Raw genomic sequence first — 56,826 nt, 5'->3', positions numbered from 1 at the left:
TACTTTGGATACATACGGCCCGCGTCACATACGGCGATGACCTGTTTCTCTGGGAGTCACCTTTCCGTCCTGTCATCAAATCAGTGCTGCCGATGTTCTTCGTCTTGAGCGGATTCCTGGTGGCTGGCAGTCTTGAACGGTCGAAGACATTGATCTCCTTTCTCGGCAACCGATTTATCCGGATCTACCCTGCGCTTGCGGTGGAGGTATTGCTGGCGGCCTTTATACTCGGAGCGATCTATACAGAGTATGACCTCAGTGACTATTTCACAGATCCTCAGTTCTTTACTTATCTGCTGAATGTCACCGGCCACATCCACTTCAATCTCCCCGGCGTATTCCTGGATAATCCCGACGCCGCAATGGTCAACGGGCAGCTCTGGACGGTGCCCTTCGAGCTTGAGTGCTATGCCGCGATCGCCGCCCTGTTTCTGCTCGGCGTGGTCAGGCGGCGGGTGATCGCCCTGATCGCAACGCCGGCTTTGATCATCAGCTTTGGCATCGCAAGGTATTGGAAACATGAGAGCGATTGGGCAACCATGCCCACGACCACGTCGGGCAATCTGCTGATCTGCGCGTTTCTGGTGGGGGTGACCTTCTATCTCTACAAGGACAAGATTCTCTGGGATGTGAGGATTTTCCTTGCTTCGGCGGCAATCATATTATGGGCCTACTGGTTCACTTCCTTCGGGGATTTCATTGCCATTCCGGCAATCGGATATGTCACGGTCTTCCTCGGCCTGACCTCGCCCCGCAAGCTTGGCATTCTCAGTGGGGCCGACTATTCCTATGGCGTCTTCCTCTACGGCTATCCCATTCAACAGGCGTTCGTAGCGCTCGGACCTTGGGCGCATAACTGGTGGTTGAATGGCATTGTCTGCAGCATCGTTGCGACTTGCTTTGCCGCCTTCTCGTGGAGATTCATCGAAAAGCCGGCGTTAAAATTGAGGAAACAAGTTACTTGGCTTGAAAACTTCAGCCTCCAACGCGGCGCAAGACGGCAATTGGCCGCCGCAGTCTCGAAATAGCCTTATCGATGCCGGACATCAGCAGGGCTCGCCATTCACCGGCGAGCCCTGTTTCGTTGAACCGTGGTCGATTGTCGGGGGAGGACCATCACCTGTCGTGGTAAGGAGGAGACTTGCTGCACAGTTGCTGATGACGTGCATTCATCTTGCTGCATGCCGCAAGCATCTCTCGATTCCGGACGATAGAACGGCCCTGTCGGATGAATAGTCGAATATTCTGCACTTGGTTCGGTCGGCTTACTGAGCGGGCCTTAGGAATATTTTAACAATAATAGATAAAATACTTTAATCGAACTTCGTTTCGACTTTGAGCTTTTGCCATGTCATCGAGGCAGCCGGCGGCTTAAAGGAGGTGTGAAGAGAGGAGCGGATTAATGCTGAAGAGCGCGCTTGTCGTGGTTGCCATCTCCATCGCTGCTGGAGCGACCATTCGCGCCTGGGCCTTTGCAACCTTTGCATTTCTGCTGGTCGTTGCCTTGGGTGCTGTGATCCTGCTGAAAGGCTCCTCCTTTTCGGATGCGATCGCCTACTGCCTCCAAGCGCTTGTATTGATGGAAGTGAGCTATCTGGCGGGTCTATTCGCCTACTCGTTGTGGGAGCATATGCAAAAGCGCCGGAAAAGGAACTCTGTTGCCGAGCGCGCTCCTATGACCGGCAAACGCCCCCACGGATAATGCTACGAGGTATGAGGGAAAACCGAACGACCCTACAGGTCCGTTTTGGGCAGTAAAGCGTGCCTGGAAAGCAGGGCCGCCATAGTCTTTGCCATGATCATGAAATCCAACGTGAGTGTCCAATTGCGCAGATACTCGACGTCGAGGAAAACTCTATTCTGATAACTGACCTGTTCGCTGATCTGCCAATGACCGGTCAGGCCGGGACGGACTGCGACGTAGGCATAGGCGTGTTCGCCGTAACGGGGCAGTTCTTCCTTGGCAATGGCGCGAGGCCCGACGAGGCTCATCTGCCCAAGCAGCACGTTGATCAGTTGCGGAAGCTTGTCGAGGCTCGATCGCGTCAGGATGTCGCCGACGATCGTCGCATGCAGGCTGGCCGCTGCGTCGGATCGTGTCGTCCGAAACTTGAGGCAACCGAACTCTTTTCCCTTATAGCCGATAAGCCGATGGGAATTGAAAACGGCGCCCCGATCGCTGAGCATTATAATGACTGCTACCGACAGAAGGAGCGGCGACAGAAGAAATAAAAGAGATGCCGCAATGACAAGGTCTAACGCGCGCTTCAGAATTCTGCTGATTGTATGGGATTTTGACGAATTGAAGGGACGCCCTTCCTTTCGCACCCCGGTGCTACGCCGCCAGGGGTCAGCTGGGTTGATGCCCTGATTTTTTCCCGCCATCCGCGTCTCCGTTGGGCGAATCCCAGAAATACCACCCGAAGCTTGTTTCATTATAGGTTTAATGTCTGTGACCGAGGTCATAATGGTGAATAAATTCTTTATTTCCCAAAGATCTTCTTTCGAAATTTTAAGATACTGTTTGCGTTTGGGGATGCATAAACAAAATGTTATTAATATTAATGAGAAGGAGACGATATTGTTCTTCTATTTTGTGGATCTAAGCTTCATTTTGGAGATTGTCATAAAACGTATAAAAATCCAGCCATGGCTTATGATCGCTCGATAAGTTAAAATTGAATATGGATTTTGTTATATATTAATGTGAATATCATTCACTATTTGTGTATAAATCCAGATGATGACTTTATATTATTATCATTTGACTTTATAATTTAATGAATTACGAATGTCGCCGAATAGTAATAGCTAAATTAGTCTGCGTGGAGTTGCGTCTATGGACGGAGCGATTAACATCAGAGATAACAAGACTGGCGCAGGCGCGGCGCGAGTAGGTGAAGCGGTTACTTCAGGGCCTGCAGATGTCATATACGGCGGCCGTGGTGATCTGGATCACGAGTTCCCGTTTTGCCGTTCGAGTGTTCGAAAGTTTCGCCGGGGTGAGGTGATCGCCGGCGCCGGGGACGCCATCGACATGTTCGCCCGCGTCCAGCGCGGAATGGTGAGCGCAAGTACGCCGCTTGCCGATGGACGGGAGTTCATCGTGGAGATGATTCCAAAAGGCGGCTTGATCGGCGAATTGGAGGTGTTGCGCAAGCAATCCCTCAGCCTGGAATATCGCGCCTTATCGGACTGCGAACTGCATTACTTCGATGGTCGTTTGCTGCGGGACTTGTGTGCGAACGATCCGCAATTTCAGGTGAAGATCCTGTCGAAGGCGCTGGCGCGTGTTTCCGAACTCGAACTGCGGATCATTTCCAACGCCGGATCGAACCTGAGGCAGAGATTGGCCCGGACGCTGCTGCGCCTTTCTGCCGTGTACAAAGTGGATGCGCAACATAGCGGCGATGAGCTGATCATCTCCCAACATGACCTGGCGGCAACGCTGCCGGCGTCGCGCGAAAAGGTCAATCAATGCCTGCGGCGTTTGCGCGAAAGCAAAGTGGTCGACGGCACGCAGGGCAAAATCCGCATTCTCAATCGGAAGGCGCTGGAAGCCTACGCCGATGGTGTGGCCATCGCTTGAGGGTGCCTCGACGAAAGAATGCGGCCGCGAAAGCCTCGACAAAACCCGCCTCGGCGGGGCTTGTGTTTGACGGCGGCTGAAGCGGCTTCCCGATAATATGGGTTAAAGCATGTCGCGTAAAAGTGTGCAGCGGTTTTACGATAACGACATGCGTAAAAGCAAAGACCTAAAGCGCAAGGAGCGAATCCGAAAGATCGCGACGCGCTTTAGACTTCGCTTTCGGAGGCATTCTTCCAGTATTTCCAGCCTTCACCCTGAATGAGCCCGTGATCGGAGAGATCCTTCCAGCTGCGGTAGGTGCCCGTATCGTCGTAGACGAAATCATCCTTGTCCCTGCTCGAGGAGTATACCGCATATTCCTCCGTGTGCTGGGACCGGTGCGCCGCATCGGCAACCTTGTGAGCGAAGGTCGACAGGAACTTGAAATGCAGAAGGGCGCCAGAGACGCCGAGGGCTCCGCGCATATCGCCCAAATTCAGGGAGAGCGGCCAGACCTGGTGCGATGATTTGAGAAAAAGACGTTCACCTTCGATATAGACGAGGGGGATCTTGTTGAGCGCGGGACCGTCCCAGAGCCGGTCGTGAAAATACACCCGGCCACGAACACCTCCCTTGATCCAGATCGTCCAGTTGCGTTCGTCGAAATGCGCGACATAGCCGGACCGGTCGAAGAGATTGCAGACCTCAAGCGGATTGCGGCCGGGTTCGCATATGTTTTCGAGAACGGGATGCGGGCTGTACATGTCGATCATCACCGAGCGCAGCGAATGGCCGCCGGTGGAATCGATATAGGCGGTCAGTTGATCGATCGGCCGTGTGTCGCAATGCGGATAGACCAGGAACTCGTCGGCGTCGACATAGAGAACCCATTTCTCCTGGCAATGCCGGTTGATGACTTCGTTGATCCAGTCGTTTCCAAATCTCGCCGCCTTGTAGGATCCGTGGGCAGAAAGAAGGGAGACATCGTCGAAGCCGGCCAGCAATTCGACCGTGCCATCTGTCGAGCCGTTGTCGATGCAGATGAAGTGCTCGAAGCCGAGATCGCGATAATACTGGAGGAAAAATGCCAGCCGGTGGCCCTCGTCGCGGATGACGCAGATGACAACGTGACGCGCCTGCTTGAGCCCGTTGCGCAGTAGGTCGTAGCGAACCTGCCGAGCCTTGAGTGAGCGGCGCAGGCGGGCTTTTGCGTAATGCGAGATACTGGCGGCGGAAGCCCTATAACTCATATTCTGTCCTGACCATTATCCATCCTGCAATTAAGAGATGAATAGTTGCGCATCCGCCTGCAATCCAAGCGTCGACCGCGATGCCGATATCAGTCACGCGGCTATTCACCCCAGGCTGACGACAATGCATTACACGGCGTAATCGCCAACCAGCAGGCTCTGGACCCGCGGATTGGGTCCGTTCGCCTCGATTGCGTGTTTGATGCGTGCCCGCATCGACCGGTATTTATACAGGGCCTTACGATCGAAGCTTATTCCGCGATACAGCGAGTTATAAATCGGATGCGCTTTGCGCAGGTCGACATAGACTTGGCTTTCCCGATCGGTCCAGGGAAAGAAGGTGCCATGCCACGGCTTCGGATGCGCCATATAATGGACGATCGACAGGGCGGACATGTTGACCAGATGAAGGAACTGTTTGGGAAAGTTCCAGCGGTTCGATACGAGGATGAGCGATGAACCGCAGACATAATTCAACGCGCCCTGATCGTGCTTGCCCTCGCAGGCCTCTGGATTTCTAGCAAAAAGCTCAAGCGCCTCCTGTCCGATCCAGCCGTTGCGGTGGAATTTCAAGACCCCCGCGTTGAAATAGTGGCTGTTCTTTCCGGTGTCGAGAAAGTCATGGATCGCCGTGTAATCGCGCGCCGCGAAAAACCTGCCCTCGGGCACAACCGCATTTTCGAGCCCGCCGAGATCGCTGACGATCTGCGTGTCCCCATCGAGGTAGATGATCTGGGTATAGTTGGCAGGCAGGATCTCGCAAAGGACCAGCTTGGCCATGGTGCTGACGCTGATACGTCCCTGGAAATGCGATCCATCGAGCTTGCCGAGCGAATCCTGCAGCGCTTCGGTCGCATCGATCAAGTCGACCCCGCTCGTTGCCAGCAGGGATCTCAGTTCGTAGAAATTATCGAGATGCTCCGACATGAGGACACAGACATCGGTCGCGGGGCTTGCGAATTTGCGAGCCTGCAGCGCCGAGAGAATAGTCGGAAATGAATATTCGACATCTGTAACGTAGACGACGCACTGATTGTTCATGTCTTCACCTTTCCGATCGTCCTTAACAGCGCAAAATCGCTGTCGCCTTCCAAGTCGAGGGAACAGTTGTTGATTGAGCCGAAGGGCCTGTCGTATGAAAGCCCGGTCCGGTATATATTGCCGAGATGCAGTCTCGGTCGTTGGCTGATCGGCGTCCGGCTGCCGGCGATTTTCGTGTGTTTCATTGTTGAGATATTCACCATGAAGAATGCCCTGCCTGCGATGACGCTGCGTTTCGATATCTTCTCCCCTGCCACGACGATGGGGGCCGGGGCGCATGTCGGGCTGCAGCGAGAAGAGGTATTTGAATGCTGATCACCGCGCTGATTGCCGCCGTGATTTCGATAGCTGCCGGTGCTTGCATCCGCGCCTGGGCTTTCGCAATCTTCGCAATGCTTGTGGCAATCGGCTTCGGCGGCGTAGCCTTCGTGGGCGGGTCCTCCACCGTACCGGCGATCGGATCCGGTATCGCGATCCTCGTGCTGATGGAGATCGGCTATCTCACGGGCGTCTTCCTGTCGGGTATCCTGCGGCGCAATGCCAGACTGCGGCAGAGCAATTCCCCAGACAGTGTCTCTGCCGCCAGCGAGCGTCAGCAGAGCTGACATTGAGACGGAAGCTGAAGCCGATCCTTCCCTGGATCGCGGTCTGGGATCGTTTGCGACCAGCGGCCTGATTTCACCGGCAATCCCTGGAGGATGCGGCGCGGCCGAGCGGCCGCGAACCCGTGTTCGCCCGTGTCCGGCTGCGCCAGGTTGCCATTTAGCGCCATCTCGAAAGTCCCGAGCGGGCGTCATGGCGCTGAATACATCGGCGCTCTCAAAGGAGATGCCGATGCCTCCAGCGGACGCCGGTTCGCAGGCGATGAGGCCGCCCGATGCTGCGGCACATAGGCTCCGGCCAAGCAGCCCGCGGCCAGCCCCGCCGAAGTGCTGAACAGCAAACCGAGATCCGTGCCGCTTCCCGATATCGCTGCGGAGCCGATCTGTGCGATGGATGCCATCACGGCGGCGGTTCCGATCGCATGGGTTTCCCGGTCGCCGGATTTGTACCGACCGGCTGCCCTCACCAGGCTGTACACGAAGACGGCGAACAGGGCGGTGCCGGTCAATCCGACATTGGACAGCAATGCGGCGATGAAACTGGAAGCTCGAACCGTGCCCAATCCGGCGCCGAAAGTGGCGGTATCGACGAATGCGATCAATGCCAGGGTGTTCCAGGCGGTGCGCTCTTCGCCGGACTGCGATTGCAGCTTGTCCGATACGGTGGTGGTCAGGAGACCGGCGATGGAATTCCACGCATCGGGGACAAGGCTGAGCGCGGTGATGGCGCAAGGGATGAAGAACAGCGTGATCGCAAGGAAAGTCATGTGCGGGGTCGTGGCGGAACCGCCGATCAGTCGTTTCAGGCAGAACAACACGAACATGCAGACAAGGAAGACGCCCGCGACATAGGCGGTTGTCGAGGTGCAGAGCACGATGGTCGGGCCGATAAGAAGCGTTGCCAACCCAGCCATCCGGCTTTGGACGCGCTCCAGCCACAGCATGAGCGTGAAGGCGAAATAAGCCAATGCGACTGCGCCATAAGCGCTTGCTTCGGGAAAGGGGCCGACGATGCGCTTGAAACCGTGGATGGCCTCGGCCGTGTGCATCGTATAATTCGCATTTCTGATGATATCGAGCAGCTGGGCCTGGCCGATCTGGAACGTTGCGAGATCGATCAGCGCGAAGGCAAAACACGCTATCGACGCGACGATCAGCTGCTGCGCGATGAAACGTCCATATCCCAGCCGGGCAAGTCCGGCGACGACGGCGAAGCAGGCGAGGTCGCCGAGAAGATAAACGGACTGGCTGATATTGGATGAACCCGGAGCCAGTGGAGCCGCTACCGTCGACATCATCCCCGAGGGGTCTCTGGCGGAGGAATAAACGAGGGTCGCGCCGGCAAAAATACGGGGCAGGAAGAAGGACGACACCACGGAGAACAGGATGTAGCAGGCAAACCAGAAGCCGGGGCCGGGATAGGCAATGCTGGCGAGCGTCGCCTGCATCTGAACCGGGCGCAGCAGGACCGTCATGACCAGAAAGAGCACCAGAAGATGGCTCGGCTGGATGCTGCTGCCGCCAAGCGCCGGCAACTGCAGAGCCGCTGCGGCACCGAGCAACGTCGAAAGGCAAAGGGCGGTGATGGCAAAACGCGCGCCGTTCAGCATGCTGAGCACGCCAAGCAGCAGAACCACGAAACCGATCGGCTCTATCGACATGCTTCAGATCCCGAGCAGAAGGGTGAGCGGCCGAGGCCTGGCATTTGCCGGAAAGTGGCATCCAGCTTTCGGCGGGATGTGCGAGGCGAAAGCCCGCCGGCTGTCGTCGATGATCACAATCGCCTCCTAATTCGATCCGGTCTGGGATATCCAGCCGGGAGCGGAGCGATTGTCTCCGGCCACATCGGATGACGGGACCGCCGAACTCTGTTTCTGCGGTGCTGTCTGTGGCGACGAGGATGGCGCCTGAGGGGCCGTGGCCAGGCCGACCTCGACGAGGTCATGCGGCAGCAATGCGGTTTGCTCGTCCGCCACGATGTCGCGGGAGGTTCCGTCGTCGTTGCGACGCACGATCCTGTAGTTCTTTTTTGCCCGGCCGAGCCCCGGCGCGTCCGTGTTGATCTGGGCGAGCTGAGCGTCGTAGCCGGCCTGTTCGCCGAGGAGCTGGGCTACCTGGATATCGATCGCCGCCCTGCCGATCGCGAGATTGACCTGGTTCAGCAGGTCCTGGTTTTCGCTGTTCTGCCTGTTGACGATGTTGATCTTGGAACGGTCCGCTTCGCTGAGGCCCTGGCGAGCCGTGGTCAGGGCGACTTCGAGATCGATCAAGGTGCCTTGCGCATCCGCCACCCAGCGATCGACGGAGACTTGGCGGGAATTGCTGACGAGGCCTTTGCTCACCAGGCTGTTGACATTGTCCAGTTCCTTCTGGGCAAGGTCGATCTGCCGTTTTTGCGAACTGATCTTCGCCGTAAGCGATTCGACCTGTTGGCCATAGAGGCGAGTCAGGTCATTCGCCGCTTCGATCCGGCTGTCGATATCGACGCGCCGCAACCGCATCAGGTTCAATTCCTGTGCCTTCAACTTGTCGACGTCGGGCGTTCCCACCAGTTCGTCGGGGATCTCGAAACTCTGCTGGCCGGCGATCTCGGCGCGCAGCCGCGCCTGCCGCATCAGGAGATCGCGCCGGTTGATAACGGCCGTCCGGTAGGCGCCGGCAGCCTGGATCCGGTCGCGCTCGAAATAGGTGTTGTCCTCGCGTTCCCGGAGGAAGCCGCCGGCGATGCTGACGGCCTTCATCACCGTCATGTTGGGTTCAAACGGATAGCGGCCGGGGGTCTGCACGGTTCCGGTCACGAAAATCGGCGCATGCTCGGCAATCTCCAGGGCGATATACGGCTTGCCTGGAAGTGCGGATTTTTCCGCCAGCGCGCTGGCAACGGCATCGGCAAGCTGCTCGGTCGTCTTTCCATTCGCCTGCAGGTGGCCAGCGATCGGGATCGACAGGTTGCCGGCATCGTCGATGGTATAGACGCCATCGAGGGCCTCCCAGCTGGCATAGCGGGAATCCGACGACCGCCATTCGACGACCCGCAGTCTGACCTTGTCTTCCGGCACGAGAGTGAATGTTTGCGCGTGGGCGACGCTCCAGCCGGTCAGGCAGGTGAATGCCAGCAAGGCGAGTGCCGCGGAAACGAGGCGATCGAACAAGGATGTAGGCTGCATTGGTCTATCTCCGCTTCGTTGCGATCGACGGTGAAGGCATTTCGCGCGGCGACTGAGTGCCGAATTCGAGAATGCGGGACGGAGAGGCGCGACCGACAAGAAGATCGGATAGCGCCAGCAGATTGCCGTTCAAACGTCCCCACCGGTCGATCAGCCGGTCCTTCAACAGGGCGCCCGACATATTGGCCAGGATGTTGCGGCCAATCTGCGCGATTGCGCGGCCTTTCGACATCGTACCCTTGCGGATCAGGTAGACAGGATTGGCGACCTGCGAATAGCCAAGCCTTCGGCCGGGCTGGCGTCCGGATCTGACCCCGAGATGCACGCCGCGGGCGCCTTCGACATAGACGGACCGGCCGTGGCGGGCGATTGATCTGCTGAAATCGACATCTTCGAGCCAGCCGTAAAGCGGCAACTGTTCGTCGAAGGCCAGGGCGTGCTCGACAACGGGCGCAAGGCGAACCGCCATGTTGCATCCATAGGCGTTGTAGACATCCGCCACATGCTCGGCGCCTTCGCCTGCCGTATGGAGAACCTCCAAGGCCTTCGCCATGCTGAGGCCCCCGTCGAGGACGCCGTCGGCCAGCACCTCGCCGGTGGCGATTGCCACGTCCGGCTTTGCTGCAAAGACGGCCGCCATGCGCGACAGGAAAGTCGCGGCGGGAATGAAGTCGTCATCGAGGAAGATCAGAACGTCCGTATCAGCCGCAGCGGCCTGGATGATCCTGTTGCGCTGGGCGGTCAGGCCGCGGCTGCCGACGATGACGTCCACATCGCGGCGGTCGGCAAGCCCGGCCGCGTCCTCGACGACGGGCACGCAGACGATGAGCCGTTCCGCCTGATCCGGCAGGCCGGTGAGATAATCGATCGTCTCCCGCAATATCGAAGGGCGGCCCGCCGAGGCGATCCCTAAGGCAATTCGCAATGGACGGCCCTGTCTTGCTGTTCCGGCCGAAGGTGAGATCATGACTCTATTCTCTTCGGTGCATGGTTGATGACCGCGCCGAGGATCTCGCCGCCGACATTGCGCATGGTCTCGATGACGCGCACGGTATCGTCGATCGAGGTGCGCCCATGCGAGGTGACGACGAGGACGCCATCCAGCTCCGGCGCGATCGCATTGGCGTCGGGGGAAGTCGAGAAGGCGGAAATATCGACGAATATGGCGTCGAATTCCCTTTTCAGGTCGGCGAAGCTCAACTGCGTGCGGCGGGAGCTTAGCCGAACGGCCGGCGTCACGGCTTCCACCTTGCCGAGCGGAAGGAATTTCAGGGTCGGGGTGAGGGGCAACGCCGCCGTCCGGATCAGTTCGCCATTGTCGAGCACATCGACGAGACCCGTGGAACTATCAGGCGCGATCGATTTGCTGAGCGAGGAATTCTGCGCTGCCGCATCAATGAGCAGTGTGTGCGCCCCTGAAATCGATGACAGCACTGCCAGTTCGCATGCAATGGTCGATGTCCCGCTGCCGGGATCGACGGCGACGATTCCGATGACGACTCGGCGTTTGCGCCGAAGACCGACGACGGTTGCGCTCAATTCCGCCATGCCGGGAATAACAGGATAGGTGGCCGTATCGATGCTGCCCGCGTCGGTGGCGAAGACGCCGGCCGGATGCCCATTGCGGTTCTGCTTCGATTTTGCCAGCAAGGTGACGATGGACACTCCCCCGGCATCCGCGATCTGCTGAGGACGAACGATCCGGCGGTCGCCGGCGTGCCTTACCATGGCGAGCGCCAGGCCGACGCCGAGGCCGACCGCCCCGGCAAAGGCGATGATGAGCGTGCTGCGCGGCCTCGCCTTCGAAAGAGGCAGCGTGGCCCGCGAGACGATCGTGGCGTCGGATACGGGGTAGGTTATGCGCTGCTTGGCCTCGGTAAGCTGGGTCAGCGTGCTTTCATAAAGGGTGCGGCGGGCATCGGTCGCGCTCTGCAGCTCCGCAAGCTTGAACTGATCGCGCGGGTTGCTGTTGAATGTGTTCAAGGCGCTGGAGGCATCGGCGAGCCCGCGCTGCTGCTCCCTCACGAATTTTTCCAGCCAGTCGCTATATTGCCGGGAGGAATCGGCCTTCATTGCGATATTCTTCTGGATATATTGCCTGGCGAGCGTATCGGCGATGGCGACCGCCTTCTGAGGGGTCGACGCTGCGGCTGATATCTCGATGATCGTGGAATTCCCGATCCGGCGTAAGGCCATCATGTTCTGCAACGTGGCAATCGCCAGGTCGTGGAGCTGTTCCTGCTCCGTCCGCGGTCTGGATGGCGTATCACTCGCTCTCATGCCTGCCGCTTCCTGCCCCGTATCCACTTGAGCAGAAACTCCCAGAAGCCAGTCCTTCGACTTGTCCAGAAGCGAAGGTTTCCAATCGACAAAGTCGGGATCGCTATCAAGATCGAGCGCTCTTACTGTTCCGTCGACGACATCGCTTGATCTGGCAATCTCCAGCTGCCCTTCGATGAATGCGTCTTCCGCGAAGGCTCTTTGAGCTTCGGAGCTGTTCACCTGAGGGAAGATCACAAGTTGCGTGCTGGCAACATAAGTCGGCGCGGCGGTGAGAAGGTAGCTGCCGGCGATGACAAGGAAGGCAAAGGTCGTGGCCAAGATCCATAGCCAGCGCATTCTGAGAAAAAACAGCATGTCGCGCAGGGTCAGCGGCGAGTTCCCGCCAGCGGCTGCGGCGGCAGGCAGGGATATCGGGGAAACACCGCTGAAGATCGTGCTTGAGGTCATGTCGTCCTAATCCAAAATGGCGAGATTACGGAGTTACGAGATACTGGCAGCCTGGAGAGGACGAAGGGGTAGCGTATCTTCCGACGGACATGATCGGCAGCTTTCCCCTTTAATGCTCAGTACGAGCCACGCTGCGAAAACAGAGCTGGGATGGTCTTGGCGATGATGATCAAGTCCCGGCCGAGCGACCAGTTATTGAGGTAGTGAACGTCGAGGGAAACCCGGTGTTCATAACTGACATCGTTGCGCCCGCTGGTCTGCCAGTGACCGGTCAGTCCAGGACGGACGGCCATGTAGGCCCAGATGTGCTCGCCGTAGCGCGGCAATTCTTCAGCGGTGATCGGCCGCGGGCCGACCAGGCTCATTTCGCCGCGCAGGACATTGAACAACTGGGGGAGCTCGTCGAGGCTCGACCGTCGTAGAATGTCGCCGACGGTGGTGATCCTCGGATCATCCTTTAGCTTGCGCGTCGCTTCCCATTCGCTGCGCGCAGCCGCGCTGTTTTGCAGCAATTCGGCGAGCTGCGCGCTGGCATCGGTCCTCATCGTGCGAAACTTGAGGCATCCGAACGGCGCTCCGCTGAAGCCGATGCGCGTATGGGAATAGAAGACCGGGCCGCGGTCGGAGAATTTCACGATCATTGCGACGAGCAGCAGAAGCGGGGAAAGCAGGATCAGGGCGGTGATCGCCAACAGAAGGTCGAGCGCGCGCTTGACCGATCTGCCCGCTGCACGAGGCCGGGACGCATGGAGGTCGCCGTCTTTCGCAGGCCGTCCGACACGCGACCATGCCTCGAAACTATGTGCATCCCATGCCATTGGGGGTCTCCAAAACTTTCCGATTAAGAACCGTTCAAAGTTTGCTGCGCCGCACTCTTGTTGTCTGTTACCAAAGTCATAATCCTTAATAAATACTTTATGCTACGAAATCGCAGAAGAGAGATCCGATCGTGGCGTCCGGCAAATTATTGTCATTCTAAATCAGGATATAAACTACCAAATCGTGGTTAAGGCGCGCAGATACATCTATATTTATGATATCGTCATTAGGATTAATGATATTTTTTAATCGGCAAGACTTTTTAATAAGCGCAAATTTCCATCAGATGGGCTTTATTTGATCTTATCGAGGTTATTAACGCGACAAATGATGTATTTTTTTGCTTTCAACTAATTGTAATCTCATTATTTACGTTGACTCTCGGCGATGTTATTTGACTTGGATATTAAGGTAATATAAATGATGCAGTGCAGCATTCTTATCGCTATTCGAGTATTGGAGTTATGCGCATGGACGGGGTGACGCACGCATCAGACCGCAGGGCCGGCATCGGCAAACCGACGATATCGGCGAGCGGCGGCATTCATCTCGGCAGCCGCATCGTGCTTGACGATGAATTTCTTTCCTGCCGGTCGAGCGTCCGGCGATTCCGGCGCGGCGAGGTCATTGCCGGGGCCGGCGTCCTGATCGATATGTTCGCGCGCGTGCATTCCGGGGTGGTCAGCGCAAGCACGATGCTGCCCGACGGCAGGGAATTCATTGTCGAGATCATTCCGAAATCAGGCCTGATCGGCGAGCTCGAGGTTCTGCGCAGGCAGACGCTGAGTCTCGAATACCGAGCCGGCTCCAACTGCGAGCTGCATTTCTTCGAAGGTCGCCTGTTGCGCGACATGTACGCCAGCGATGCCTCCTTCCGCGAAAAGGTCTTTTCCAGGGCGCTGGCGCGTATTTCGGAGCTTGAACTCCGGATCATTTCGAATGCGGCGTCGAGCCTGCAGTCGAGACTGGCCAGCACACTGCTGCGGCTTTCGGCTGTTTATGGAAAAGACGCTGTAAACAGCGGGGACGAACTGATCATCTCCCAAAATGACCTGGCCGCGACGCTGCCGGCGTCGCGCGAGAAGGTCAATCAATGCCTTCGGCGCCTGCGGGAAGGCAAGATCATCGACGGGGGGCAGGGCAAGATCCGCATTCTCAACCGCAAGGCGCTAGAAGCCTGTGCCAACGGCGCGGTTTTGGTGAAGTAATGCGCCCGTCGCTTTCCGAGGGCCTCCGATCCACTGCAAGCATTGGCCGCTTTCCCGGCCCCCGCACGGCAAAGATCGATCGCGTGGTCGTCATTGACGACTATTCGGTGGCCAGAGGCGGCGCGACAGGCCTGGCGGTATTGTCTGCCAAGCTTTTTCGCGGGCTCGACATCCCCGTGACCTATATTAGCGGGGATGACGCGGCCAATGCGGAGCTTGCCGCACTCGGCGTCTCGATGGTCGGGCTGAACAGCCGCGACCTGCTCAGCGCCGAGCGTGCGAAGGCATTCGTCACCGGCATTCACAATGGCGCCGCCGTCCGCATGGTGGCGAACTGGATTGCCGAAAACGATACCGCCAACACCGTCTACCATGTGCATGGCTGGCATCAGATCCTGTCTCCCGCGATTTTCAAGGCGCTGGCGCCGGTCGCCGGACGATGTGTGGTTCACGCGCATGATTTCTTCACGGCCTGCCCCAACGGCGCCTTCTTCGACTATCAGGCGCAGGAAATCTGCCTGCGACGCCCGCTTGGCGGAGGCTGCATTGCGACGGCCTGCGACAAGAGAAGTTATTCGCACAAATTGTGGCGGGTCGCCCGCGGCTCGAATATCCTCCGGCTCCTGAAGGGGCAGGCCGAATTCGGCCGGATCATCCTGCTGCATGAGAAGATGGCGAGCTTTCTCGTCGGCGCCGGCTATCGGCCCGAACGGCTGACGACGATCCGCAATCCCGTCGCTCCACTCTCCATCAGCCGCATCGAAGCGGAAGCCAATGACGAGTTCGTGTTCATCGGACGGCTGGACGAGGAAAAAGGCATTGACGACGCCGTCGCCGCTACGCGCCGAGCCGGTGTCAGGCTCTGCGTGATCGGCGACGGGCCGCTGATGCCGCGGGTCGCAGCGTCGGGAGATCACGTCAGGGCGGTCGGCTGGCAGTCGCATGCGGAGATCGGCCCGATCATCCGCAAGGCGCGTGCGCTGTTGATGCCCTCGCGCTATCCCGAACCGTTCGGTCTCGTCGCTATCGAAGCGGCGAGGAGCGGTCTGCCGGTCATCATGTCGCGCAGCGCCTTTCTCGCCGAAGAAATGGAAAGAGCCGGCATGGCGCTTGCCTGCGATACGGCCGATGAAAGCGCCTTTGCCGAGACTTTGACGCGATTCAGTCAAATGCCCGCGCAAGAGGTCCGCGCCATGAGCGAGCGGGCCTTCCGGCTGTCGCCGGATCTTGCCTCGACACACGAGGAATGGCGCGATGCGCTTCTTGCCGAATACCAAAGCCTGATTTCGACGAATGCAGTTTCCGAGCCGGCAGACGGTGTGGCGATACAAGGAGTATTCAGTTGACCCTTAAAGCAGCGACCTCTCTCCCCGACGCGAGGGCATTTCTGACCGATGCGCCCGTCATGGCGAAAAGACGCGTCACCGAGGCCGGAACCTCAAAAGAGAGCGGGCAACCTCGTGTTGCCATCGTGCATTACTGGCTCGTTTCGATGCGCGGCGGCGAGAAAGTTCTGGAAGAGCTGTGCCGGATGTTTCCGCAGGCCGACATCTTCACCCTCGTCTGCAATCGGGATCGCATCAGCGATTTTCTGAAAACGCGCAACATCCGCACGTCCTTCCTGCAGAAGATCCCCGGCGCGCAGCGGCACTACACCAAGATGCTGCCACTGATGCCCTTTGCGCTCGAGCAGTTCGATCTGCAGGATTACGACCTGGTTCTGTCGAGCGAATCCGGCCCCGCCAAAGGCATCATCACACGCGCCGACGCTCTGCATGTCTGCTACTGCCATTCGCCGATGCGCTATATCTGGGATCAGTTCCATGTCTATCGCCATGGCCTGCCCTGGGTGGGACGTGCCCTGATGTCGATTACTGCGCCCATGCTGCGCGCCTGGGACGTGACGACGTCCTCACGCGTCGATGTGTTCGTCGCCAACTCCGAATATGTCGCAAGCCGCATCCGCCGGTTCTACGACCGGGACTCCGTCGTCATCCATCCGCCGGTTGCGACCGAGGATTTTGCCGTGGGCAAGGGGAAAGGTGAATTCTACCTCTATGCGGGACAACTGACCACCTACAAGCGGCCGGATATCGCCGTGCGCGCCTGCACCGAGGCCGGCCGGAAACTGGTGGTGATCGGCGAGGGTGAACAGCTCCCTTACCTGAAGTCGATCGCCGGGCCGACCGTTAAGTTTCTCGGCCATCAGCCCTTCAACGTGCTGCGCGACCACCTGTCGCGATGCCGGGCCCTGTTGTTTCCGGGCACGGAGGATTTCGGCATCCTGCCGGTGGAAGCGATGGCATCAGGACGGCCGGTTTTGGCCTTCGATGCGGGCGGCGCGCGGGAAACCGTATCCGCGCCGCAGGTCGGCTTTCGCTTCGCTGAGCAGACGACGGAAGCCCTTTTGGAAACGATGGCAGCCTTCGAAGAGGTCGAGGACGATATCGATCCGCATGCAATCCGCGCGCATTCGCTGAAATTCTCCTCAGCCGTATTCCGCGATCGTCTGTCCGGTCTCATTGAGCAACAACTGTCCAGCCACGCAGACGGATCTGCCGGCGTCTTCAGAAGACGGCCGGGCTGAGGGGAAAAGCACGGAGCAGCCCGCCTTGCAGCCCCGACCGCCGTCTCAACCCCCGACCAGAATAGATAAACAGATCATGTCAAGCGTATCTCAGAGGACGGCGACGGCGAGCATCTGGACGATCAGTGGAAAATTCCTCGCGCGGATGCTCGATTTCGTCAGCCTCCTTGTCCTGGCGAGGCTGCTGAGCCCTGCGGATTTCGGCCTGGTTGCGATCGCCACGTCGGTCCTGGTCATCGTCGAGGCAATCCTGGACCTGCCGTTGACGCAGGCGCTGATGCGTCAATCGTCGCCTTCGGACGACATGTTCGCCACGGCCTTCACCCTCAGCCTGCTGAGAGGGCTGGCCATCAGCCTGCTGATGATGATCATCTCCTGGCCAATGGCGCTGGTCTACGAAGATTCCCGGCTTTTCGCCCTTGTCGCCGTTCTCTCGATCGCGCCCGCCATGCGCAGCGTGGTCAGTCCGCGCATGGTTCTTTTCATGCAGCGGTTCGATTTCAAACGCGAGTTCGCGCTCGATCTCATCGCCAAGGGATCGACATTGCTGTTCGGGGTGGGGGTAGCTGTAGCAACAGGCAGCTATTGGGGGCTGGCGATCGGAGCGGTCGCCGGCCCGACCGCGGCAATGATCACCTCCTATGTTCTTGCGCCCATGCGACCGACATTCAGCCTTTCCGAATGGAAGCATTTTCAGGACATGATCAGCTGGAATACCGTGTCGCAGGTGCTGAGTTCGATCAACTGGCAGCTGGACCGGCTGCTTCTGCCGCGTTTTACCGGCCTGTCGACGTTCGGCGCCTTCAGCGTCGCCGACAATATCGCCGGTATTCCGTATCAAACCTTTGTCGGACCGTTGCTACGCCCGCTGATGGCGGCCTTCTCCACGGTCGAAGACCGCCGCAACCTGATCGCCGCCTATCTGAAGGCGACCAATGCGATCACCTTCGTCGCAGCACCCATTCTCATTGCGCTTGCCCTTCTCGCCGAACCGACGGTGCGCATCCTCGTCGGCGAGAAATGGGCATCGGCTGCGCCGATCCTGCAGTGGCTGTGCCTTGTCAGCCTGCTTGGTCTTCCCACGAACATGATGCCGCCATTGGCTATGGTCATGAACAATACCCGTTATGTCGCTCTCCGGATGTTTGTCGAGTTCGCCGTCAGGGTCCCGGTCACCATTCTGGGCATCGCCTATTTTCAGGTGGCGGGGGCACTCGGTGCGCGGATCGTGGCAGTCCTCGTCGCCTATGGCGCATCGCTCGTCATCACACGGCGGCTGATCGGCGCGAGTTTTGCCGCGCAATTGAATTCCTTTTTCCGGCCGCTGGCCGCGAGCCTGCCGATGATCGCCTTCCTGCTCTGGGTGGGGCCGATGCTCGTCGCCATGCCAGTCGGCGTCACTCTTGTCGTCTGTGTGGCGCTTTGCGGCGGGGTGGCCGCGGGCATTTTCTGGGCCGGCGCCTTGCTGCTGTGGCAGATGGTCGGAAGGCCCGACGGTATCGAGACCATCGTCGTTCAGAGGCTCATGCCGCGACGGAACGAGGTTCTCACCTCATGATCGGGACAAATGCCCCCGACGATTTTGTTCAAGCGTTTTCAAGGGAGTAGCAATGCGTTACGGGATATCTGCCAAGTGGCTCGGTCTGCTCGTCGTTCTCGGCCTGGGCGCGTTGCCCGGCCAGCCCAGCGTGGCCCAGGAACCGCTCAATATTGATGCATACCAGCTGACATTCGACGAGAGTTTCGACAGCCTCGACGTTTCGGCCTGGGGAGAGAAGAGCTCCCGCTGGATCGCCCATACGCCCTGGAACGGCGATTTCGGTGATGCCCGTTTCACCGATCCGGCTCCCGGCTTTCCGTTTACCACCGATCAGGGAATTCTGAAGATCGAAGCGCGCAAGGAGGCCGATGGCACCTGGCGTTCAGGCTTGCTGTCGTCGGTGAACCCGAAGGGCGAAGGTTTCTCGCAGCAGTTCGGCTATTTCGAAGCACGGATGAAGCTGCCGCCGGGCAAGGGTGTCTGGCCGGCCTTCTGGCTCATCGGGCTCGACCGGTCGAAATACACAGCCGAGATCGACGTGCTGGAATATTACGGCCGCGCGCCTTACGAATTCAGCATGGGTTTTCATATCTGGCGTCAGAGCCAAGGCGGGCAGAACTCGACCGGCGGCTATTGGAAAACGGTCGAGGATGGGATTTTAAACAGCGAGTATCATACCTACGGCGTCGATATTCAGGCTGACAAGACGACCTTTTATCTGGATCGGCAATACCTTTGGAGCTTCGACACACCGAAGGAGTTCCACATGCCGTTCTATCCGCTGGTCAATCTGGCGCTCGGCTCGGGATGGCCGATCGATGAAACGCCGAACCCTTCCATTCTGCTCGTCGACTATATCCATGTTTACAAGCGAAAGCCCGCCGACGCGGCGAATTGAACGAGGACCTCAGGTGCCTGATCGGCCTATTGCTCGCCGAGGCAACTGAGGCCGGTTTCCAGGTCGAAGAGATGCATCGCCTCCTCGTCGAAGAATAGGGTCAGTTTTTCATTGTCGCGGATCGGCGTGCGCGGCGGCAGGCAGGCCATCAGCCGCTGATTTCCCGCAAGGGCGGTGACAACGAGCTCCGGACCGGTCAGTTCCGAAACCTCCGCGGTTGCCTCGAGCGACAGGCCGGCGCCGTCGGTGCGAAGCGCCTCGGGACGGATGCCGAGGATGAGGTCGCGGCCATTGCCGGCCGTATCGTGGAAACGGGCGGGCAGGGGCAGGGTGGCATCGGAGCCTGAAAGCGCCAGGCGGCCGTCACGCACCGTCGCCTTCAGCAGGTTCATCGGCGGCGCGCCGACGAAGGTGGCGACATAGAGCGTAGCCGGATGATTGTAGATTTCCTCAGGCGTACCGAGCTGCTCGATGCGGCCGTCGCGCATGACGGCGATGCGGCTCGCCAGCGTCATCGCCTCGATCTGGTCATGGGTGACGTAGACGACCGTCGTCTTCAGCATCTGATGCAGCCGTTTGATCTCGGTGCGCATCTCCATGCGCAGCTTGGCGTCGAGATTGGAGAGCGGCTCGTCGAAGAGGAAGACTTCCGGCTTGCGCACCAGCGCGCGGCCGATCGCGACGCGCTGGCGCTGGCCGCCGGAAAGCTGGCTCGGCTTGCGCTCGAGGAGGTTTTCGATCTGCAGCAGTTTTGCAGCGTCGCGCACCGCCCTGTCGCGCTCGGGCGCCGGCACCTTGCGCATTTCCAGGCCGAAGCCGATGTTCCTGTGCACCGTCAGATTGGGATAGAGCGCATAGGATTGAAAGACCATGGCGATGTCGCGGTCCTTCGGATGCACGCCGAGCACCGAGCGCCCGCCGATCCTGACGTCGCCGCTCGTTGCCTCGGCAAGGCCGGCAATGATGTTCAGGAGCGTGGACTTGCCGCAGCCCGACGAGCCGAGCAGCACGAGGAATTCGCCGCTTTCCAGCGAGATGTCGATGCCTTTCAGCGTCTCGATCTCGCCATAGGTCTTGCGGATGTTCTGGATGTCGAGCGCGCTCATGACACGGCCTCCTCTACGGATGTCGGGCCACCGTAGCTGCGGGGCAGGGTGGAAATGGCGCGCGAGGCGACCTCGGTGCCTGCCGTCAGGCAGGAAAGCAGAGGTTCGTCCTTTGCGAGCGCGGCGAGGAAGGCGGCATTGAAGACATCGCCGGCGCCGATCGTATCGACGACCTCGACGAGGGGTGCCTCCACCGAAACCAACTGGCCATCCGGCCCGATGGCGATGGCGCCATCCGGGCCGCGTTTGACGACGATAATCGCGCCTTCCGGCATGTGCGACCTGATTTCGTGGGCAGCCTTGATCGGATCGGCAATGCCGGCAAGCGTCGTCGTCTCGACCTCGTTCAGCAGCGCGATGCCGCTGCGGGAAAGCCAGGCGCGCGTCGCCGCGCAGTTTTCTGCCGTCCAGCCGTCGAGCGGCCAGCCGGTGTCGAGCGCGACGGTGATGTCATGGCTGCCGGCCCAATCGAAGAGGGCGTCGTATTCCTTCGTCAGATCATCGGTCAGGAAGGCGCCGCAGAGAAGCGCGTAGCCGCCCCGGAGCCTTGCGCCGTCGATGACGGCGAAGACATCGGCGAGACTGAAGCGAGGCAGGTGGCCCGTCGTCGTGAAGAAGGTGCGCTCGCCGTCCGGATGGGTGATGCCGACGGAGAGCGTCGTCTTCTCAGGACGGACCGGCCAGTTCTCAGAACGCTGACCGAAGGCTTCGGCGAGCCAGCGGCCGAACTGGTCGCTGCCGATATTGGCGGCGATTTCGAATTCGATGCCGAGCGCCTGCCAGGCGAGCGCGCTGTTGCCGGCCGATCCGCCGACCCTGAGCTCGTCATGATCGACGATGATTTCCGTCCCGGCCTTCGGCCAGGGGGCGGCCGGTCCGAGGATGAGGTCGACATTGACGTTGCCGATGACTGCAAGCGGCCGCATTCATTCACTCCGGGTAATCTTGGTGGAACGGACCGGCGTTCCGGCATTTTCTACACGGGCGTCGGCAAAGGCGATCATCAGCCGCTGGGCGACCGGCAGCATGGCGAAGATTGCCGCAAGGCCCGTCGCGGCGGTAAAGCGGATTGTCACTGCGCCGACGACCGGTGCTTGGCCGGATGCGTCGAACAGGATGACCGGTGCGCCAGTCTCGACGGCGGAGACTGCCATCGCTGTTACCAGGCCGGCCGTCTCATCCAGGCCGCGGAACAGCACGAGACCGATCTCAGGCCCCAGCATCTCCATCGGCCCATGGCGCAGCTGGCCGCCTTCGAGGGAGAAACAGGGACGGCGCGACAATTCGATCAACCCAAGCGCCAGCGCCTCGGCAACACCCTGCAGGCGCCGGCCCGAGGTGACGACGGTCGCGACGTTTTCGAGGGCGGCGAGGGCAGCGGCGATGTCATGGTCTTCGGGCGTCCTGAGGACGGCGAGTGCGGCCGCGGGATCTTCTCCGAGGGCAGCAAGGATTGCCAGATGCAGGGCGAAGGTCACGGTCAGGCTGCGGGTCGCGGCAAAGGCAAGCTCGGTGCCACCGACACCCACCAACGACGGGGCGGTGTTTGCGAGGAATGAAGTGGCTTCGAGCGTCAGGCCGAAGGTCTCCTGCATGCCGCCGGTCTCTTCGAACCAGCGCAGGACTTCGGCGCTTTCGCCGGATTGCGAGGTGACGAAGATCGTCCTGCCGTCAATGGGCAGCGGTTGGCCGAGCTGCTCGGAGAGCGGCAAGGCGACCGCATCGATGCCGAGGGCCCGGTAGAGCGGTTCGACGGCGCGGTTGACGGCATGCGAGCCGCCCATGCCGAGCAAGAGCAGCCGGCCGGTCTTCTCAAGCGAGGCAGCGGCTTTTTCCGCCATCGGCGCGGCGGCTTCGTAGGAGGCGAGCGCATCGGCGTGCTGACGCGCCATCTCGCGGTCGATCGCGGCAAGTCCGGCCGGCCGGGTTCTTTCTGTCGTCATGTTCATCCCTTGACGCCGCCGCTGGTGAGCCCTGAAATCAGGGCGCGTTGCATGACGAGACCGATCAGCACCGGGGGCAGGGCGGCGAGCACGCCTGCCGTGGCGATCAGTCCGTAATCGGAAACGCGGCCGCCGGCGAGATCGGCAATGGCGACGGTCAGTGTCTTGGCGCGCTGGTCGGAGGTGAAGAGCAGCGCATAGAAGAATTCATCCCAGGCCAGCAGGAATGCAAAGAGGCTGGATGTCGCGACCACGGGGGCGGCGAGCGGCAGCGTGATGATCCTCAGCGTCTGGAACAGGCCGGCGCCGTCGATCATTGCGGCGGATTCGATCTCGCGCGGGATGGAATCGAAGCCCGATTTCATCAGCCAGGTGGTGAAGGGTGCCAGGATGGTCAGATAGACCAAGGCAAGGCCGAAGACGTTGTTCAGCATGCCGAGATGGGAGAGACCCATATAGAGCGGGACGGCGAGGGCCACCGGCGGCAGCATATAGGTGGCGATCACCATCGACAGCGACCATCCGACAGAAGGCGTGCGCGACACCGCCCAGCCGGCCGGAATGGCAAGCGCGATGGCGGCGATCGTCGCCATGCCCGCTACCTCGATGCTATTGCGCAGCGACGCGGTAAAGGCGGCGCCGGCACTATTTTCGAGCGTCGAAAGCAGCACGGCGTAGCGAGAGAAATCCGCCGTTTGCGGCCACCAGCGCAGCGGCTTCGCCGCAAGGTCGGCGGCAGGCGAGATACTCATGATGAAGAGCCAGAGGATCGGCGCCAGGATGACGGCGGCAAGCAGCAGCGCGCAAAGGTGAATGAAGGCTGAGAAGAGCGGGCTTTGGCGTTCCATCAGGCCGCACTCCCGGCCGTCTTGCGCACCAGGGCGGCATAGCCGGCGGCCAGCAGGGTCACCAGCAGCGTGACGATCAAGGCGAGCGATGCGCCCGAGCCCGCCCGCTGGAAGGAGAAGGCTTCCTGATAGACGAGGATCGACAGCGTGCGCGTGCTGTTGGCCGGACCGCCGCGGGTCATCACCCAGATGATGTCGAACACCTTGAAGGCTTCGATCGTGCGCAACACCAGCGCCACCATCAGCGGGCCGGCGAGATAGGGCAGGATGACGAAGCGGAAGCGGGCGAAAGCGCCGGCGCCGTCGACGAGCGAGGCGGCGGTAATGTCTCGTGGCACGGCCTGGAGTGCGGCCAGCGCGATCAGCGCCACCAGCGGGAAGTTCTTCCAGCAGTCGGCGACGATGAGAGCGGCGAGCGCCGTGCCGGGTTCGCCAAGCCAGGAGCGATAGGCGTCGAGTAGGCCGAGCTGCGTCAGCGCGGCGTTCAGCGCGCCATATTCCGGATTGTAGATCAGCCGCCAGAGCGTGGCGTTGACGACGGTCGGCAGCGCCCAGGGCAGGATCATCAGGGCGCGGAGCGCAGTACGGCCGCGGAATTGCTGGTTCAGCAGCAGAGCGGCAAGGACGCCGATCACCATTTCGGCGGCGACCGAGACGATCGCGAACCATGCAGTGGTGATCAGCGTGCGCTGGAAATTCGAGCCCGAGATCATCCTGGCGTAATTGTCGATGCCGACGAAGCTGCCCTCGGTGCCGACGAGCTTGGCATCGGTGAAGGAGAGGCCGACCGTATCGATCAAAGGCCAGCCGATAACCGATATCATGACCACGAGAAGCGGCAGCATCAACAGCCACGCGCGGGTTGTCAGCCAAGTGCCCGACATCGGCGACCCTTCTTCATTCTTCAGTTTTAGAGGCCGGGCGACGGCAGGCGGCGCCCGGGTTTCTGAGCTTGATCAGAGGCCGCTATTGTCGGCCGCCGATTTCAACGCATCCTCTGGAGAGGACTGGCCGAGCAGGGATTCCTGGATCGCCTGCTGCAGCGCGGTCGAAAGCTCCTGATATTTCGGCGTCGTCGGGCGCGGATACATGGCGGCCAATCCGACCTTGGCGGCCGAGATCAGTTCTTCCTGGCCCTTGGTGACGGCAGGGTCCTCGTAGGAGGAGGCCCAGATCGGTAGGCTGAGCTTCGCATAGGCGTTCTGTGTCGCCTGCGAGGTCATGAAGGTGATGTATTTCCAGGCCTCATCGGGATGCTGGCTGGCGGAAGTGATGCCGAGGCCCATCGAGCCGTTGACGGCAGACGCCTGGCTTTTACCGGCAACACCCGGTGCCGGCACGACGCCGACCTTGCCCGCCACCTTGCTGTCCTTCGGATCGTTGGCCATGTTGTACATGTAGGTCCAATTCAAAGCGAAAGCGGCATCGCCGTTTTCGAAGACCTTGCGGACATCCTCTTCCAGAAATTCCTTGGAGTTCGGGTTGGTCAGGCCGGACGAATAGCTTGCCACCATGTATTTCAGCGCATCGAGGCCGCCGCCGCTCTGGAAGGCCGGCTTGCCGTCCTTGAGGAAATCACCGCCATAGGCGCTGACGAGCGTGGTGTAGTCGCAGATCGCGGCTTCGGCCTGCGACCAGCTCCAGGCGATCGGGGTGGCGAGCAAGCCCTTGTCCTTGATCGCCTTCGCCTGCTCGGTCAGCTCGTCCCAGGTCTTCGGCGGCGCCTTGATGCCGGCTTTTTCGAGGATTTCCTTGTTGTAGAACAGGTATTTGGTATCGAGGATCCACGGCATGCCGTAATATTTGCCGTCATATTGCACGGTGGTCCAGGCGCCCGGCAGCACGCCCTTCTTCATGTCGTCGGTGATGCGGGAGGAGACGTCGACCAGCACCTTGTTGGTGGCGTATTCGGCCGGCCAGATGACGTCGAAGAGCACGACGTCATAACCGCCGCCGGAACCCTGCGCCAGCACCGTCTTGTCGTGCAGGCCCTCATAGGGAACGAATTCGAGATTGACCTTGATATCGGGGTTTGCCTTGGCGAAGGCGTCGGTCATCGCGCGCACATCGGCCTCGCTATAAGCGGCCTGCGCCATGAAAAGCGCGTTCAGTGTCGTTTCGGCGAAAGCATGCGGCGCAAGAGATGCGCCGATCAAGGCCGCACCCAGAAGCGTCTTGGTAAAGGATTTCAGCATTGCAGCCTCCAGTTTGTGACATTTACGCATTGCCGAGGGCGGCCCTCCGCCATCGGTGTTCGAGAAGTCGTCTCGGAGCGTCGTCGGAGCCCTTATCGGCGTCCTGCGTTCCCTGGAACTCTCCGGTCCCTTATTAAGTCAATTGTCTTGACTTATTACTTCTTCAACATTCTACTGGAGTCAAGAGGCAATTGCACATGAATGACGTCAGGCCGATCCGGGCAAAGAGCGGCACCAACCACGAAGGCACCAGCGCGCATAACCGGCGCGTGATGATCGACGCCTTGAGGATCAATGGTGAGCTTTCACGCGCCGATCTGGCGCGGGCGACATGGCTGACCAAGCAGACGGTGTCGAATATCATCGAGGAGCTCGAGCGCGATGGTCTGGTGCGTTCGCAGGAGCCGGTGCGCAAGGGCAGGGGGCAGCCCTCGACGCCCTACGGGCTCGTGCCCGAAGGCGCCTTCGCGATCGGCCTGCAGATCGATCGCCATGTGACGCGGGCGGTCGCCGTCGATCTCATCGGCAGTGTTCTGGTGCGCGCAGAAGCCGGCCTCCCGCCCGGAGGTCCCTCGACGGGTGCAAAGGTCATCCTCGATCTCGTCGCCGATGTGCGTTCCAAGCTTGCCGGCATCGTCCAGCAGTCGGAAAAGCGAATGGTCGGCCTCGGTGTCGCCATGCCCGGGCCCTTCGGGGTCGCCGGCAGCGGCGACGATCCGTGGATGATGGAGGCCTGGCAAAAGTTTCCGCTGCTGGAAAGGCTGGCCGCCGGCACCGGGCTCGATGTCGGCCTGCAGAACGATGCGGCGGCGGCAGCGACCGCCGAGCGCATGGTGGGAGCCGCCCATGGTGTCGACCATGCGGTCTGCCTCTTCGTCGGCTACGGCATCGGCGCCGGCCTCATTCTGAACGGCGAACTCTACCGTGGCTCCAACGGTAATGCCGGCGAGATCGGCATGGCGCTGCTGTTTGCAGACGGCAAATCGACGCCGCTCGAACATCGCGCTTCGCTCGCCTCGCTCTATCAACATCTCTCGGCCGATCCTGCCGATCCCCATCTCCATGCACGCATCAACGACCTTGCCTCAAGGGGCGATCCAAACATTAAGACCTGGATCGAAGCGGCGGCGGTGGATCTGCGCTGGAGCATCCATCTCATCGAAACGGTCTTCGATCCGCAGACCGTGATCCTGTGCGGCAGTGCCCCGGAAGCGCTGGTGAAAAGGCTGATTGCCGCCATCGGCCCGCTGCTGCCCTCGATTGCCGAACGACCTAGCCGCATGCTGCCGCGCCTGCAGCCCGGCATGGCCGATCCCTGGTCGGTGGCGATCGGCGCTGCCGCCGGACCGATCGGCCGTGCATTCGATCCCCGGTTCGCTGCAATTTTGAAGGATTTCCTTTAAATTTGGGGCTAAAACCAGGCGTTGCACAGCAGTGCAATGGCGGGGAGATAGACGGTTTTGCAAGTTTTCATGCGGCGGTATCTTCGAATAGGGATGCTGCGTTGCAATATAGGCAAATATTGAAAACCCTTGAAATTCATAAATATGCGAATACAAATATGATTGTTCGGCAGTGCGCTGGGGAGGCTGGCGAGGCTTCTCTAAATATAGCCTCGGCCGTGGCAAATAATATCCGCATGAAGGTTTTGTGACGGAACGATTTCGATCGTTTCATGTCATGTAATATTCATTGGCCGCGGCAATTTGAACCAGCTAATAGGGCGTGCGCCGAAAGTGCGCGTCCCTTTTTACGTTCGAGGTTCTCATGCAAGCCAAGCTTCTCGGCGCCGTTGGCGCCCTTCTCGCTACAGCGTTTCTTGCCGGTCCCGCTGCCGCCGCCGATAAGACCAAGATTGACTTCTGGTTCGGCAATTCCGGTGACATCGCAAAGCGTGTCCAGGAACAGTGCGATCGCTTCAACCAGTCGCAGGCCGATTACGAAGTCGTCTGCACCAGCCAGGGCAGCTACGACGCGTCGCTGCAGAACACCATTGCCGCCTTCCGCGCCGGCAAGCAGCCGACCATCGCTCAGGTCTCCGACGCCGGCACGCTCGACATCATGCTTTCCGGCGCCTACTACCCGGCCAATCAGCTGATGACCGACATGGGCTACACCGTCGACTGGAAAGATTACTTCTCCGGCATCGCCAACTATTATGCGACGTCCAAGGGCGAGATGTATTCCTTCCCCTTCAACTCCTCGACCGCACTGCTCTACTGGAACAAGGATGCCTTCGCCAAGATCGGCAAGGACCATGCCCCGGCCACCTGGCAGGAAGCCGGCGCAGATTTCAAGGCTCTGAAGGATGCAGGTTATGCTTGCCCGCTCGCCTTCGACATCTCCAACAACGAAGTCTGGCAATATGTCGAGCAGTTCGAAGCCGTTAACGGCGAAGCGATCGCGACGAAGAAGAACGGCTTTGAAGGCCTCGACGCCGAGCTGACCTACAACAAGAACCCGCTGCTCGTCAGTTACATCAAGGACCTCAAGTCCTGGTACGACAACAAGCTGGCTTTCATCAAGAACAAGGCCGTCGGCCAGACCTTCGTCGAAGCCTTTGCCGCCGGCGATTGCCAGGTTATCCTGACCTCGGTCGGCGACCACGGCAATATCGGCCGCACCGCCAAGCAGGGCATGAACTGGGGCGTTGCCATGCTCCCGACCTACGGCACTGCAACCCGCCACAGCTCCTATGTCGGCGGCGCTTCGCTCTGGGTTCTGAAGGGCCACACCGACGCCGAATACAAGGCTGCCGCTGCCTTCTTCAACTTCATCGCAAAGCCGGAAGAAGCCCTGACCTGGTCGACGGTCACCGGCTACATCCCGGTTCGTAACTCCGGCTTCGAATATCTCAAGAAGCAGGGCTTCTACGACAAGGCTCCTTATGCCGGCCGTGAACTCGCCATTCAGAGCCTGACGGCATCGCCTGCCGACGACACGGCGCCGCACGGCATCCGTCTCGGCGGCCTGCTTCAGGTCCGCACCGAAATCGCCAACGGCCTGCAGGCGATCTTCGTCAACAATGCCGACGTCCAGGCTTCGCTCGACGGCGCTGCCGAACGCGGCAACCAGCTGCTGCGCCGCTTCCAGCAGACCTACAAGAACGTTCAGCTTCCTTGATCGGCTGATATCAGCCGCACCCGGCGCGCGCTGCGCGCGCCGGGTGCGTCTTTGTAAGCTCTCTTAATCGGTCGCGGATGCGAAGTGTCGCCCGCGCCTAACCAAACCATGGCGAAAACGACCACTCATGGAAAAGCGCGTCACTTTCTCCTCGACGACGATCGGACTGCTCTTCGCATTTCCGATGCTGCTGCTGATCTTCGTCTTCTTCTATTGGCCGAGTGCGCAGGCGCTCTATTGGGCGTTCACGCTCGAGCAGCCATGGGGCGGCGGCAACGCCTGGGTCGGATTCGACAATTTCAAGCAATTGCTCAGCGACCCCATCTATTGGGAGTCGATCACCCGCAGCATGATCTTCGGCTTCAGCTCGACGGCCATTGCCATGGGGATGGCGCTCATCCTGGCGCTGTTGACGGATCGTGAGCTGCGCGGCCACAAAATCTACCGGTCGGTCTTCATCTGGCCTTATGCGATTGCCGCGCCGGCCCTCGGTCTCGCCTTCCGCTTCATCCTGGCGCCGGAGGCCGGCCTGCTGTCGGTCATCAATCATGTCTGGCCCGGTCTCTGGAACCCGGCGCTCGACGGCAAGGACGCGATGATTGCCGTCATCATCGCCTTTTCCTGGAAATATATCGGCTATAATTTCATCTTCTTCCTTTCCGCACTTCAGGGCATTCCGCGCTCGCTGATCGAGGCCGCCGCCATGGACGGCTCCGGGCCGCTGCGCCGCATGTGGGACCTCCAGCTGCCGCTGCTGACGCCGACCTTGTTTTTCCTGCTCGTCATCAACATTACCGAAAGCTTCCAGGATTCCTTCGGTATCGTCGACGTCATGACGCAGGGCGGGCCGGCGCGCGCGACCGAACTCATGGTCTACAAGATCTATTTCGATGGCTTCAGGGGGCTCGATTATTCGGGCGCCGCCGCCCAGTCGATCATCCTGATGGCGCTCGTCGTCCTTCTCACCATCTTCCAGTTCCGCTTCATCGAGCGGCGCGTGCACTACAAGTGAGGTCGCGGACATGATCGAACGCACGCCGATATTCAACTTCATCTGCTATACCATTCTCGCGCTCGGCATGGTGATCGCGCTTCTGCCTTTCGTCATCGTCATCATCGCATCGACGCTCGATCTGGAGACAGTCAACCGGGTGCCGTTGCCGCTGACCCCGAGCACGCATTTCTGGGAAAATGCTCAGGCCGCCTGGATCCGCGCCGATCTCGGCAACAAGCTGATCCACAGCATCATCTTCGCGACTGCGGTCGGTGCCGGCAAGGTCATCCTTTCCGCCATGGCAGCCTTCTCGATCGTCTACTTCCGCTTCCGCGGCCGGCATTTGATCTTCTGGATCATCTTCATCACCCTGATGCTGCCGCTGGAAGTCCGCATCGTGCCGACCTATTCGATTGCGGCCAACGCGCTGCAGCCCTTCCAGACGATCCTCGATATCACCGGAATTACCGCGCTGGTCGCCTGGGTGTCCGGCATCCAGATCAAGCTCGAATGGGGTCTGCTGAATTCCTATACCGGCCTGGTGGCACCGCTCGTCGCCACCGCGACCGGCACCTTCCTTTACCGCCAATTCTATCTGACCGTTCCGGATGAGCTTGCCGAGGCCTCGAAGATGGACGGATCGGGTCCGGCCCGGTTTTTCTGGGACATTCTGCTGCCGCTGTCCCGACCAAACATGATCGCACTGTTCACCATCATGTTCGTCTGGGCCTGGAACCAGTATCTCTGGCCGTTGTTGATTACCACCGATCCGAGTTTCGGCATTGCGGTGACGCAGCTCAAGACCCTCATCCCATCCGAATTCGGCCTGCCAGACTGGAACGTCGCCATGGCAGGTACACTTATCATCATGTCGCCTCCACTGGTGCTCGTCATCCTGATGCAGCGTTGGTTCGTGCGCGGCCTTATCTCTACCGAGAAATGAAGGAGCAGTCCTGTGGCACCGATCTCAATCCGTGATGTGAAGAAGAGCTACGGCAAAACTCCCGTCGTTCACGGCGTCGACCTGGAGATCCAGTCCGGCGAATTCATCGTTATCCTGGGCCCGTCCGGCTGCGGCAAGTCCACGCTGCTGCGCATGATCGCCGGCCTCGAGGAAATCAGCGGCGGTGAAATCGCCATAGACGGCCGGGTCGTCAACCAGCTGGAGCCGCGCGAGCGCGGCTGCGCCATGGTGTTTCAGAACTATGCGCTCTATCCGCATATGACCGTCGCCGAGAATATTGGTTATGCCCTGAAGGTGGCGGGGGTTTCGAAGGCCGAGCGCAGCCGCCGCGTCGCCGAGGTTGCCAAGGCGCTCAGCCTCGAACCCTTCCTCGACCGTCGGCCGGCCGCCCTTTCCGGCGGCCAGCGCCAGCGCGTTGCCATGGGGCGCGCGATGATCCGCGAACCGAAGGTGTTCCTCTTCGACGAGCCGCTGTCGAACCTCGACGCCAAGCTGCGCATCGCCATGCGCGCTGAAATCCGCCGCCTGCACCGCCGCCTCGGCGCCACCTCGATCTTCGTCACGCATGACCAGACCGAGGCGATGACACTGGCTGACCGGCTGGTGGTGATGAATGGCGGCAGGGTGGAGCAGGTCGGCACGCCTGAGGAGGTCTATCACCATCCGGTCTCGCGTTTCGTCGCCGGCTTCGTCGGCACGCCGGCGATGAATCTGCTCGAGGGCACGATCAACGACGAGGGCGTCTTCGTTTACGACCAGAGCCGCAAGATCGCTTTGCCGCGCGAACGCGCCGCAGCGCTGAAGGGCAAACGCGTCGTGCTCGGCATGCGCGCCGAGGCCGCCCGTCTGGTGGCGCCGGATGCGCCCGGCGCCCTGATGGCGACGGCCGATTTCATCGAGGAGCTCGGTGCGAGCCGCGTCGTTCACGCCGACTTCGACGGGCTGCCCTTTGCCGTGGCGCTGACCGAGGCCGTGACCGTGAAGTCGGGCGATCCGATCGGCATCGCGATCGATCACAATGCGATCCACCTTTATGCCGCCGATACCGGCCGGATCATCGAAAACCCGGCCATGAGCGGGGCGGATGCGGTTCACGCCTGACGGGTGTCGGCATGCATCAGTGATGGATCGGGTCGATCCAGGGCACGTCTTCCGGCTTTTCCACCGGCTCGATGTCGAGATTGACGACAACAGGTTCTTGGCCCGAGCGGACGAGGACGCATTCCAGCGTCTCGTCGCGGCTGGCGTTGATCTCCTGATGCGGCACATAGGGCGGGACGTAGATGAAGTCGCCGGGGCCGGCTTCGGCGGTATATTCCAGGTGCTCGCCCCAGCGCATGCGGGCCTTGCCCTTGACCACGTAAATGATGCTTTCGAGATCGCCGTGATGATGAGCGCCGGTCTTGGCATTGGCATGGATCGTCACCGTGCCGGCCCAGATTTTCTCGGCGCCGGCGCGGGCGTTGTTGATCGCGGTCGCGCGGTTCATGCCCGGCGTCTGCGCGGTGTTCGGATCGAGCGAATTGCCGGGAATGACCTTGACGCCATGTTCCCGCCAATCGATGTGAGAATGCTCGTGGTCGTCGCTCATGCGCTGCCTCCATCTTCGGTGTAAACAATCTAGGTAGGCGCCGCACGGCGGCCAAGCGGATTTATCTTTGCGCATCAGAAAGAGGGCACCCGATGAGCCACCTGCCACAGATCGATTACGACACGGCTTCGCACGAGATTCGGGCGGCGCATGACGAGGAAGTCAGGCTGCGTGGGCGCATGACCAATATGAAGCGGACGCTGCTGCATTCGCCGGTCGCCCATCGCATTTATGCCGAGTGGTTCACGCTGCGGGCCGAGCTTGATCCCTTCATCAGCGACCGGGCGATCTGGATCTTTTCGCATGCGATTTCGAAGGCGGCGAAATCGAAGATCGCCATTACCTTCTTTCGCCGGGCGCTGATCAACAAGGGTTTCAATCCCGACGCGCTGGAGCTGTCCGAGGAGGAAGTTTTGCTCGACGCTTTCGGCAAGGCGATCGTCGCCGATTCCAATGCCGTTTCGACCGGACTCTGGGCGAAGCTGAAACAGCGCTACGACACCAAGGTGCTGGTCGATCTCGTCGCCTTTGCCGGCATCATGCTGGCCACTGCCGTCTTCAACAATGTCGTCGAGGTCGATTTCGACCCCGAGCTTGAAGCCTTTGCCGAAGGCGCAAACCCGACCTAACCGTCAAGCGAGGCGATCGCGGACCTGACTGCGTCTGCGCCGGGTCTGGTCGGCCGGTATTCCAGGCCGACGGCGCCATCATAGCCGTTGGCGAAGATCCAGCCGAGGCGGTGGGCCAGGTCGATGCCGCCGGAGCCCGGTTCGTTGCGGCCGGGATGATCGGCGACATGGACGTGGAAAACACGGTCGAGACGGCCGTCCAGCACCTCTTCCGTGCGCTCGTCCATCACGGCGGAATGGTAGATGTCGTAGACGATGCCGATCTCGGGGCGGGCGATGTCATCGATGATGTCGAGACCTTCGCTGGTTGAATCGAGGAAATAGCCGATATGGTCGATGCGGATGTTGAGCGGCTCGACGCCGAGGCGCACACCGCTGCCGCGAAGAATATCGGCGCCCGCCTTTAGCGTTTCGGTGAGCGCCCGGCGCTGCTGCTCGCGGGTCACGCCCGGAAGATCGTTGCCGGCCTGGGCAATCAGCACGGGCGCGCCGAGACGCTTTGCGGCGGCGACGGATTGGGCCAAGCCTTTCAGCCATGCCTGCCGGTTGCCGGCGTCGGTCAGCGCGATCATCGGCTCGGCGACGATGCTGGTGACGGCAAGGCCGGTTTCATCAAGCGCCGCCTCGATCGCGTCCAGATCCTTGTCGGTCCAGCGCCAGAATTCGATCGCCGTCAGGCCGCCGGCATGGGCGCGGCGGATGCGATCGGGAAAGCTGTCGCCTTCTTCGGCAAATAGCCACTCTATGCAGGCTGAATAACGTCGCATGAAAACTCCTCGCATATGGGGATGCAGGCTGCGACAGATCGGTGCCCGCCGCAAGAGGCATCTCAATGCTTGACGCGCGGTTTCATCGGCGGAACATTCGGCACATCAGGCCGGAACCGCCGGCCGCTTGCGCGGAGGAAAATATGGATCTGGGACTGAAGGGAAAGACCGCCGTCATAACAGGCGCGTCTGTCGGGATCGGCTTGGCGATCGCCGAGGGGCTGGCGGCTGAGGGGTCCAATCTCGTGCTGGCGGCCCGTGGCGGCGAACGGCTCGAGGCGGAGGCCGCCCGTATCGCCGAGAAGTACGGCGTCAGCGCCGTCGCTGTTGCCGCCGATGTGGCGACGGTTGCGGGAACGGAGGCGATCATTGCGGCGGCGGCCGAAAAAGACGGCGCCGATATCCTCATCAACAATGCCGGCACCGGATCGAACGAGACGGTGATGGAGGCGCCCGACGAGAAGTGGCAGAGCTATTGGGATCTGCATGTGATGGCCGCGGTGCGGCTTGCGCGCGGCATCGCCCCGCAGATGAAGAAGCGCGGCGGCGGCGTGATCCTGCACAATGCCTCGATCTGCGCGGTCCAGCCGCTCTGGTACGAGCCGATCTACAATGTCAGCAAGTCGGCGCTGATGATGTTTTCGAAGACGCTTTCGACCGAACTCATCCCGGACAATATCCGCGTCAACTGCGTCAATGCCGGCCTGATCCTCACCCCCGACTGGATCAAGACCGCCAAGCAGTTGACCGCCGAAACCGGCGGGAACTGGGAAGGCTACCTGCAGAGTGTCGCCAACGAGCATGCCGCCTCCAAACGCTTCGGTACGCCGGAGGAACTGGCAAACGTCTTCGTCTTTCTGAGTTCGGAGCGGGCCAGCTATTGCGTCGGCTCCACCTATTTTGTCGATGGCGGAATGCTGAAGACGATCTGAGCGAGACGACAGCGCTGCGCGTCTTTTCACACGCGCAGCGCTGTAACACTTTGAATGCAGCGGCATTGCTCGGCAAGTCGGTTCCAAGACTGCCGGGCACCCTGTGGACGTTGCCGATATAAGCTATAAATAATAGCTATTTTGTTGTATGTTCACGCTTTTGACGCTATTTGCCTGCTATTGGCAGGATAAATACTGCGTTTTCTACAGGGCGACGACGATGCTGACGAAAAAGGGAAAATATGGGCTGAAGGCGCTGGTTGACCTGGCGCGGCTGGCGCCCGGCGAGACGGCCTTCATCAATGACATCGCCGCCCGCAACAATATCCCGAAGAAGTTTCTCGATACGATCCTGCTCGAACTGCGCAATGTCGGTATTCTGCGCTCGAAAAAGGGGCCCGGCGGCGGCTATTCGCTGTCGCGACCGGCCTCCGAAATCCGCATCGGCCATGTTATCCGCACGCTCGACGGGCCGCTGGCGCCGATCCGCTGTGCCAGCCGTACGGCTTACGAGGCCTGCGACGACTGCGCTGATCCGGAAACCTGTCAGGTGCGGCGCTCGATGACCGATGTTCGTGACGCGATCGCCGCCATTCTCGACAATATGAGCCTCGAGCAATTCGTCGCCGCCGGCGGCCCCATCGACGGCCCCAAGGAAGAATTGCCGATTTCCGCCGCCAGCTGAATTGAATGCATGTCGCCCGGAAGTGTGCAGTGGTTCCGGGATAACGACATGCATCAAAACAAAGAGCTTGAGGCGTCACATGAATCAAGTTTGATGCGACGCTTTAGGCGTCGCCGGGCTTCGACCGATATTCGCCTGCTGCACGCACCAGCTTCTCCCGTGGCAGCGATAGAGCGTGAATGCGGGCATTGCGCCAATGCCGGTCGAGATTGAGCCCGATGCCGGCCGATGTTTCCCCTGCCAGTTCGAACAGCGCGTTTGCGGTGTCGAGTGCCGTTTCCCCGGCGAGGATCGCGGCCGCCGAGGCGGAGAAATGCGCGTCCGCCATCGCGGCCTCGACGGGATTGACCTGGGCAATGTCGAGTTTACGGCCAGCCCGTTCTAAGGCTGCCGCCGTCGTTTCGATGCGGATGGCGCGTTCGCCGATGCGGGGAAGGACCGTCGTGTCGCGATCGCCAATTGCCGTCATCAGGTCGCTCCAGGCGGCCCGGGCGATGCCGAGGCTGACGCTTGCCTTGAGCAGCAGGCCGAGCGAGATGCCGGTCGAAACGTCGGAGGAGGGGACCGGCGCAATCGCATCGGCATTGACGTGAAGCGTGCCGACGATCGCCGTCGCCGAGCCGTTGGTGCGCTGGCCGAAGCCGTCCCAATCGTCGACCACCTGCAGGCCTTCGTCGTCGCCCGCCAGGTAGAGGGTTAGTGGACGGCTGGGAGGAGCGGCGGCGACAGCGGCGATCCAGTCGGCGAATAAAATACCGGACGCCTGTCGCGTTCGCCCGCTTAGGTGGTAACCCGGGCCTTCGGCCGTAAGCTCGGTTCCTTCGATGAAGGTGGCGCCTGCAAAACGGTCCCCGAGCAACACGCGAGCAAACAGCGATGCCTGCAGATCCTCGGTCGCCTGGGTGCGCAGCGTTTCCAGCACACAGAAATGGTTTTCCAGCGCCTCGCCGATCGAGGCATCGCCCTCGGCAATGATTGCGACGATTTCGGCGAGCAGCGCGTTCGATACGTCGAGCCCTTGATGGTCGGGCGGAACAGTGATCGCCGTCAGTCCCGATGCCGACAGCGCGTCGAGTTCGGCAAAGGGCAGCACGCGGTTGATGTCGCGTTCGCTCGCCTGGTGCCGGAATGCGGCGGCAAGGCCGCGGGCGGTGGATATCGCCTCCTCTTCACTTTCGATGCGATGCGCGGGAGGCCTTTTTCTATCGTGAAACTGCGATACCGTTCCCATCAGTCACTCTTTCCTACGGCGCTCTGCGTCTTTTCGGATGGGCGAAGAACGCTGCAACAGGCTCATTCGGCGCCTCGTGCCTTCCGAAAATCGCTCCAATCGTCGGGCCGATGGCAGGGATACAGGAGTGAGGGATCGGCCCTCGAATGATAAGGCCGGTTTTTCTACAAAACTCCAAGGCTTTGAATTTTCTTACCAGCTTGATTGCCTTGTTTTCGCCTCTACTTACCGGCAAGTGGGGCTTCCTTGATTGAGAAACATGATGAGCGATACTCTTGCTCGCAACGGCGAGGTTTCGAAAATGGCACGCCAGTCGAGACCACGTCTGACGCTGGATATTGCCGCGATCCCAACCTATGCGATCGGCGACATTCATGGGCGGTTCGATCTGCTTGCGAAAGCCGAGGCGGCGATCCTGCGCGATGCCGCGCGGCTGCCGGGGCGTAAACTGATTGTGACGCTTGGCGACTATATCGACCGTGGACCGGCATCGGCTCAGGTCATCACCCATCTCATGGCGCCGCCGCCGGACGATTTCGACCGTATCTGCCTTGCCGGCAATCATGAAATCGCCATGCTCGACTATATCGACGGCTGGATTTCCTATGACGAGTGGATGCGGATGGGTTCGGCGGAGTCGCTGAAATCCTATGGCCTCGATCCGGAGCATCTGCCGCTGGTCTTTCCTTCAGGCGCAAAGCTCGATTCGTTCCTGCGCCAGTCGCTGCCGCGCACGCATATCGATTTCATGCGGGCGATGCCTGTGATGCTGGAGACTCCAAACGTGATTTTCGTGCATGCCGGCATCAATCCGAAGCTGCCGCTCGACGAGCAGACGGACGAGGATCTGGTCATGATCCGTCAGCGGTTTCTCGAAAGCCGGGTGCCGTTGCCGAAGCTCGTCGTTCACGGTCACACGCCGAACGACGAGCCCGACATACGGCCGAGACGGCTCAATCTCGATACGCGCGCCTATCGCAGCGGCAAGCTGACCGTCGCCCGCCTGTGGCAGGGTCAGGTGCATCTGTTTTCCACCTGACTTCCGCCTTCTCGGCCGCCCGCCGGAGCGGATCAGACCGTTTCGCTTTCAAGCGGGACGGCTTCCACCGTCTTTTCCGCCGGCTGCTTGCGGCGCCAGCCGCGCAGCACGACGTAGAAGACCGGCGTCAGGAACAGGCCGAAGATCGTCACGCCAAGCATGCCCGAGAAGACGGCGGTGCCGAGCGACTGACGCATTTCGGCGCCGGGGCCGGTGGCGATGGCAAGCGGCAGAACGCCGAAGATGAAGGCGAATGCCGTCATCAGGATCGGGCGCAGGCGAAGATGGCTGGCCTCGATGGCCGCTTCCACCGGCGACTTGCCCTCGTCTTCCGCCTGCCTGGCAAACTCGACGATCAGAATGGCGTTCTTGGCCGCAAGACCGATCAGCACGATCAGGCCGATCTGCGTCAGGACGTTATTGTCCATTCCCCTCAGCGAGACCCCGATCAGTGCCGCGAGCACCGCAAGCGGCACGATGAGGATGATCGCGAGCGGCAGAACCCAGCTTTCATATTGTGCCGCCAGCGCCAGGAAGACGAAGACGACTGAGAGGGCGAAGATGTAGACGGCGGTGTTGCCGGTATGGGTTTCCTGATAGGCGAGTTCCGTCCATTCGAAGGTTGTCCCTTGCGGCAGGATCTTCGCTGCCAGCGCTTCCATTTTCGCTATAGCATCGCCCGTCGACGTGCCCGGTGTCGGATTGCCCTGAAGCGGCACCGAGACGTACATATTGTAGCGTTGGACAAGTGCCGGGCCGCTGGCATCCTGGATATCCATCAACGTTCCAAGGGGAACCAGCGCGCCGGTCGCCGATCGAACCTTCAGGGCGAGGATGTCTTCCCTGTCCATGCGATATTGCCGGTCGGCCTGCGCGCGAACCTGGTAGACGCGGCCGAACGCATTGAAATCATTGACGTAGGCGACGCCCAGATTGATGGACAGCGCGTTGAAGATGTTGGGGATCGGCACATTCAGGAAGCGTGCCTTGTCACGGTCGATCGCCAGGAAGTATTGCGGGCTTGCATCGGAGAATGTCGTAAAGACGCCGGTCAGCCCCTCGGTAGTGGCCGCCGCACCCATCATCTGGCGGGCGAGGCCGAGCACGCGCGTCATGTCGGCGTTTTCAAGATCGGAAATCTGCATCTTGAAGCCGCCGGAATTGCCGACGCCACGCACGGATGGCGGCGGGATGGCGATGATGAAGGCTTCCTGGATGCTTTGCAACTTGCCGTAAAGCTCGCCGATGATCTTGTTGGCGGTCTCTCCGCCTTCCTCACGTTCGGCAAAGGATTTGAACGGCACGAAGACGACGCCCGCATTCGAGGCATTGGTGAACGTCGCCCCGCTGAAGCCGGCAAATTGCACGGCGTTGCCGACACCCGGCACGGTCCGGGCGATATCGCCCACCTGTTTGACGACGGCGTCGGTACGCGCCAGCGAGGCGCCGTCGGGAAGCTGTATGACGACGATCGCGTAACCCTGATCCATGGTCGGGATGAAGCCCGCGGGAACGCGCGTGCCCATGTACCAGGTTGCTCCGAGCAGGCAGACGAAGGCGATCATCGCGGCCGTCAATCCGACCCAGCTGCGGACCAGATGCCGGACGATCCATGAATAGCCGGAGCTCATCCTGTCGAAGCCGCGATTGAAACCGTCCGCGAGACCTCTTCCAAACCGTGTGGCGATATTCGCGCGCCTGGTTTCGTGGTCGTGGGTTTTCAGCAATATGCCGGCGAGGGCGGGCGACAGTGTCAGCGAATTCAAAGCCGATATCGCGGTGGTGACCGAGATCGTCACGGCGAACTGCCTGTAGAACTGGCCCGATATGCCGGGGATGAAGGCTGTCGGCACGAACACGGCGATCAGCACCAGCGAGATGGCGACGACTGCGGTTCCGACTTCGTCCATCGTCACATGGGAAGCTTGCTTCGGCGTCATGCCGCGGGCCAGATTGCGCTCGACGTTTTCCACCACCACGATCGCATCGTCGACGACGATACCGATCGCCAGCACCAAGCCGAACAGAGTGAGCATGTTGAGCGAGAAGCCGAACGCCAGCAGGATGGCGAAGGTGCCGATCAGCGAGACCGGAATGGCGACGATCGGTATGATCGCGGTTCGCCAGGATTGCAGAAAGACGAGAACGACGATCGCCACCAGGATGGCGGCCTCGGCGATGGTTCTATAGACCTCGCTGATCGAATCCGAGATGAATTCGGTCGTGTCGTAGACGATGCGATATTCCAGGCCCTCGGGGAAATTCTGGGAGATATCCTTCATCAATGTCTGGACCTGATGGGCCGTATCGAGGGCATTGGTTCCCGGCCGGGCGAAAATGCCAAGGGCGACCGCCGGGTCATTGTTGAGGTAGCTGTTGGTGACGTAGTCCTGGGCGCCGAGTTCGATACGGGCGACATCCTGTAACTGCACGAGCCGGCCGGCGCCCGTCGATTTGACGATGACGTAGCGGAACTCGCGCACATCGGAGAAGCGTCCGTCCGTTCGCACCGTATATTCGAAGGCGTTCTTGCCGGTGACGGGCGGCGCGCCGATCTTGCCGCCGGAGACCTGGACGTTCTGGTCTCTCAAGGCGGAGACGACGTCGTCCGAGGTCATGCCGTAGGCCGAGAGCTTTTCCGGATCGAGCCAGATGCGCATCGAATACTGGCGCTCGCCGAAGATCTGCACATCGCCGACGCCGTCAAGACGGACGAGAACGTCGCGGATGCGGTTGCGGGCGTAGTTCGAGACGTAAAGCTGGTCGTAGCGGTGCGACGGCGACAGAAGATGCACCACCATCATCAGGTCGGGCGAACTCTTGTCGGTGGTCACGCCGAGCCGCTGGACCTCTTCCGGAAGGCGGGGCAGCGCGATCGAAACACGGTTCTGGACAAGCACCTGCACCTTGTCGAGATCGGTGCCGAGCTTGAAGGTGATGGTCAGCGACATGGCGCCGTCGGCGCTGGAATAGGACGACATGTAAAGCATGTCTTCGACGCCGTTGATCTGCTGTTCGAGCGGGGTCGAAACGGTATCGGCGATCGTCTGCGGATCGGCGCCCGGATAGGAGGTGCGCACGACGATGGTCGGCGGCGCGATCTCCGGATATTGGGAGACCGGCAACTGTGTATAGGCGATGCCGCCGACGACGAGAAAGAGAATCGAGATGACGGCCGCAAAGATCGGCCGGTCGACGAAGAAGTGCGCGAATCTCATTGTCCGCTCTCCGCATTGGCGGCCTCGGGCGGGGTGTCCTGGCGTTCCCGCGGCAGTTCGGTCATCTGCGGCGTGATCGTCGATCCCGGGCGGGCGCGCATCAGGCCGTTGACGATGATCGTCTCGGTGCCGTCGAGGCCCTCGCGGATCACACGATAGCCATAGAGCCGCGGGCCGGGCCTCACGGGCTTGGTCGAAACTTTTCCTTGCGCGTCAACCACATAGACGACGCGTTCATTCTGGTCCGAGCCGATTGCCTCGTCCGGGACGAGAATAGCCTGGTAGGTGTTGGAGGCTTCGACCTGAATGCGGCCGAAGAGGCCGGGCTGAAGGACGAGATCGGGGTTGGGGAAGCGGGCGCGCAGACGAATGGTGCCGCTCTGATTGTCGACCCGGTTCTCGGCGAAGTCGAGTTTCCCCTTGAATGGCTTGGCAGAAGGATCCGAGATGGTGACGGATACATCCAATCCGCCGCCGCCCTGCTGAAGTTCCTTACCCATTTTGCGCGCCGTGTCGGCGAAATTCAGCAGGCGGCGCTCATCGACGTCGAAATAGAAATCGATCGGGTCGAGCGAGACGATGGTGGTCAGCACGGTCTGGTCGGTCTGCACCAGATTGCCGGCCGAGATCAGCCGGCGGTCGATGCGGCCGCTGAGCGGCGCTTTGATCTCGGTATATTCCATGTCGAGAGAAGCGCGATCGGCGGCTGCCTGCGCGCCGCGGACATTGGCCTCGGCCGAATCGAACTCGCGGCGGCGATCGTCCAGCGTCTGCGCCGCCTGGCTGCCGCTCGCGGTGAGCGATTGTGCGCGTTTGAACTGCGCATCGGCAAAGACCAGAGCGGATTGCGACGCTTCGAGCGTCGCCTTTGCCTGGCTGAGCGCGGTTACGAACGGCCTCTGGTCGATGACGAACAGCAGGTCACCCTGCTTGACCAATGCGCCGTCCTGGAAATGGATTTCCTGCAGGTACCCACCGACGCGCGAGCGAACCGAGACTTCGTCGACCGGCTCGAAGCGGCCGATGAACTCGTCGCTGTCGACGACATCGCGAACGACCGGCTTGGCGACGGTGACGGGAGGAGGGGCAGACGGTGCGCCCTGCGCCAGGGCGGCCAGGGGCATGAACGTGGTGATGCAACCGAGCATCAATATCCGTCGAAGCACGTAAGTCATACCGGTCCCTCCAATCGCGACGGCCGATAGACTGCCGCCGAACCTAAGATAAGGTGATGCTATTTCATGTTTTGCTGCTTTGAACGAAGGCGTGGCCCCCGCGATTTCCCCCGGCGTTCAATCCATAGGAGGGAAGGCCGGAACGCAATGCACATCGGAAAAATCGTAACTTGTAGAACCGGATATAAACGGCAGCGGCGAAAAATAGCAAATGCCAATTGGCTGGGGTTGCGAAATCCATCAAAACTTCATGGATGGCGTCAGCTCTCGACGATCTCGTCGCGGCCGGGCGGCAAGACGGCGAGTTCGGCCCAGTCGAGCTCCTGTTCCAGCATATGGAAGACATCGTCGTCGATCTCGTCGGCGCGGCGCATCGCTGCCAGTTTGCGGCGTTTGGCGGCAATGACGCTGCGGCGCTGCTTATCAAGGCTGCTGACTTCGCGTGGATGTTTCCCGTCGGCGGTGATCTCGCGCTCGGAGGTGTAGACGTCGCGCAGGATGCGGGTGGATTTATCCTCGCCGTCGGCAAGTTCGGCCAGCGCCGCATCGATCAACGCGACCCGGGCTCTGGTGAGGTTGCGGTCGAGCGAGGTGTCCGGCTCGAATTTCAGGACGCGGATCAGCGGCCCGAGCGTCAGGCCCTGGACGATGAGAGTGCCGAGAACGACGGCCAGCGCACTCAGGAGAATGATGTCGCGATCGGGGAAGTCGATCGGCAGCGCCAGCGCGGTCGCCAGCGTCACGAGGCCGCGCATGCCGCACCAGCCGGCAAGCAGGCTGGTCGCGAAGGTGGGAACGGCCTGTCTGGTGTAGCCGCGCTCGGCGAGGAAGGTGATCACGCGGTTATAGAGGAGCACCCAGGCCAGGCGCACGCCGATGACAGTGACGAAGACCGCGGCGGCCAGGGTGATTGCGTAATTCAGCCGGCCGGGATCGAGGTCGAGGACGATCTGGCGGACTTGCAGGCCCATCAGCAGGAAGGCGAGCACGTTGAGCAGGAAGACCGCGGCTTCCCAGACCGAATAGGAATGAATGCGGTGGCGGGCCGTCTGCCGCTCGGGCATGTAGCGGGCGATCACCATCGCATAGACGACGATGGCGAGGATCGCCGAAAGGTGCAGCCGCTCGGCGATGATCCAGGTGCCGAAGGTGGCGACGAATTCGAGCAGGGTGCCGCCGAGCGTGCCGGCGAGCTTCAACCCGACCACCATGTAGAGACGGCCGAGGAGATAGCCGAGGATGAGGCCGCCCGGCACCGCCAGCGCCAGCTCCGCCAGGGCGCCGGTAAAGAAGGCGGGGCTTGCGGCGGCCGCCACCGCGGCGCTGAAGATCAGTAGCGCCACGGCATCGTTGAGAAGGCTTTCGCCTTTCAGGATCACATAGGTCTGGCGCGGCAGGTCGAAGCGGTCGAGCATGGCGGTCGCTGCCGCAGCATCCGGCGGCGCGACAATGGCGCCGAGTGCGACGGCTGCGGCGAGCGGCAGGCCGGCCATCGTCACGCCGACGGTGGCAACGGCTGCGGTTGTCAGGACCACGGCGATGGCGGCGAGCGAGAAGAGCGGCAGCCAGTTGCGTCGCAGCGTCCGCGGCGGCAGATCATAGGCGGCGTCGAAAAGCACCGGCGCAATCAGCAGTGCCAGTGCCAGCTGAGGATCGATCGCGACCTCGGGCGCCCAGGGCACGGCGGCGACGATGATGCCGGCGATCGCCAGCATGGTCGGATAAGGAATGCGGAATTTCCTGGAGAATTGCAGGAAGACGATCGCCACCAGCAACAGCGTCAGCATGCTTTCGAAAAACGCCATCGAGCCCTCCTGCGCACCTCCGGCGGAGGCGATCTCTGCCCGAAACTAGGGCCGAAGCCGGGTTGCGGCCACTGGACGGAAGTCCTGCTCCGGCAAGAGAGGCGGATTGCGCGCCTCCCGGTCGTCGCTGCGGCATTTTGGCTGCACCTGCAAAATCCTGCGACCGTGCTCTTGCGCGCTCGGCATGCTCAATATATCTACCGATATTATAAGTATGCTTATAAATTAATGATCGCAGGTGTTCATGAGCGCTACTCCGACCCTCGGCTTCCTTCTCCACGACGTCGCACGGCTGCTGCGCAAGCGGTTCGAGCAACGAGCGAAATGCCTTGGGCTGACCCGGTCGCAGTGGCAGACGCTGGCCTATCTCTCGAACAATGAGGGCATCCATCAAGGCGGCCTTGCCGAAATCCTCGAGGTCGAGCCGATCACACTGGTGCGCATCCTCGACAAGCTCGCCGAACGGGGGCTGATCGAGCGCCGCCAGCACCCGACCGATCGGCGGATATGGCTGCTTTACATGCGCGACGAGGCGCACCCGCTGCTCGCCGAAATGCGCGAGCTTGGTGACACCACCCGTGCGGAAGCGTTGCAAAGCATTACGGCCGAGCAGCGCGAGCAGCTTTTCCACATCCTATCCGTAATGAAGACGAACCTGGTTCAGGCATGCCGGAGCCCGGTCGACGAGAATGAGACGAACGATGGCTGATCAATCCCCCCTCCGCGTCGTTGCCGACGCCAATGCCAAGACACCTGTCGAAGAAGACCAAGCCAAACAGCAGGAAACGGTAGCCGAAGCGCCTCCATCCAATTCAGCGCCGGCTGCCGCCGTGGCTGCGCCTGGCGGCAACAAGGTCCGCCGCCGGCGCAGTCTTACGCGGCCGATCCTGTTCGCCCTGCTGCCGGTGGCGCTCGTCGTCGGCGGCTATTATTACGTCAATGGCGGTCAGGTGATGTCGACCGACAATGCCTATCTCCAGGCCGATATGGTCGGGCTCACCACCGATGTCTCGGGCATTGTCGAAAAGATCGACGTGCATGAGAACGAAGCGGTCAAGGCAGGGCAGGTGCTCTTCAGCCTCAGGGCCGATTCCTTCAAGATCGCGCTCGATGGCGCCAAGGCGCAGCTCGGCGTGCAGCGCAACCAGATCATGAACCTGAAGGCCAGCTATCAGCAGTCGCTGGCCGAGATCACGCAGGCGCAAGCCGACCTGCCTTATTACCAGGATCAGTTCGACCGGCAGCAGAACCTCGTCAACAATGGCAGCGCGACGCAATCGGCCTATGATGAGGCCAAGCACAATCTCGAAGCGGCGCAGCAGAAGGTGACCGTCGCCAAGGCGGAAGCTGCAACCACGCTTGCCCAGCTCGGCGGCTCGGCCGACCAGCCGATCGAGGAGAACCCGCTCTACTTGCAGGCCAAGTCGAATGTCGACAACGCCCAGCGCGAACTCGACCACAGCGTCGTCAAGGCGCCGTTCGACGGCATCGTCACCAATGTCAACGCGTTGCAGGTCGGCTCCTACCTGCAGGCTTCGCAGCAGGCCTTCTCGCTTGTCGCCACCAATCACCTGTGGATCGCCGCTAGCCCGAAGGAAACCGAGCTTACCTATGTCAAATCAGGCCAGACGGCGGAAATCTATGTCGACACCTATCCCGGCGTGATGTGGAAGGGCAAGGTCGAGAGCATCAGCCCGGCCTCCGGCTCCAGCTTCTCGCTGCTGCCGGCGCAGAATACCACCGGCAACTGGGTGAAGGTCGTCCAGCGCATTCCGATGCGCGTCAGCATCGAAGATGCTGAGGGCAAGCCGCCGCTTCGTGTCGGTATGAGCACGGTGGTCGATGTCGAAACCGGCCACGCCCGCGGCCTGCCCGACTTCGTCAATAAACTTCTGGGCAGACCCCAGGACAAGGGTCATGAGTAACGCTTCCGCTTCCCCGGCGAGCCCGGTAGCCAATCGCGGTGCGATCACGGCCTGCGTTATTCTCGCCGTCATCATGCAGGCGCTGGACACGACGATCGCCAACGTGGCGCTGCCCTATATCCAGGGCAGCGTGTCGGCCTCTGCCGACCAGATCAACTGGGTCCTGACCTCCTACATCGTCGCAGCGGCGATTATGACGCCGCCATCGGGCTTCCTTGCCGCCAAGTTCGGCCGCAAGCGCGTGCTGCTCGTTGCCATTGCCGGCTTCGTGGCTGCCTCCGTTCTCTGCGGCCTGGCGCAATCGCTGAACCAGATCGTCGCCTTCCGCCTGCTGCAGGGCCTGTTCGGCGCATCGCTGGTGCCGCTTTCCCAGGGCATCCTCCTCGATATTTATACTGTGGAGGAACGCGGCTCGGCCATGGCGCTTTTCGGCGTCTCGGTCATGGTCGGACCAGTGCTCGGGCCGGTCATCGGCGGCTGGCTGACCGACAATATCAGCTGGCGCTGGGTCTTCTACATCAACGTGCCGATCGGCGCGCTCGCCTTTGCCGGTATCGTCGTCTTCGTCACTGAGACCAAGAGGGATGTGCTCGCCAAGTTGGACTGGTTCGGTTTCGGGATGATGAGCCTGTTCATCGCCTCGCTGCAGCTCTTCCTCGACCGCGGCGAGCAGCTCGACTGGTTCTCCTCCGGCGAGATCATGCTCGAAGCGATCATCTGTGCGGCGGCCTTCTATCTGCTTCTAGTGCACACGCTGACGGCTGAGAAATCCTTCGTCAATCCGAAGCTGTTCCTCGACCAGAATTTTTCGATCAGCATGATCTTCATCTTCGTGGTCGGCGTCACCTATCTCGCCTCGCTGGCGCTGATGACCCCCTATCTGCAGACGTTGATGGGCTATCCCGTGATCACCGCCGGCATCGTCATGGGGCCGCGCGGGCTCGGCACCATGCTCTGCATGTTCATTGTCGGGCGGCTGATCGGCAAGGTCGATACGCGCGTGCTACTGGTGCTCGGTCTCGGCCTGACTGCCTGGGCGATGTACGACATGACCGGCTGGACGCCGGATGTTTCGCAATGGACGATCATCTCGGTCGGCTTCATCCAGGGCGCCGGCCTGGGCTTTCTCTTCGTGCCGCTGACGACGATCGCTTTCGCGACGCTGCCCGCCCATATGCGCGGCGACGGCACCGGCCTCTACAATCTGTCGCGCAACATCGGCTCGGCGGTCGGCATCTCGATCGTTTCGGCCCTGATCGTCGAGAATACCCAGAGCAATCATGAATCGATCGCGGCCTATGTGACGCCGTTCAATCATGCCTTCAACGCCGTGGCGGCGCAGGGGCTCAGTCCGATGACAGCCGCCGGACGCGCTTCGCTCAACGAGCTCATTACGCTGCAATCGACGATCATCGCCTATATGGACGATTTCAAGCTCCTGATGCTGATGTCGCTCGCGGTCATTCCGCTGGCGCTGCTGCTGCGTAAGCCGAAGGCGGCGCCTGCCATCGACCACAGTGCCGTCATCGAATAATCAGCGGAACGGCTTGCTGAGATAACGCGATCCCTGGATGCCGAAGCGCCATGGCACGTCGGCATTTTTGGTGATGCCGATGCGTTTTCCCGAGACGACAGGCACCGGCACGGACGGTGTCAGCGCATAGGGCGGGCGGTCGAGCAGACGGTCGTTGATTTCGATGTCGATGCCGAGCGCCTGGCACAATTTGCCGGGGCCGCTGCAGAGCGCGGTCAGCCTATCGGTGCCGCGCCGCTCCATCATCAAGGGGATTCCCGTTTCCGGCTCGAGCGCCCGGATGAGCACGGCCGAGCCCGGATGGCAGACGAAATTCAGGCACCAATACATGCCATAGATGCGGTAAATGTAGACATTGCCGGGCCGGCCGTACATGGCGCCGTTGCGCTTGGTCGGGCCGCGGAAGCTGTGCGAGGCCTCGTCATCGGGGAAATAGGCCTCCGTCTCGGTGATCCGGCCGCCGGCGCCATCGACTGTGAGATGGCAGCCGAGCAGATCCCGGGCAACGGCGATCGCGTCTCGCTCGAAAAACGCACTGAGGCTTTCGTCGGTGAGCGCGCCGGCGCCGATCGCGCCCGATATCATTCCACCATCGATCATGGCCGATGCAGATAACATCCAGTGCACTCGCCGTCATCCCGAAACCGCTTCATGCTTTGGGCTATGAATTAACGGCCGGCATTCGGATCCCGCATCGGGATCGAGGAGACGGTGACCGAGACCGGGTCGCTTGCCGGGAAGGAATCTTCCAGGCCTTCCTCCAGCTCTTCCTCGAGCAAATCGGGGTCCTTGCCGCGCGCGCCGTCGCCATGGGTCGGTTCGAGCGCTGCTGCAAGCAGGGTTTTGGCCCGCAAGACCGCGTTTTCCGGGGTCATTTCAGGCGTGCTTCGCAGCGTCACGGCAATGCGGTCTTCGCCTTCGCCACCAAACTCGACGACGAAGCCATCTTCCGTCTGGTAGACGGTGATATCGTTGAGTGCCATCGTCGTTCCCCCAAGCGCTCATATTAGCAAAGCGCGTTTTCCGACTTTTGTCGAGCGAGGACCGTCACCAGCCAGTCGATGAAGACGCGCACCCGCGGCGAAAGCTGGCGATTGCGAGGGTAGAGCACGGAGACCGGTGTCGGGGTCGGCGGAAAATCCTTGAGCACATGGATCAGCGTTCCCTCGGCAAGATCTTTTTCGGCGTGATAGCGCGGGATCTGGATGATGCCGAGGCCCATCCTCGCTGCTGAAATATAGCTTTCGGCGGCGTTGACGGCGACGGTGGCGGGAATGCTGATCTCACGAACCACGCCGTCGACGGTGAATTCGAGCGGCAACTGGCTTCCAGTGCCGCTGGAGCGGAAACCGATCATGCGGTGGCCGGCAAGCCGGTCCGGATGCTGCGGCAGCCCATGGGCGGCGACATAGTCAGGCGAGGCGAGCGTGATCTCATCCAGCATGGCAACGCGTCTGATGATCATGTCGCTATCCCCGGTCGTGCCGGCGCGCAGCACGCAGTCGATGCCTTCGCGCACCAGATCGACCAGCCGGTCGCCTTCGCTCATGTAGAACTCGATCTCGGGATAGGTCTGGAGAAAAGACGGCAGGCTCGGCAGCAGGAAATGGCGGGCGAGGGTGCCATGCACATCGACGCGCAGCAGACCCTTCGGCCTGGCGCCGGCAAAGGCACCTTCGGCATCCTCGATATCGGCAAGGATCGACAGGCAGCGCTGGTAATAGGCTTCGCCGTCGAGCGTCGGGCTGACATGGCGTGTCGTGCGCTGGAGCAGGCGCACACCGAGGCGAGCCTCAAGCTGCTTCACCGCATCGGTGACGGTGGAGCGCGGCAGGCCGGTGTCTTCGGCGGCAAGCGTGAAACTGCGGCGTTCCACGACGCGGCAAAACACCCGCATGGCATCGAATTTGTCCATCTCTTTGTTCGCTATCTCCGGATAGTGATGGCGAATAATGCCTGATTATCCGCGAAGGGAAAAGGCATAGCTTCTCCTCATCGAAACGCGATGAAGGAAAAGGACAATGGCTTCCAACGAAAACGGCAAGGTCGCACTGATCACCGGCGCTTCCCGCGGCATCGGCGCGGCCGTGGCTCAACGCCTCTCCAGGGACGGTTTTACCGTCGTCATCAATTATTCCGGCAACACCGCCCCGGCCGAGGAACTCGCCCGGGAGATCGAGCAGGCCGGTGGCAAGGCGCTGACCGAGAAAGCCGATGTCAGCGATGCGCAAGCCGTCCGCCGCATGTTCGATGCCGCGGAAACCGCCTTTGGCGGCATCGATGTTCTCGTCAACAATGCCGGCATCATGATGCTCTCGTCGCTCGCCGAGGCCGATGACGCCAATTTCGACCGGCAGATCGCCGTCAACCTCAAGGGCACCTTCAATACACTCCGCGAAGCGGCTAGACGCTTACGCGACGGCGGCCGGATCATCAACTTCTCCACCTCGGTCGTCGGGTTGAAGCTCGAGGCCTACGGGGTCTATGCCGCGACCAAGGCTGCCGTCGAAACCTTGACGGCGATCATGGCCAAGGAGATGCGCGGCCGCAACATCACCGTCAACGCCATCGCGCCCGGTCCTGTTGCGACCGATCTTTTCCTCAATGGCAAGTCGGAGGAGCTCGTCGCCCGCATGGCGAAGATGAACCCGTTGGAACGTCTCGGCACACCTGAGGATATCGCCGCCGCGGTGGCATTCCTCGCCGGTCCGGACGGCGGCTGGATCAATGGTCAGACGCTGCGCGCCAATGGCGGGATGATCTGAAGCAGGCGCCGTAATCGCAATTATGTGAACGGCGCTTGCGGCGTTTCCCCTTACAATCGTGCGGGGAGTGCGTATATCTAATTTATCGCGAGAGAGTGGAATTCCCTGCCGCTCTTTCCGAACCTCCAGAGCCTGCCGCGCCCTTCCTGCGGTGCGACAGGCTTGATGTTCAAAAGTTGCACATTGCGGCCCGTTGAAGGTTTCCTGCCTTCCGGGCCGTATTCTTTTGGCCGGGCCGTATTTCTTTTGTCGCTCAGAAGTCGTTCAGTCTCGCCTCCACCAGAAGCTTCACCAGCCAGTCGACAAAGACGCGGACCTTGTTGCTGAGGTGGCGGTTCGGGGGGTAGACGACATAGAGCGGCAGCGGATCGCGGCGCCAGTCCGGGAGCACGCGGACGAGTTCACCCTTTGCCATCGGCTCACGCGCCATGAAGATCGGCACCTGCGCAATGCCGAGACCCGTCAGCGCCGCTGTCAGATAGGTGCGGCTATCGTTGACGGAGGCGATGTAACGCGGACTGGTCTCGATCACCTCGTTGTGCCGGCGAAATTCGAAAGGCAGCGTTCGGTTGTTCTGGGCGCGGAAATAGTTGACCGAGTAGTGATCGGCCTCCAGATCCTCCGGCCGCTCGGGCATGCCGAATTTCTGGATGTAGCTCGGCGAAGCACAGGTGATCATCTCGACTTCGGAGACACGTCGGGCGATCAGCGACTGGTCGGCCGGCGTGCCGCCCCGCAGCGCGCAGTCGACATTTTCCGCAAGATAATCGACCGTGCGGTCGCCGACACCGAGGTCGATGCGGATATCGGGATAACGCTGATAAAAATCGCAGAGTGCGGGAACGACGATCCAATCGGCGAAAGCACCGGCCATTTCGACGCGCAGCCGCCCGCTCGGCAGGCTCTGCGAATTGGAGAGGCTGCCGTCGAGTTCCTCCAATTCCGAAATGATCTGGGCGGCGCGTTCGTAATAAAGCGCGCCGTCCGTGGTCACCATCACCCGGCGCGTCGTGCGATTCAAAAGCTTGGTGCGCAGATGCGCCTCCAGGCCCTGGATGAGATTGGTGACCGTCGCCTTGGGCATGGCGAGCATGTCGGCGGCGCGGGTGAAATTGCCCGTCTCCACCACGCGGATGAAGACGCGCATTGCCGAGAGCTGATCCATCGGTTTGAAATCCGCAGTTTGCGTTGCACCATTGTTCGAGATCTGGAACAGTGTAATCGCGATATCGCTTCTTATTCCCTGAGTGGAATAACAATATCTTTTTTGTACAAAATGCAAGCGGCAGGTGTTGTCTGCTTGTGGCCGATGCAAAAGAGACCGGAAGCATGACGGTGGCATGGAAAGATATGATGCTGGATAAGGTGGCCATCGGCCCCGTTTCCGCACGCATCTACCAGGGCGCCGATTACGGCAAGGGTCCGCCCATCGTGCTTTACCTGCATGGCGGCGCTTTTCTCGACAGCGAGACGAATGTCGACCGGCCGGTGGCAATCAGCCTCGCCAAGGCCGGCGCCATCGTCGCTGCCGTCGATTACAGCAGTCTGTCCGGCAATCTGTTCCCGAAGGCGCTGGAAGTCTCCTTCTCCGTTCTCAGCTATCTCGCCAACAAGCGCGCCGCCGGTCTCGGCGACCGTAAGTCACTGCTCTTCGTCGCCGGCGAAGAGGCGGGCGGCAATGTCGCCGCCGGCGTGGCGCTGAAGGCCCGCGACCAGATGCCGGATGCGCTCGACGGCCAGGTGCTGATTTCGCCGCTGCTCGATCCCTTCATGGGCACATCCTCGATCCGCAAGGCCGAGGCGATCGGCATGCGTCAGCGCTGGACTGAAGGCTGGAGCCATTATTTGAGCGGTGGCGGCTGCCACCCTTATGCGGCGCCTTGCCTCTGTTCGCGTCTTTCCGGCGTCGCGCCGGCACTGCTCTTTACCGCGGAGGACGATCCTCTGCACGACGAAACACTTGGTTACGGTGCCCGCCTGAAAACGGCCGGTGTCGGTGTGCGCCAGCATGTCCTTCCCGCCGGGACGGGCTGGCCCTCGCTTTATGGTGGGAAATCCGAAGGAGTGCCCGACTGGCAGGAACACGTCAGCCGTCATTTCGGAAGCTTCCTTCAGGACGTGAGCGTCCAACCGCAATTGCATTGAAGATGATCTGATATTTCAGCGGCTTTGGGCCGCAAGGAGAGTACTGATGACGTCCAGAAGTAAGCGCTGGGCCCTGTTGGGCGCCGGCATGGGCCTTGTTGCGTCCGTTTCAGGCGCCGCATTATTTTTCGAATTGCCGATGAGCACAACCGCCACGGCTGCTTCCGCTCCGGCGCAGCCGCCTGCCGTGCCGGTGACGGTTGCCGTCGTCGCGGCGCGCGACGTGACGGCCTGGGAGAGTTTCTCCGGCCGTCTCGAAGCGGTCGACCGTGTCCAGGTTCGTTCCCGCGTCGCCGGCGCCATCCTGTCGGTGGCCTTCCGCGAAGGGGCGCTGGTCAAGCAGGGCGACCTGCTCTTCACCGTCGACCCGGCTCCCTATCAGGCAAACGTGGCGCAGGCTGAGGGCCAGGTGGCTTCGGCCGAAGCCAAAGTCAGCCTGGCGCAGACCGAGCTCGATCGCGGCCGCAGGCTTTCCGATAACCGCACCATCTCCCAGAGCGATCTCGATCAGCGCCACAGCACGCTGGCCGAGGCGCAGGCGGGGCTGCGTTCGGCGCAGGCCGCATTGCAGTCGGCCCAGCTCGATCTCGACTATACCGAGGTGCGGGCGCCGGTTTCCGGCCGCATCGGCAAGATCGAGGTGACCGCCGGTAACCTGGTTGCGGCCGGCTCGGCCTCGCCAGCGCTGACGACGCTCGTGTCGGTCGATCCGATCTATGCGAGCTTCAACGCCAGCGAAGAAATGGTGACACGTGCGCTTGCCGAGCTTCCGCAGACCGACAGCGCACTGCCGCCGGTCGAGCAGATCCCGGTCGAGGTCGGCACGCTGGCCGACAGCGGCACGCCGATCAAAGGCAAGCTGCAGCTGATCGATAATGAGGTCGATGCGGCAAGCGGCACGATCGGCGTGCGCGCCGTCTTTGACAATCCGGGCGGTCGTCTCATCCCCGGCCAGTTCGTGCGGGTGCGCATGGGCCAGCCGAAGGCCGAGAACAAGATCGTCATCAGCGACCGCGCCGTCGGCACCGACCAGGACAAGAAGTTCGTCTTCGTCGTCGATGCCGAAAACAAGGTTGCCTACCGGCAAGTCCAGCTCGGCACGCTGTCCGACGGCCAGCGGGTGGTCGAAAGCGGCCTGAACGCCGGCGAAAAGATCGTCGTCAACGGCCTGCAGCGCATTCGTCCGGGCGCGGTCGTCATACCGCAGATGGAAGAGAAGGTCGCGACCGCTCAATAAGTCTTCGCTCTCCCCCGCGGGGGAGGGCCAATACCCGAAATGATATAACCCGCCGGCGGCTCCAACCGCCGGAGAGGGACGTTGCATCCATGTTCACCCCGGAGAGGGCTTTGATATGAACATCTCCAGATTCTTTGTCGACCGGCCGGTCTTCGCCGGCGTTCTTTCGGTCCTCATCGTAGTTGCCGGCCTGATCGGCCTCAGGGCGCTGCCGATTTCCGAATATCCGGAGGTCGTGCCGCCGTCGATCGTCGTGCGCGCCACCTATCCCGGCGCCAACCCGTCGGTCATCGCCGAAACGGTGGCCACACCGCTCGAAGAGCAGATCAACGGTGTCGAGGGCATGCTCTACATGTCGAGCCAGGCGACGTCGGACGGCGTGCTCAACGTGACCGTCACCTTCAAGCTCGGCACCGACCCCGACAAGGCGCAGCAGCTGGTGCAGAACCGCGTTTCGCAGGCCGAACCAAGGCTGCCGGCGGAAGTCCGCTCGCTGGGGATCACCACGGTCAAGAGTTCGCCCAACTTCATCATGGTCGTCAACCTCGTCTCCGACGGCGACAATCACGACATTACCTATCTCCGCAACTATGCGACGCTGAATATCAAGGATCGGCTTGCCCGCATCGCCGGCGTCGGTCAGGTGCAGGTCTTTGGCGCCGGCGATTATTCGATGCGTGTCTGGATCGACCCCCAGAAGGCGGCCGAGCATGATCTCGCCGCGAGCGACATCAGCAACGCCATCAGTTCCCAGAACGTCCAGGCCGCGGCCGGCATCATCGGTGCATCGCCGAGCCAACCGGGTGTAGATCTGCAGCTCAACGTCAATGCCCAGGGCCGCCTGCGCACGCCCGAGGAGTTCGGTAATATCATCGTCAAGACGGGCGCCAGTGGCGAGATTACCCGCCTTCGCGACGTTGCCCGCATCGAGCTCGGCGCCGCAGACTATACGTTGCGCTCGCTGCTCGACGGCAAGCCGGCCGTCGCCGTTGCCGTGCTTCAGGCGCCCGGCTCGAATGCGATCGAAATCGCCGACAACGTGCACGCCACCATGGATCAGCTGCAGCTCGCCATGCCGGAGGGGGTCAAATACGAGATCGTCTACGATACGACGAAATTCGTGCGTGCCTCGATCGAGAAGGTCATCGACACGCTGCTCGAAGCCATCGCGCTTGTTGTTCTGGTCGTCATCCTGTTCCTGCAGACATGGCGCGCCTCGATCATTCCGCTGATCGCGGTTCCGGTCTCGATCATCGGCACCTTTGCGGTGATGTATGTCTTCGGCTTCTCGATCAACGCGCTTAGCCTGTTCGGGCTGGTGCTGGCGATCGGTATCGTCGTCGACGACGCGATCGTGGTGGTCGAAAACGTCGAGCGCAATATCGAACAGGGGCTGTCGCCGCGGGCCGCCACCTACAAGGCGATGAAGGAAGTCTCCGGTCCGATCATCGCGATCGCGCTGGTCCTCGTCGCGGTCTTCGTGCCGCTCGCCTTCATCTCCGGCCTGTCCGGTCAGTTCTATCGCCAGTTCGCACTGACGATCGCGATCTCGACCGTCATCTCGGCCTTCAACTCGCTCACCCTGTCCCCGGCGCTCGCAGCCCTTCTGCTGAAGGGTCATCATCAGCCGAAAGACTGGCTGACGCGGTTCATGGATGCCATCTTCGGCTGGTTCTTCCGCGGTTTCAACCGTGTCTTCGGCGCCGGCTCGAATGCCTACGGCAAGGGCGTGGGCGGATTGCTGTCGCGCAAGAGCATCGTCATGGTGATCTATCTGGCGCTCGTCGGTGCGACCTACAGCCTGTTCAGCACGGTCCCCGGCGGCTTCGTGCCGTCTCAGGACAAGCAGTACCTGATCGGCTTTGCCCAGCTGCCGGATGCCGCAAGCCTCGACCGCACGGAAGATGTGATCAAGCGCATGACCGACATTGCGCTCGCCCAGCCGGGCGTCGCCAATGCGATCGCCTTCCCCGGACTGTCGATCAACGGCTTCACCAACTCGTCCAATGCCGGCATCGTCTTCGTGACGCTGAAGGACTTCGAGGAGCGCAAGACGCCGGATCTTTCGGGCGGGGCCATCGCCATGGCGCTGAACCAGAAGTTCGGCGCCATCCAGGATGCCTTCATCGCCATGTTCCCGCCGCCGCCGGTCAACGGTCTCGGCACGACGGGTGGTTTCAAGCTGCAGATCGAGGATCGTGCCGGCTTGGGCAACGAGGCGCTCGACGAGGCGACAAAGGCGGTGCTTGCCAAGGCCTATCAGACGCCTGAGCTTGCCGGGCTGTTCTCCAGCTTTCAGATCAACGTGCCGCAGCTCTATGCCGATCTCGACCGCGCCAAGGCCGAGCAGCTCGGGGTCTCCGTCACCGACGTCTTCCAGACGCTGCAGATCTACCTCGGTTCGCTCTATGTGAACGACTTCAACGCCTTCGGCCGCACCTACAGCGTCCGCGTGCAGGCCGATGCGAAATTCCGCGCTCAGCCGGAAGATATCGGCCAGCTGAAAGTCCGTTCGGCATCGGGTCAGATGATCCCGCTTTCGGCCCTGCTGAAAGTGGAGCCGAGCACCGGCCCGGAGCGTGCGAACCGCTACAACGGCTTCCTCGCTGCCGATATCAACGGCGGTCCGGCACCGGGCTTCTCGTCCGGCCAGGCACAGGCGGCGATCGAGAAAATCCTTCACGAGACCCTGCCTGCAGGCATCGACTTCGAATGGACGGATCTGACCTATCAGCAGATCCTTGCCGGCAATTCGAGCGTCGTCGTCTTCCCATTGGCGCTGTTGCTCGTCTTCCTGGTGCTGGCCGCCCAGTATGAAAGCCTGACGCTGCCGCTTGCGATCATCATGATCGTGCCGATGGGTGTGCTGGCCGCGCTGACAGGCGTCTGGCTCACCGGTGGAGACAACAATATCTTCACCCAGATCGGTCTTGTGGTGCTTGTCGGACTATCGGCGAAGAACGCGATCCTGATCGTGGAATTCGCCCGCGAACTGGAGTTCGAGGGCAGGACGCCGCGGGAGGCCGCAATCGAGGCCAGCCGCCTTCGTCTTCGCCCGATCCTGATGACTTCGCTCGCCTTCATCATGGGTGTCGTGCCGCTCGTCGTCTCCACTGGCGCCGGCGCGGAAATGCGCGCGGCGATGGGTGTTGCGGTGTTCTCGGGCATGATCGGCGTGACCTTCTTCGGCATCTTCATGACGCCTGTCTTCTACGTGCTGCTGCGGCGGCTGACGGGCAACCGCCCGCTCGTCCAGCACAAGCCGGACGAACACAAGGAGGAAGAAGCGGAGGTCATCCGGCTCGCGGCGGAATAACGGAATTCAACCTTCCTTTGTCGAGTAAATCGGGCGGGAACTTCGGTTCTCGCCCGTATCGTTTTCAGGCCGATGCGTCATCAAAACGGTTGCAACGATGGGTGAGGGGGTTATCAAAGACGAACAACAGTTGGGAGGACTGAATGATAGGTTCGAGCAGAGGTCATGACGGCAGGCGGATCGCCTTTCTCGGCACCGGGCTGATGGGCGCACCGATGGCTCGCCGGCTGCTCGGCGCGGGCTTTGCTG

General features: G+C 61.1%; 52 protein-coding genes (2 of these 52 running past the window's edge). 28 read left to right on the top strand and 24 right to left on the bottom strand.

Features of this window, described 5'->3' with window-relative positions; genetic code table 11:
* A protein-coding gene (locus CO657_RS16120; protein ID WP_054182974.1) for an acyltransferase family protein crosses the window boundary here: on the top strand, positions 1–1,028 show its 3' portion. Its footprint begins 82 nt before the window's first position; the window shows 1,028 of its 1,110 coding nt (coding positions 83–1,110); the start codon falls outside the window, past its left edge; its stop codon occupies positions 1,026–1,028.
* A gap of 374 nt (positions 1,029–1,402) precedes the next feature.
* Complete coding sequence (locus CO657_RS16115; protein ID WP_003590434.1) at positions 1,403–1,702, top strand: hypothetical protein; 300 nt, start codon at positions 1,403–1,405, stop codon at positions 1,700–1,702.
* Positions 1,703–1,734: 32 nt separating this feature from the next.
* On the opposite strand, the gene CO657_RS16110 is transcribed toward CO657_RS16115, so the two are convergent.
* Positions 1,735–2,385 carry a sugar transferase gene (locus tag CO657_RS16110; protein WP_012558789.1) on the bottom strand — a complete coding sequence of 217 codons (651 nt, stop codon included), beginning with the start codon at positions 2,383–2,385 and terminating at the stop codon, positions 1,735–1,737.
* 454 nt (positions 2,386–2,839) lie between these two features.
* Between CO657_RS16110 and CO657_RS16105 the strand changes: the two genes are divergently transcribed.
* Positions 2,840–3,589, top strand: a complete 750-nt coding sequence (locus CO657_RS16105) for a Crp/Fnr family transcriptional regulator (RefSeq protein ID WP_012558788.1) — start codon at positions 2,840–2,842, stop codon at positions 3,587–3,589.
* Positions 3,590–3,795: 206 nt separating this feature from the next.
* Here the strand turns inward: CO657_RS16105 and CO657_RS16100 are convergent, their stop codons facing one another.
* The gene (locus CO657_RS16100; protein ID WP_054182955.1) at positions 3,796–4,818 is read right to left on the bottom strand and encodes a glycosyltransferase family 2 protein; all 1,023 of its coding nucleotides are present in this window, start codon (positions 4,816–4,818) and stop codon (positions 3,796–3,798) included.
* Between the two features lie 129 nt (positions 4,819–4,947).
* Entirely contained in the window at positions 4,948–5,859 is a 912-nt protein-coding gene (locus CO657_RS16095; protein WP_003590442.1) for a glycosyltransferase family 8 protein, read from the bottom strand.
* A 69-nt stretch (positions 5,860–5,928) separates the two neighbouring features.
* Here CO657_RS16095 and CO657_RS36760 point away from each other — a divergent pair, with 69 nt between their 5' ends.
* Both CO657_RS36760 and CO657_RS16085 read left to right on the top strand, forming a co-directional pair.
* Positions 5,929–6,174, top strand: a complete 246-nt coding sequence (locus CO657_RS36760; RefSeq protein ID WP_156339781.1) for a hypothetical protein — start codon at positions 5,929–5,931, stop codon at positions 6,172–6,174.
* Entirely contained in the window at positions 6,168–6,464 is a 297-nt protein-coding gene (locus tag CO657_RS16085; protein WP_054182953.1) for a hypothetical protein, read from the top strand. The genes CO657_RS36760 and CO657_RS16085 overlap by 7 nt, the downstream gene beginning before the upstream one ends.
* Before the next feature lie 188 nt (positions 6,465–6,652).
* On the opposite strand, the gene CO657_RS16080 is transcribed toward CO657_RS16085, so the two are convergent.
* The 4 genes from CO657_RS16080 to CO657_RS16065 form a co-directional block, all read right to left on the bottom strand.
* Complete coding sequence (locus tag CO657_RS16080) at positions 6,653–8,122, bottom strand: hypothetical protein (protein ID WP_054182952.1); 1,470 nt, start codon at positions 8,120–8,122, stop codon at positions 6,653–6,655.
* A gap of 126 nt (positions 8,123–8,248) precedes the next feature.
* On the bottom strand, positions 8,249–9,628 hold the full coding sequence (locus CO657_RS16075; RefSeq protein ID WP_054182951.1) for a polysaccharide biosynthesis/export family protein: 1,380 nt from the start codon (positions 9,626–9,628) through the stop codon (positions 8,249–8,251).
* Between the two features lie 4 nt (positions 9,629–9,632).
* Entirely contained in the window at positions 9,633–10,595 is a 963-nt protein-coding gene (locus CO657_RS16070; RefSeq protein ID WP_054182950.1) for a glycosyltransferase family 2 protein, read from the bottom strand.
* Positions 10,592–12,265 (bottom strand): GumC family protein, encoded by a 1,674-nt coding sequence (locus tag CO657_RS16065; RefSeq protein ID WP_245292963.1) that lies wholly within the window; start codon positions 12,263–12,265, stop codon positions 10,592–10,594. Before CO657_RS16065 ends, CO657_RS16070 begins: the two co-directional genes overlap by 4 nt.
* Between CO657_RS16065 and CO657_RS37310 the strand changes: the two genes are divergently transcribed.
* Entirely contained in the window at positions 12,222–12,368 is a 147-nt protein-coding gene (locus tag CO657_RS37310; protein WP_245292964.1) for a hypothetical protein, read from the top strand. The genes CO657_RS16065 and CO657_RS37310 overlap by 44 nt on opposite strands.
* Before the next feature lie 106 nt (positions 12,369–12,474).
* Here the strand turns inward: CO657_RS37310 and CO657_RS16060 are convergent, their stop codons facing one another.
* A complete protein-coding gene (locus CO657_RS16060; RefSeq protein ID WP_054182948.1) occupies positions 12,475–13,176 on the bottom strand; it encodes a sugar transferase in 702 nt (233 codons plus the stop codon).
* A gap of 471 nt (positions 13,177–13,647) precedes the next feature.
* Here CO657_RS16060 and CO657_RS16055 point away from each other — a divergent pair, with 471 nt between their 5' ends.
* The 5 genes from CO657_RS16055 to CO657_RS16035 all read left to right on the top strand — a co-directional run bounded on the left by CO657_RS16055 (position 13,648) and on the right by CO657_RS16035 (position 19,410).
* Entirely contained in the window at positions 13,648–14,385 is a 738-nt protein-coding gene (locus tag CO657_RS16055) for a Crp/Fnr family transcriptional regulator (RefSeq protein ID WP_054182947.1), read from the top strand.
* A complete protein-coding gene (locus tag CO657_RS16050) occupies positions 14,385–15,731 on the top strand; it encodes a glycosyltransferase family 4 protein (RefSeq protein WP_054182946.1) in 1,347 nt (448 codons plus the stop codon). Before CO657_RS16055 ends, CO657_RS16050 begins: the two co-directional genes overlap by 1 nt.
* Positions 15,728–16,972 carry a glycosyltransferase family 4 protein gene (locus CO657_RS16045; protein ID WP_054182945.1) on the top strand — a complete coding sequence of 415 codons (1,245 nt, stop codon included), beginning with the start codon at positions 15,728–15,730 and terminating at the stop codon, positions 16,970–16,972. The genes CO657_RS16050 and CO657_RS16045 overlap by 4 nt, the downstream gene beginning before the upstream one ends.
* 76 nt (positions 16,973–17,048) lie before the next feature.
* Entirely contained in the window at positions 17,049–18,530 is a 1,482-nt protein-coding gene (locus CO657_RS16040) for a lipopolysaccharide biosynthesis protein (RefSeq protein ID WP_054182944.1), read from the top strand.
* A gap of 52 nt (positions 18,531–18,582) precedes the next feature.
* Positions 18,583–19,410 carry a glycoside hydrolase family 16 protein gene (locus tag CO657_RS16035; protein ID WP_012558776.1) on the top strand — a complete coding sequence of 276 codons (828 nt, stop codon included), beginning with the start codon at positions 18,583–18,585 and terminating at the stop codon, positions 19,408–19,410.
* 26 nt (positions 19,411–19,436) lie between these two features.
* Here CO657_RS16035 and CO657_RS16030 read toward each other — a convergent pair whose 3' ends face one another.
* From CO657_RS16030 to CO657_RS16005, 6 genes are all read right to left on the bottom strand, one after another.
* Positions 19,437–20,516: an ABC transporter ATP-binding protein gene (locus tag CO657_RS16030; protein ID WP_054182943.1), complete on the bottom strand. Its 1,080-nt coding sequence runs from the start codon at positions 20,514–20,516 to the stop codon at positions 19,437–19,439.
* Positions 20,513–21,442, bottom strand: a complete 930-nt coding sequence (locus tag CO657_RS16025; RefSeq protein WP_003590463.1) for a PfkB family carbohydrate kinase — start codon at positions 21,440–21,442, stop codon at positions 20,513–20,515. Before CO657_RS16025 ends, CO657_RS16030 begins: the two co-directional genes overlap by 4 nt.
* On the bottom strand, positions 21,443–22,465 hold the full coding sequence (locus CO657_RS16020; protein WP_054182942.1) for an SIS domain-containing protein: 1,023 nt from the start codon (positions 22,463–22,465) through the stop codon (positions 21,443–21,445).
* Positions 22,462–23,307, bottom strand: coding sequence for a carbohydrate ABC transporter permease (locus tag CO657_RS16015; RefSeq protein WP_003590466.1), 846 nt, complete (start codon positions 23,305–23,307; stop codon positions 22,462–22,464). The genes CO657_RS16020 and CO657_RS16015 overlap by 4 nt, the downstream gene beginning before the upstream one ends.
* Positions 23,307–24,191, bottom strand: coding sequence for a carbohydrate ABC transporter permease (locus tag CO657_RS16010; RefSeq protein ID WP_003590468.1), 885 nt, complete (start codon positions 24,189–24,191; stop codon positions 23,307–23,309). Before CO657_RS16010 ends, CO657_RS16015 begins: the two co-directional genes overlap by 1 nt.
* A gap of 72 nt (positions 24,192–24,263) precedes the next feature.
* Positions 24,264–25,502, bottom strand: a complete 1,239-nt coding sequence (locus CO657_RS16005) for an extracellular solute-binding protein (protein ID WP_012558771.1) — start codon at positions 25,500–25,502, stop codon at positions 24,264–24,266.
* 197 nt (positions 25,503–25,699) lie between these two features.
* On the opposite strand from CO657_RS16005, the gene CO657_RS16000 reads away from it, so the two are divergent.
* From CO657_RS16000 to CO657_RS15980, 5 genes are all read left to right on the top strand, one after another.
* Positions 25,700–26,905 (top strand): ROK family transcriptional regulator, encoded by a 1,206-nt coding sequence (locus CO657_RS16000; RefSeq protein ID WP_054182941.1) that lies wholly within the window; start codon positions 25,700–25,702, stop codon positions 26,903–26,905.
* Between the two features lie 364 nt (positions 26,906–27,269).
* Complete coding sequence (locus CO657_RS15995; protein ID WP_054182940.1) at positions 27,270–28,625, top strand: extracellular solute-binding protein; 1,356 nt, start codon at positions 27,270–27,272, stop codon at positions 28,623–28,625.
* 127 nt (positions 28,626–28,752) lie between these two features.
* Positions 28,753–29,637, top strand: coding sequence for a carbohydrate ABC transporter permease (locus CO657_RS15990; protein WP_012485023.1), 885 nt, complete (start codon positions 28,753–28,755; stop codon positions 29,635–29,637).
* Between the two features lie 10 nt (positions 29,638–29,647).
* On the top strand, positions 29,648–30,562 hold the full coding sequence (locus tag CO657_RS15985; RefSeq protein ID WP_054182939.1) for an ABC transporter permease subunit: 915 nt from the start codon (positions 29,648–29,650) through the stop codon (positions 30,560–30,562).
* 12 nt (positions 30,563–30,574) lie between these two features.
* Complete coding sequence (locus CO657_RS15980; RefSeq protein ID WP_054182938.1) at positions 30,575–31,684, top strand: sn-glycerol-3-phosphate import ATP-binding protein UgpC; 1,110 nt, start codon at positions 30,575–30,577, stop codon at positions 31,682–31,684.
* Positions 31,685–31,700: 16 nt separating this feature from the next.
* Here CO657_RS15980 and CO657_RS15975 read toward each other — a convergent pair whose 3' ends face one another.
* Positions 31,701–32,174 carry a cupin domain-containing protein gene (locus CO657_RS15975; RefSeq protein ID WP_054182937.1) on the bottom strand — a complete coding sequence of 158 codons (474 nt, stop codon included), beginning with the start codon at positions 32,172–32,174 and terminating at the stop codon, positions 31,701–31,703.
* A 92-nt stretch (positions 32,175–32,266) separates the two neighbouring features.
* On the opposite strand from CO657_RS15975, the gene CO657_RS15970 reads away from it, so the two are divergent.
* On the top strand, positions 32,267–32,803 hold the full coding sequence (locus CO657_RS15970) for a carboxymuconolactone decarboxylase family protein (RefSeq protein WP_003590481.1): 537 nt from the start codon (positions 32,267–32,269) through the stop codon (positions 32,801–32,803).
* Here CO657_RS15970 and CO657_RS15965 read toward each other — a convergent pair.
* Positions 32,800–33,570 (bottom strand): TIM barrel protein, encoded by a 771-nt coding sequence (locus tag CO657_RS15965; protein WP_054182936.1) that lies wholly within the window; start codon positions 33,568–33,570, stop codon positions 32,800–32,802. The two genes, CO657_RS15970 and CO657_RS15965, sit on opposite strands and share 4 nt — an antisense overlap.
* Positions 33,571–33,713: 143 nt before the next feature.
* Between CO657_RS15965 and CO657_RS15960 the strand changes: the two genes are divergently transcribed.
* Together CO657_RS15960 and CO657_RS15955 are read left to right on the top strand one after the other, a co-directional pair.
* Positions 33,714–34,502, top strand: coding sequence for an SDR family NAD(P)-dependent oxidoreductase (locus CO657_RS15960; RefSeq protein WP_054182935.1), 789 nt, complete (start codon positions 33,714–33,716; stop codon positions 34,500–34,502).
* A gap of 220 nt (positions 34,503–34,722) precedes the next feature.
* The gene (locus CO657_RS15955; protein ID WP_054182973.1) at positions 34,723–35,187 is read left to right on the top strand and encodes an RrF2 family transcriptional regulator; all 465 of its coding nucleotides are present in this window, start codon (positions 34,723–34,725) and stop codon (positions 35,185–35,187) included.
* A gap of 103 nt (positions 35,188–35,290) precedes the next feature.
* On the opposite strand, the gene CO657_RS15950 is transcribed toward CO657_RS15955, so the two are convergent.
* Positions 35,291–36,418, bottom strand: coding sequence for a monooxygenase (locus CO657_RS15950; protein ID WP_054182934.1), 1,128 nt, complete (start codon positions 36,416–36,418; stop codon positions 35,291–35,293).
* A 262-nt stretch (positions 36,419–36,680) separates the two neighbouring features.
* On the opposite strand from CO657_RS15950, the gene CO657_RS15945 reads away from it, so the two are divergent.
* A complete protein-coding gene (locus tag CO657_RS15945; RefSeq protein WP_172643269.1) occupies positions 36,681–37,457 on the top strand; it encodes a metallophosphoesterase family protein in 777 nt (258 codons plus the stop codon).
* A 32-nt stretch (positions 37,458–37,489) separates the two neighbouring features.
* Here the strand turns inward: CO657_RS15945 and CO657_RS15940 are convergent, their stop codons facing one another.
* The 3 genes from CO657_RS15940 to CO657_RS15930 all read right to left on the bottom strand — a co-directional run bounded on the left by CO657_RS15940 (position 37,490) and on the right by CO657_RS15930 (position 43,655).
* Positions 37,490–40,675, bottom strand: coding sequence for an efflux RND transporter permease subunit (locus tag CO657_RS15940; protein WP_054182933.1), 3,186 nt, complete (start codon positions 40,673–40,675; stop codon positions 37,490–37,492).
* On the bottom strand, positions 40,672–41,850 hold the full coding sequence (locus CO657_RS15935; protein ID WP_012558759.1) for an efflux RND transporter periplasmic adaptor subunit: 1,179 nt from the start codon (positions 41,848–41,850) through the stop codon (positions 40,672–40,674). The genes CO657_RS15940 and CO657_RS15935 overlap by 4 nt, the downstream gene beginning before the upstream one ends.
* A 260-nt stretch (positions 41,851–42,110) precedes the next feature.
* Positions 42,111–43,655 (bottom strand): cation:proton antiporter, encoded by a 1,545-nt coding sequence (locus CO657_RS15930; protein ID WP_012558758.1) that lies wholly within the window; start codon positions 43,653–43,655, stop codon positions 42,111–42,113.
* Between the two features lie 244 nt (positions 43,656–43,899).
* Between CO657_RS15930 and CO657_RS15925 the strand changes: the two genes are divergently transcribed.
* The 3 genes from CO657_RS15925 to CO657_RS15915 are packed head-to-tail and all read left to right on the top strand — an operon-like array spanning position 43,900 to position 47,114.
* On the top strand, positions 43,900–44,364 hold the full coding sequence (locus CO657_RS15925; RefSeq protein ID WP_003590495.1) for a MarR family winged helix-turn-helix transcriptional regulator: 465 nt from the start codon (positions 43,900–43,902) through the stop codon (positions 44,362–44,364).
* Complete coding sequence (locus CO657_RS15920; protein ID WP_054182932.1) at positions 44,357–45,580, top strand: HlyD family secretion protein; 1,224 nt, start codon at positions 44,357–44,359, stop codon at positions 45,578–45,580. Before CO657_RS15925 ends, CO657_RS15920 begins: the two co-directional genes overlap by 8 nt.
* The gene (locus tag CO657_RS15915) at positions 45,573–47,114 is read left to right on the top strand and encodes a DHA2 family efflux MFS transporter permease subunit (protein ID WP_054182931.1); all 1,542 of its coding nucleotides are present in this window, start codon (positions 45,573–45,575) and stop codon (positions 47,112–47,114) included. Before CO657_RS15920 ends, CO657_RS15915 begins: the two co-directional genes overlap by 8 nt.
* On the opposite strand, the gene CO657_RS15910 is transcribed toward CO657_RS15915, so the two are convergent.
* The 3 genes from CO657_RS15910 to CO657_RS15900 are packed head-to-tail and all read right to left on the bottom strand — an operon-like array spanning position 47,115 to position 49,029.
* Positions 47,115–47,732: a DNA-3-methyladenine glycosylase gene (locus tag CO657_RS15910; protein ID WP_054182930.1), complete on the bottom strand. Its 618-nt coding sequence runs from the start codon at positions 47,730–47,732 to the stop codon at positions 47,115–47,117.
* Between the two features lie 50 nt (positions 47,733–47,782).
* Positions 47,783–48,097: a hypothetical protein gene (locus CO657_RS15905; RefSeq protein WP_054182929.1), complete on the bottom strand. Its 315-nt coding sequence runs from the start codon at positions 48,095–48,097 to the stop codon at positions 47,783–47,785.
* Positions 48,098–48,120: 23 nt separating this feature from the next.
* Positions 48,121–49,029 carry a LysR family transcriptional regulator gene (locus CO657_RS15900; RefSeq protein WP_054182928.1) on the bottom strand — a complete coding sequence of 303 codons (909 nt, stop codon included), beginning with the start codon at positions 49,027–49,029 and terminating at the stop codon, positions 48,121–48,123.
* 106 nt (positions 49,030–49,135) lie between these two features.
* Between CO657_RS15900 and CO657_RS15895 the strand changes: the two genes are divergently transcribed.
* Positions 49,136–49,879: an SDR family oxidoreductase gene (locus tag CO657_RS15895; protein ID WP_054182927.1), complete on the top strand. Its 744-nt coding sequence runs from the start codon at positions 49,136–49,138 to the stop codon at positions 49,877–49,879.
* A 253-nt stretch (positions 49,880–50,132) separates the two neighbouring features.
* On the opposite strand, the gene CO657_RS15890 is transcribed toward CO657_RS15895, so the two are convergent.
* A complete protein-coding gene (locus CO657_RS15890) occupies positions 50,133–51,044 on the bottom strand; it encodes a LysR family transcriptional regulator (protein ID WP_054182926.1) in 912 nt (303 codons plus the stop codon).
* A 164-nt stretch (positions 51,045–51,208) separates the two neighbouring features.
* Here CO657_RS15890 and CO657_RS15885 point away from each other — a divergent pair, with 164 nt between their 5' ends.
* From CO657_RS15885 to CO657_RS15870, 4 genes are all read left to right on the top strand, one after another.
* A complete protein-coding gene (locus CO657_RS15885) occupies positions 51,209–52,024 on the top strand; it encodes an alpha/beta hydrolase fold domain-containing protein (protein ID WP_003590503.1) in 816 nt (271 codons plus the stop codon).
* 46 nt (positions 52,025–52,070) lie between these two features.
* Positions 52,071–53,261 carry an efflux RND transporter periplasmic adaptor subunit gene (locus CO657_RS15880; protein ID WP_054182925.1) on the top strand — a complete coding sequence of 397 codons (1,191 nt, stop codon included), beginning with the start codon at positions 52,071–52,073 and terminating at the stop codon, positions 53,259–53,261.
* Positions 53,262–53,376: 115 nt separating this feature from the next.
* Positions 53,377–56,577, top strand: coding sequence for an efflux RND transporter permease subunit (locus CO657_RS15875; RefSeq protein WP_054182924.1), 3,201 nt, complete (start codon positions 53,377–53,379; stop codon positions 56,575–56,577).
* Positions 56,578–56,720: 143 nt separating this feature from the next.
* A protein-coding gene (locus tag CO657_RS15870; RefSeq protein WP_054182923.1) for an NAD(P)-dependent oxidoreductase crosses the window boundary here: on the top strand, positions 56,721–56,826 show its 5' portion. The gene runs 806 nt beyond the window's last position; 106 of the gene's 912 nt are visible here — the first part of the coding sequence; the start codon lies at positions 56,721–56,723; the stop codon falls past the right edge of the window.

The organism is Rhizobium acidisoli, from assembly GCF_002531755.2.
Taxonomy (GTDB): Bacteria; Pseudomonadota; Alphaproteobacteria; order Rhizobiales; family Rhizobiaceae; genus Rhizobium; species Rhizobium acidisoli.
This window is presented reverse-complemented; position numbering and strand designations above follow the sequence as displayed.

Excerpts from the sequence above, each read along its gene's own strand:
- CO657_RS16050 (WP_054182946.1), top strand. The coding sequence starts at position 14,385 with ATGCGCCCGTCGCTTTCCGAGGGCCTCCGATCCACTGCAAGCATTGGC.
- CO657_RS15890 (WP_054182926.1), bottom strand. The coding sequence starts at position 51,044 with ATGGATCAGCTCTCGGCAATGCGCGTCTTCATCCGCGTGGTGGAGACG.
- CO657_RS16055 (WP_054182947.1), top strand. The coding sequence starts at position 13,648 with ATGGACGGGGTGACGCACGCATCAGACCGCAGGGCCGGCATCGGCAAA.
- CO657_RS16070 (WP_054182950.1), bottom strand. The coding sequence starts at position 10,595 with ATGATCTCACCTTCGGCCGGAACAGCAAGACAGGGCCGTCCATTGCGA.
- CO657_RS15935 (WP_012558759.1), bottom strand. The coding sequence starts at position 41,850 with ATGACTTACGTGCTTCGACGGATATTGATGCTCGGTTGCATCACCACG.
- CO657_RS16095 (WP_003590442.1), bottom strand. The coding sequence starts at position 5,859 with ATGAACAATCAGTGCGTCGTCTACGTTACAGATGTCGAATATTCATTT.
- CO657_RS15875 (WP_054182924.1), top strand. The coding sequence starts at position 53,377 with ATGAACATCTCCAGATTCTTTGTCGACCGGCCGGTCTTCGCCGGCGTT.
- CO657_RS15945 (WP_172643269.1), top strand. The coding sequence starts at position 36,681 with ATGAGCGATACTCTTGCTCGCAACGGCGAGGTTTCGAAAATGGCACGC.
- CO657_RS16115 (WP_003590434.1), top strand. The coding sequence starts at position 1,403 with ATGCTGAAGAGCGCGCTTGTCGTGGTTGCCATCTCCATCGCTGCTGGA.
- CO657_RS16110 (WP_012558789.1), bottom strand. The coding sequence starts at position 2,385 with ATGGCGGGAAAAAATCAGGGCATCAACCCAGCTGACCCCTGGCGGCGT.
- CO657_RS16100 (WP_054182955.1), bottom strand. The coding sequence starts at position 4,818 with ATGAGTTATAGGGCTTCCGCCGCCAGTATCTCGCATTACGCAAAAGCC.
- CO657_RS15920 (WP_054182932.1), top strand. The coding sequence starts at position 44,357 with ATGGCTGATCAATCCCCCCTCCGCGTCGTTGCCGACGCCAATGCCAAG.
- CO657_RS15940 (WP_054182933.1), bottom strand. The coding sequence starts at position 40,675 with ATGAGATTCGCGCACTTCTTCGTCGACCGGCCGATCTTTGCGGCCGTC.
- CO657_RS16080 (WP_054182952.1), bottom strand. The coding sequence starts at position 8,122 with ATGTCGATAGAGCCGATCGGTTTCGTGGTTCTGCTGCTTGGCGTGCTC.
- CO657_RS16060 (WP_054182948.1), bottom strand. The coding sequence starts at position 13,176 with ATGGCATGGGATGCACATAGTTTCGAGGCATGGTCGCGTGTCGGACGG.
- CO657_RS16025 (WP_003590463.1), bottom strand. The coding sequence starts at position 21,442 with ATGCGGCCGCTTGCAGTCATCGGCAACGTCAATGTCGACCTCATCCTC.
- CO657_RS15910 (WP_054182930.1), bottom strand. The coding sequence starts at position 47,732 with ATGTTATCTGCATCGGCCATGATCGATGGTGGAATGATATCGGGCGCG.
- CO657_RS15995 (WP_054182940.1), top strand. The coding sequence starts at position 27,270 with ATGCAAGCCAAGCTTCTCGGCGCCGTTGGCGCCCTTCTCGCTACAGCG.
- CO657_RS15975 (WP_054182937.1), bottom strand. The coding sequence starts at position 32,174 with ATGAGCGACGACCACGAGCATTCTCACATCGATTGGCGGGAACATGGC.
- CO657_RS16085 (WP_054182953.1), top strand. The coding sequence starts at position 6,168 with ATGCTGATCACCGCGCTGATTGCCGCCGTGATTTCGATAGCTGCCGGT.
- CO657_RS15960 (WP_054182935.1), top strand. The coding sequence starts at position 33,714 with ATGGATCTGGGACTGAAGGGAAAGACCGCCGTCATAACAGGCGCGTCT.
- CO657_RS15915 (WP_054182931.1), top strand. The coding sequence starts at position 45,573 with ATGAGTAACGCTTCCGCTTCCCCGGCGAGCCCGGTAGCCAATCGCGGT.
- CO657_RS15895 (WP_054182927.1), top strand. The coding sequence starts at position 49,136 with ATGGCTTCCAACGAAAACGGCAAGGTCGCACTGATCACCGGCGCTTCC.
- CO657_RS16010 (WP_003590468.1), bottom strand. The coding sequence starts at position 24,191 with ATGTCGGGCACTTGGCTGACAACCCGCGCGTGGCTGTTGATGCTGCCG.
- CO657_RS15905 (WP_054182929.1), bottom strand. The coding sequence starts at position 48,097 with ATGGCACTCAACGATATCACCGTCTACCAGACGGAAGATGGCTTCGTC.
- CO657_RS16105 (WP_012558788.1), top strand. The coding sequence starts at position 2,840 with ATGGACGGAGCGATTAACATCAGAGATAACAAGACTGGCGCAGGCGCG.
- CO657_RS15900 (WP_054182928.1), bottom strand. The coding sequence starts at position 49,029 with ATGGACAAATTCGATGCCATGCGGGTGTTTTGCCGCGTCGTGGAACGC.
- CO657_RS16020 (WP_054182942.1), bottom strand. The coding sequence starts at position 22,465 with ATGAACATGACGACAGAAAGAACCCGGCCGGCCGGACTTGCCGCGATC.
- CO657_RS15985 (WP_054182939.1), top strand. The coding sequence starts at position 29,648 with ATGATCGAACGCACGCCGATATTCAACTTCATCTGCTATACCATTCTC.
- CO657_RS16040 (WP_054182944.1), top strand. The coding sequence starts at position 17,049 with ATGTCAAGCGTATCTCAGAGGACGGCGACGGCGAGCATCTGGACGATC.
- CO657_RS16075 (WP_054182951.1), bottom strand. The coding sequence starts at position 9,628 with ATGCAGCCTACATCCTTGTTCGATCGCCTCGTTTCCGCGGCACTCGCC.
- CO657_RS16030 (WP_054182943.1), bottom strand. The coding sequence starts at position 20,516 with ATGAGCGCGCTCGACATCCAGAACATCCGCAAGACCTATGGCGAGATC.
- CO657_RS15925 (WP_003590495.1), top strand. The coding sequence starts at position 43,900 with ATGAGCGCTACTCCGACCCTCGGCTTCCTTCTCCACGACGTCGCACGG.
- CO657_RS16015 (WP_003590466.1), bottom strand. The coding sequence starts at position 23,307 with ATGGAACGCCAAAGCCCGCTCTTCTCAGCCTTCATTCACCTTTGCGCG.
- CO657_RS15990 (WP_012485023.1), top strand. The coding sequence starts at position 28,753 with ATGGAAAAGCGCGTCACTTTCTCCTCGACGACGATCGGACTGCTCTTC.
- CO657_RS16000 (WP_054182941.1), top strand. The coding sequence starts at position 25,700 with ATGAATGACGTCAGGCCGATCCGGGCAAAGAGCGGCACCAACCACGAA.
- CO657_RS15885 (WP_003590503.1), top strand. The coding sequence starts at position 51,209 with ATGACGGTGGCATGGAAAGATATGATGCTGGATAAGGTGGCCATCGGC.
- CO657_RS15950 (WP_054182934.1), bottom strand. The coding sequence starts at position 36,418 with ATGGGAACGGTATCGCAGTTTCACGATAGAAAAAGGCCTCCCGCGCAT.
- CO657_RS16005 (WP_012558771.1), bottom strand. The coding sequence starts at position 25,502 with ATGCTGAAATCCTTTACCAAGACGCTTCTGGGTGCGGCCTTGATCGGC.
- CO657_RS15970 (WP_003590481.1), top strand. The coding sequence starts at position 32,267 with ATGAGCCACCTGCCACAGATCGATTACGACACGGCTTCGCACGAGATT.
- CO657_RS16065 (WP_245292963.1), bottom strand. The coding sequence starts at position 12,265 with ATGCTGTTTTTTCTCAGAATGCGCTGGCTATGGATCTTGGCCACGACC.
- CO657_RS16035 (WP_012558776.1), top strand. The coding sequence starts at position 18,583 with ATGCGTTACGGGATATCTGCCAAGTGGCTCGGTCTGCTCGTCGTTCTC.
- CO657_RS15930 (WP_012558758.1), bottom strand. The coding sequence starts at position 43,655 with ATGGCGTTTTTCGAAAGCATGCTGACGCTGTTGCTGGTGGCGATCGTC.
- CO657_RS15965 (WP_054182936.1), bottom strand. The coding sequence starts at position 33,570 with ATGCGACGTTATTCAGCCTGCATAGAGTGGCTATTTGCCGAAGAAGGC.
- CO657_RS15880 (WP_054182925.1), top strand. The coding sequence starts at position 52,071 with ATGACGTCCAGAAGTAAGCGCTGGGCCCTGTTGGGCGCCGGCATGGGC.
- CO657_RS15955 (WP_054182973.1), top strand. The coding sequence starts at position 34,723 with ATGCTGACGAAAAAGGGAAAATATGGGCTGAAGGCGCTGGTTGACCTG.